Below are 56129 nucleotides of genomic sequence, written 5' to 3'. Positions count from 1 at the left end.
GCTGGCTGTTGCTGCAATGGCGGTTTCCATGTCGCATTATTGCCGTAGCCGGCATAATTTGATTGCCATTCTGAAAACGCTGGGAGCAGGGCGTTGGGCCTTGCGCCAATGGATCATCGGGCAATGGTTAGTGATAATGCTTGCCGCGATTGTGGTAGGGGCTGCGTTAGGTTTAATTTTTGAAACCGCCTTGGTTCAAATTTTGGCTGGAATGCTGCCTAAAATGCTGCCAGAGGCGGGGATGTGGCCTTGGGTTTGGGCAATGGGCGCTTTATTTGGCATCGCTTTTCTCGTGGGAATTCGCCCTTACCGCCAATTAATGGCAACCCAGCCTTCGCGGGTATTAAGAAATGGTGTCACTGCATCTATCTGGCCATTACGTTACTACCTGCCGGCCGTTGCACTGCTTATCACGGGGGGATTGGTCCTGCTGGCAGGGGCTAATCCCTTATTATGGTCATTGCTGGCAGGAATACCCATTGTTGCATTGTTACTGGCGTTATTGGGCTGGGGAGGATTATGGTTACTGCGCAGGATAAAATTCCGCCAGCTAAGTTTACGTTTGGCCGTTAACCGCTTGTTGTGTCGCCCATTCCAGACCATGACACAATTAGCTGCATTTTCTTTGTCCTTTATGTTGCTGGCGTTGCTTGTCATGGCAAGAGGAGATTTATTGAATCAATGGCAACAACAATTGCCACCGGATAGCCCGAATTATTTCCTGCTTAACATGGCTCAGCCACAACTTGAACAAGTCAATGAATTACTCACCCAGCATCAGGTGAAACCCACTGATTTCTATCCTGTTATATTGGCTCGCTTAACCGGGGTGAATCAGCAATCAGCGATTGAATGGGCGGATAAAAGGCACCCCAACAGTAGTACAGTACGCCGTGAGCTGAATTTAACATGGAAATCAGAACTGCCGCCTTTCAATACAATTGTAGAGGGAACATGGCCGCCAAAGCCGGATGAAGTCTCCATAGAACAAGGCGTAGCTGAGCGATTGCAAATTCATGTCGGTGATCAACTGGCATTTACGGGAGATACACGAACATTTCATGCTACGGTCAGCAGTATCCGTAAAGTGGATTGGGAAAGTGTGAATCCAAACTTCTTTTTCATCTTTGCGAAAGAGACGTTGGAAAACTATCCTCACATGTGGTTAACCAGCTTTCACTATCAGGGCAATGGCCAATTGCTGACAGAAATTAACCGCCATTTCCCGACCATCAGTGTGTTGGATATTGGCTCAATACTTAAGCAATTACAAGGTATCTTGCAGCAAGTCAGCAAGGCATTGGAAATTATGGTCTTTCTGGTGATGATATGTGGCACATTGCTTTTGTTGGCACAAATTCAGGTTGGCATGAGCCAGCGCCAACTTGAATTGGTGGTATACCGCACATTAGGTGCGAGCAAGAAACTATTGCGTCGCACATTGTGGAGTGAATTTGCATTATTGGGTTTGATGGCGGGCATCGCTGCCGCATTTGGTGCAGAAATTGCCCTTTGGTTATTGCAGACTCAGGTTTTCCATTTCCCATGGCACCCGCAATGGTTGATGTGGATTTTTCTTCCTGTTATCAGCAGCTTAATGCTTTCATTATGTGGCGGTTGGTTGGGTATCCGATTATTGCATGGTAAAGGGCATTACCGGCGTTTACCTGATTGATATTTGCCGGAACAAGCCGAAAAACCTGTCGGACGGGGAGATATGGAATCAAAATCTCCCCGTTGCCGGAAATCATGACCAGATATTATCAGGCAAATTCTTCTCTGAATCTGGGAAGCATATAATCACCAAACATCTTCAATCCTTTGATGTAATCGGTGAATATCAACATCATTCCGTCTAGCTCACAGTTGCGCATTAAACTTGCCAGTTGCTTGTAACAATTTTCAGGCGTTCCGATAATCGTTTGAGTCATAAAAGCATGCTTGGAACGTTCAACCATCGCGATAGTTTTTCCGGTTGTATCAAGGCCATAACTGTTCATCATATTTTTGACCCCCTCAGCATCCACGCCTTGACGGTAAAATTGGGCGAGGGTTGCAGCATGGGCATCCGTTTCGGCGAAAATAATCGTGCACAAGCTGAATGTTTTGGTGGTTTTATTGTACTCAGCAGCGATACGCTTGGCATTTAAACTGATTTTTCGGGTATCTTCTTCATCTCCGCCGCCAATAAAACAAACATCTGCATTCTGTACACTGAAGCGCAGCCCTCGTTCAGATTGGCCTGCACAAAACAGATAAGGACGAGGCTTTGAGAGGGGCTTAGGCTCAGAAACGCATTGTTTAAGATGAAAATAAGCGCCTTCGTGATCCACCTTTTTTTCACGCCAAAGCCGTTTGATAAGCTGCGTCCACTCAGCAGTCATAGCATAGCGCTGGGTATGATCCAAACTGCCATCCCATGCGCCCATTTGTTCAAATTCATCCCGGAATGAGCCGGAAACAATATTCAGGCCTGCACGTCCCTGACTGATATGATCCAGCGTAGTAATCATTTTGGCGGTAACAGCCGGGTTATGCAGCCCGGCATGAACTGTTGCGATCAATTTCGCACGATGAGTGACTTCAGCAATGCCTGACAACATCGTAACGGATTCCAGAGAGGTTCCCCAATGATCGGTTTCACCACCAAAACCTTTCCACTTTCCTATTGCCATAATGAAATCAAGACCGATTTGATCGGCCAGAATCGCAGCCTCACGGTTCTGTTTATAAGACGCATCTAATGGAGGCGTGTTTTTGGAAACTATCCATCCACCGTTGGCAATGGGCAGAAATACACCGAACTCTTTTTTCGACATGATCATTTCCTTGTTTGTGAGTTATTTCAGTTCGTTGACTTCTATATAATAAATTGATCCCTATTCAGTAAATTGAACGTCATGCTCAGATGGTTTTCTCAGTTTCTGAACAGGCGGCTTCATCATCAAAGTGGCGACAATAACAATAACTACAGGAATAATGATGATTAAAAATGCGGAAGTGAAACTGCCGGAATAATCTTTAATGGCGCCGGTAAAGAAAGGGGCCAGACAAGCCAACGTGGAAATCAGATTCATGATTGAAAACAGTTCCAGATAAGGCTTACGGCCAAAATAATTAGCCAGCAACACACTGGACGCGAGAAAAGTTACGCCATATCCCATGCCGACACATAGGGCGAATGTAATTAGAAATACCCATGACGAAGCGATACTCAATGCAATCAGCCCGAAAATAATCATAGTCAGGCTACCAATCAGTAATTTTTTGGGATCGACCCATTCACCGATTGCACCACCGGCTAATCGGGAAAAGGCATTGATAAAGGCCATTGAACTCAATAACCCTGCGGCAATGGCTTCACTGAAACCATTTTCGATAATATGGGCAACGGCAAAACTATTGACCGTAATACCGCACCATAAAAAGGCTGTGTAACTTGCTGCGATGATATAAAATTGCCATGTCCGCAATGCTTGGTGCACCGTCCAGTGCTGCTTAGTGCGATAAATGCTGGGAGTATCCTGACTGTTATGTTTTTGATTCACCGCCTTGGCATGGGCGATTTCCCGTTTTCCTTCCTGAAGTGTAATAATTGTCAGGATAACGAAAATAGTCAGCACAATTGCGGAAATCATCCAGTGCATCCGCCATGTGCCCCAGACTCGGGTTGCCAGAAAATAGATCCATGGGCCAATCACGCCACCCAATCCACCAATCGTAAAATAAAACCCAAAGGCAAGGGATTGTTTTTCGTACAAACGTGAAATGACATAAGTGCCCGGTACGGTAGCTAAAAAGGTAAAACCAACACCAATCAGCGCTGTGCCGATAAAATAGGATGAAATTTCGTGAGTGTTATAAAGATGATAAAAACCTGCCAAAAAAATCAGTAAGCCGATAAATAGCGTAAAGCGAATCCCAACTTTGCGTATAAATACGGTTGGCAGGAAACTGGACAGCCCGCATGTCAGGCCAAGCAAAGTGAAACCCAGGCCTGCATTAGTCCAGCTCCAATCCAGTTCAGCAATCATACTTGGCAAGACAACACCGAGTGACGTAAAGGTTGTTGCTGTGGATAAAAAATAGACCATGCCTAAAAGTATCAGCAAAAACCACTGATAAGTACGTCCGAATTTGTCGTGTTGGTTGGACATTGTGACCTCATCAAGGATATAAACCATTAAAAACGGCACTATTTTAAGTGTTTATTAGAAAAAGCTGTATCGAATAAACATCCCATAGCTAAATTGATTTGTGCGGAAGTAAGGAGAATCTTTAATTTTGTACTTATTTTTACCAAGAGTCACAACAACCCCCGTCCATAGATGACCTGATTCATACCCCAATTGTTTGCCTAAGTCATAGTGCAGCTCAGGTTTGAATTCGATCATCTCAGGGTTATCTCGTCGCCCCAATGTGTAATCGAGCGTGCCGACGATACGAAAATCGCCCAATCGGTTATTGAAAGGCACTCCATAATCAATATGAATACGCTGATCGTTCCAACTGCCTTTGGCGTTATTTTCAAAATAAAAGATAGTGCGCAGCCAACTGAAATCAGCGACTTGCCAATCAAGGCTGACCCCAAGGAAATAGTCGTGCTTTATGTTTTTGGTTTTGGCGATCCATTGAGAAAATAACACATCCTTCAATGGCCCATAAGAGAGATCATATCCTGTGATTTTGCTGGCACTGAGTCGGGGAACAAATTTATAGTAATAGGTGCTTTTATCTCCGTTATAATCATGTTGCAGTGAATTTTGCCAAATGCTGTAGACATACATATCACCGATTTTATAATCGCCAAACGCCTCTATAATGGGGGAGATGGTTTTTGGGGGATCGATTTTGTTTTCAAATTGGAAATAAAGGCTGGTGTCAATGGATTGGTAATTGACAAAGCCTTTTGCTTGGGCATTATTTGCCGTAAGCAATAATATCATTAATAAACTGACTAAGTTTGAAGTGGTGGTTTTTAGAGTATGTAATATTGATTTTTTTCTATAACGCGTCTCAAAGAGAAAATAGAGGTTTCTAATTATATGTTTATCAATGAAAAATAACATTCAAATATCCATTTTTATTAGAGGATTAAATGTGTACTATTCAATAGCAAAGGATTCGTGTCAAGGTTTTTAATTAAAAATAATGTCATAATATAATTAATTAATCACTATGGGACTATTTATATTGCATCTTATTTTAACCTCATGGTTTTAATTTATTTCTTAATTTTTATTAGTGATGTGTTATATTTTGGGTGTTATTATAATATTGTTAATTTTTTTATTTATTTGAGAGGTTTCTCACGGAATTTGTTTTGTTGATATTGTCTGCTCGACTATTCGTGATATTGTCTAATTAAATAAAGGTATATTTGTATTATCACCTATTCTATCATTAGTATTAATTAAATAAGGTAATGCGTAGTGTCTAATATCGCTTTTGGTCATTCTGTTTGTTTCTCATCACCTCATTATAAATCAACTTTATCAGGAATAAATGAATGCCTAATGGAGGGAAAGGACCGTTTTTGTTTATATAGTGGTGCAATAAAAATTGGAATATCTCTATTTTTTAATTTGCCACATCTATGTGGTCTTGGTGGAGATGCGATAATAATAAAAAAAAATAAAGGCAGAATATCTATTATTAATGGAACTGGAAAAACGGGCAAGTATCAAAACCGAGAGTCTTATCAAGAGAAAGGATTGGATGCCATTCCAAGGCGAGGGGTTTATAGTACAATGGTTTATGGCGCGCCTTATGCATTTGATACGTTAGTCAAGGAAGAGAATATTGACTTAGTGAGAATTGTAGAAGGCTTAAATAGAGATGATTTTAACAAAGGGTTTATCAAATTACCCGGCTTGGAATCGCTATTCGATAAAGCAAAATCAGAGTTTTCACCAATGACAACGATAAGTGAATGGGAGCGATTATTTGCTGGTGAACAACGTATAAATCATTCACTGATTCATACAATAAAAAGAATCTCTCAAGTTGGATTTATGGATCTTTATACCGGCAAGTTGGGTGATGAGGTTTATCATCAATTGGCAAAATATGATAAAGGATTATATGATGAATCCGACTATATAGATTTCCAACCTAATTATAGTGAAGTTAAAAAAATCAATTTCTTGGGTAGTCAGGTATTTTGTCATGGTGCAAATAGTCCTTGGAGGGAATTATTTTTATTTTTGAAAATCTATGAAATGTTTTTTATGGAATCTAAAAACATAGATTACAAAAGTATTTGTAAATTAACACCCTATGTAGAGGATGCAGCAGATTGTATAAAATCTGATATAGTAAATTATGAAGACAAGATCAACGAAATAGCCAGAGCCTTATATGATAAGGCTGAAAATGAATTTTTAGATGAAAGAGATATCAGGCATAAGCAAAGCCATACTATTTTTATTGCTGGCGTGAATCAATCGGGTGATTTGATTGGTATCACTAATTCAATTTTCACTCCATTAGGAGCACTTTTTGAGGTGGAAAATACAGGTATTTTATTGTCCAATCGATGTTATGCTTTTAATGAAAAAGGAAAAAAAGAGGATTTTAAGAGCCAATCCCCGGTAAAACATACTAATAATTGCATTATTGTAGAATCAGATGATATGAATTTTGTGATAGGAACCGCGGGTGGCCCCGTTCAATCCCAAACTTTATCTTTTGTAATCAACAAAATAATTGCTGAGAAATTTCAGCCTCATGAGGCGGTGGCCGAGCCTAGGTTCGCTAATTTGGGGTATCATGCAAAAACGAATAAAGTCACATATTTAACAGAAAAAAAGGGCGTTGATGATTTATTTACGAGTATTGAAGGTCTTAGTAATAAATTAGGCGTAGTTCAACTTGCAGGTATTAATAAAAAAACAGGGTTACTTTTTTCCGTATCAGACCCCAGAGGTCATGGCATAGCATTAGGTTATTAAAATGAGTCGAAGTATTAATAATAAGATAGATATCTTTATTGTATCCGCTGCATTTTTTTTAGAGGTTTTGGATGCAACCATCTTCACTCCGGTTTTGATAGATATTTCACATGATTTGAATGTTCCGATAGGAATAGCGACGATTTCAATAGCGTCTTATATTTTCTCGTTAGCAATATTTACGCCTCTTAGTGTAAATTTTTTTTCCAGAACAAGTGCGAAAAAAAAATTCATTCTGGGAATGATGATTTTTTTCATAGCCTCTTTTTTATGTAGTATCAGTGATAATATTTATCACTTATCTATAAGTAGAATACTGCAAGGCTTTGGCAGCGCTTTAGTTGTTCCTATAGGCAGAACACTCGTGTTAGGAAAAACAAAAAGAGAAAATATTCCTATTGTAATGACATACTTAATTTTTCCAGCGCTTTTTGCTCCTGTTGTAGCGCCGATTATTGGTGGGTATATAACCCAAAATTACAGTTGGAGATTTATCTTTTATCTCATTTTAATATTGTCATTATTTATTTTGATGATATCTATAAAATGGTTATCAAATGAACGGGTGATATTTAAAGATAGCGACAAGGTTGATCTTTTATCATATTCAATTTGGTTTGGGTTGGTATTCTCTATTTTTTCTTTTTTTGCACTTGCAACTAATGATTATATTACTTTAGCATTGTTATCGGTTTGTGCTGCATTTTTATTTCTACACCTTATTATAAAGTGTAAGAATAAAATACTTGATTCTAATTTATTATCGAATCATTTCTTTAAAATGAATATTGTTTATGGTGGTTTTTTTAGAGTTGCTATTTATTGCTTCCCTGTTTTTTTGGTTTTATCATTGATTTCTATTTTTAACTATACCCCTCTAATGAGTGGGATTTGCATTGTTTTTATTTTTATCGGGAATATTTTAGCCAAACCGATAGCTGCTCGGATTTTATCTAAAACAAAGAACGTCAAGTTTTATTTTGCCGTATCGTCTTTTATGACCTTCTTCTCTGTTTTATGTTTTTTGAATGGAGAAATATATAATGATGCAATATTTGTTTATTTTTTATGCTTCATGCACGGCATAGCAAGATCATTCCAGTTCTTAGGTTATTCATCGGTTGCTTTTTATGAAATAAAAAAAGAAGACTTATATAAAGCCAATACATTAAACAATTCAGTAATGCAATTAAATGCTATGCTTGGTCAATCGATACCTGCGTTATTATCTACTGTAATAAATTTTAATGAAAATGGTTTAATGTATTTATATGTTTATATATCAATAGTATGCATTTTACTTTTGATTCCTTTTATTAATTCATTTTTTATTAAAAGTGAGGTTGTTTAATTGAGAGATTTAGATAAGCATTTTATGAGGGCAGCATTAAGTGAATCAAAAAAAGCTCTACCGGTGTGTTTGCCAAATCCTCCTGTCGGAGCTGTAATTACACATAAAGATATCATTATAGGAAAAGGGTTTACGCAAAAATATGGTGGTGATCATGCAGAAATCATGGCAATAAAAAATATAACATCTCAGTTATCATTGAATGAATGTAATATTTATATCACGTTAGAACCATGCTGTTTTTATGGTAAAACCCCTCCTTGTGTGGACAGTATCATTAAGTGTAATTTTAGAAAGGTTTTTGTCAGTATGATAGATACACATTCTAAAAACAATGGAAAAGGTATTGATATATTGCGCTTAAAAGGTATTTGTACCCATGTGGGATTAATAAAAGAAGAAACAGAAGCTTTTCTTAGTAAATATTTGTGGAGAAATTAATGAAAGAGATTAGAGTAAGAAATAGTGTTATTATTCCAATTGAAAATACATCCAAAGAAACTAGGTTTATCACTTTTTCAGGTTTGGATAGTGAGCATTTTGCAATTAGTATCGGTGAATTAGAAAGAGAACATCCAGTTTTAATAAGAATCCATTCAGAATGCTTAACCGGCGATGTTTTTGGTTCTCATCGGTGTGATTGTGGTTTTCAGTTACAAGAAGCCATAAGAAAAATAGATTTCAAAGGCAATGGGATAATCATATATTTACGACAAGAAGGAAGAGGCATTGGGTTATATCCAAAAATAGATGCTTATGATTTGCAAAGTAAAGGCATTGACACATTTACGGCTAATGAAATTTTAGGTTATGAAGATGATTTGAGAAGTTTTGATGATGCTGTCTTAATGTTGAAAGCATTAAATATTAATTCAGTGGACTTGATAACAAATAATCCGGAAAAAGTTGATTGCTTGACACTTAATGGTGTAAATGTCAATGAAGTTATTCCAACTGGAGTTTATGTCACTAAAGAAAATAGAGAATATTTAAAAAGTAAAGTTGAAAAGAAATCTCATACAATAAATATTAATCAGTGAGGGTATTTATGGGAGAGTTTATATTAAATTTTGCACCAACAGGAATGATACCGACGAAAAAAACCAATAAACATGTCCCTATTTCTGTAAGTGAAATAGTTGAGGATGTATTACAAGCAGCGGAATGCGGCGCTTCAATGGCGCATATTCATGCCAGAGATCAAGTGACAGGGCAACCTATCGTTTCCGATGAAGCTTATGGAAAAATAATTTCAGGGATTCGGGAGTATAATAAAGAGATTATCATTTGTGTTTCTTTGAGTGGAAGGAACGTATCTGATCCTCATCAACGAGCATTACCTTTACAATTAGAGGGTAATCTCAAGCCTGATATGGGGAGCTTAACCCTATCTTCTTTAAACTTTATTAATCAAGCCAGTGTAAATGCACCAGAGACAATACAATTTCTGGCCGCGACAATGAAAGAAAAATCAATATCGCCAGAAGTTGAAATATTTGATACTGGCATGGCTAATTATATTCATTTTTTAGCAAAGAAAGAATTATTGCCAAAGCATGTTTATGCCAATATTCTTCTTGGTAATATTGCAGGTGCGCAAAGCAGCTTTTCTAATATATCGGCAATATTATCAAATATACCCGATAATGTGACGTGTTCATTTGCGGGATTAGGGAGCTATCAATTACAAGCCACATCATTATCTTTATCTTCTGGATACGGAGTTAGAATTGGCTTAGAAGATAATATTTGGTATGACAAAAAGAAAACGACTTTAGCATCTAATAAAAATTTGGTTAAAAGAGTTATTAGATTAGCAGATGAATTAGAAATGTCTCCAGCTCATCCTACTGATGTTAGGAAAAAACTTGGATTGGCATCTGGTCATGGTCATTATGGGTTGCTTCAGTAAAGTATTGAGGAGTTAGTGATGGAAAATGTATGGTTTAAACCTGAAGGATATCAGCGCACATCTAAAAAATTACAGTTAAAGTGCTTAGAATTATTATTGGGCTTTTCTGAGATAAAAGGCGATGTCCTGGATATTGGTTGTGGAACAGGAAATTCACTAAAATTTATAAAAAATAATGAATTAAGTAGTTATCTCGGTATTGATATTTCTCAGGATATGGTTGAGTTTGCAAGTGAAAATCATAAAGATGAAAAGATTAATTTTATAGTCAGTGATTTTTTGAATTACGAAAATTATGAAATGAAATTATATGATGTCATCATTTGTGCCGCCTGTTTACATTGGTTTATTCCAAAAGAGAAAGAAGTAATAGATAAAATTTTTAAATTTTTGAAACCGAATGGTAAACTATTTTTATCATGTGCTTTTGATTTTAATTTCTTCAGCGGTGAAAAAGATATTCAAGGGAAAGTACTCGATGTTGTAAGAGAGAAATATCCACCTGTCTCACCGCCAGTAGTTTTTGATGATTATAGATTTAATAGTGATAAGTTTAAAGCTTTCACTGAAGACTTCAATATATTAAAAAGCTACAGAATCGAAGAGGCTATTGATTTTTCTAATTATGATGATTTCAGAGATTGGCATTTAGGTAGTGGTTCTGTTATATATCAGCAATTTTCTAAGTTGGATCAAGAAAAGGCAGTTAACGATTTTTATCAATTACTCTATAATAAGTATCTATCTAACGAACATAAGGTTTCCTATTCAACAGGATTATTCTTACTTCAGAAAAAAGGATAGTTTATGTATACGGGTATTGTACAAGGTACAGAAAAGGTATTATCACTAATAAAAAACAATGGGTTTGTTACATTAACAGTTAGTAATGAAAATCATTTTTTTGATGATGCCACAATCGGGGCGAGTATAGCCATTGATGGCACATGCCTGACTGTCACCCAATTTAATCAAGATAGCGTCTATTTTGATATCTCTGATTTCACCGCTGATAATACAACATTAAAGTTTCTTTCTGTTGGAGATGAGGTGAATGTCGAACGCTCACATCAGATGAATAAAGAGAATGGCGGGCATAGTCTTTATGGGCACATAGAGGGAATGGCTGAAGTCTTGGAATTTACTGCAATCGGTGAAACGTATCGGTTAGTTATTCAAATCCCTCAAGACAATATTAAATATTTTTTCCTGAAAGGTTTTATTGGTCTTCATGGTTGTAGCTTAACCATTAATGACATTGATGAAGAAAACAAGACAATTGCTTTAAACTTGATCCCTGAAACCTTAAGAATGACTAACCTCAGCAAAATTAAGATCGGTAGTTTTCTCAATTACGAGATAGATCAAATGACGCGAACAATTGTGGATACGTTCTCTAGAACATTGTCAAAAAAATAAAAATTGTTGATATATCCAGAACGCCCAGCGGTAAGGCATAAAGTATGGCTTACCGCTTTCTCTGTGATGTTCTTTAACCCAGCTTATGTTGTACCCATTCCAGCCCACTTTGATATTCTTCAGGCATTAACGGAATTAATTTTTGTAATGTCGCTTTTAATATATGACTGTCAGCATGAACCAGATTTAGATGCCCGACTTTGCGTGCTGGCCGCACTTCTTTTTCATACCAATGTAAACGAACCAGCGGTAAATTAAGCCATTCTGTATTTATTTCTGTGCCAATCAGGTTGATCATGATTGAGGGCGAAAAAATTTCAGGTTGAGGCATGGGCAGATCCAAAATAGCCCGTAAGTGAAGCTCAAATTGACTGATTGACGCCCCGTTTTGTGTCCAGTGGCCGCTATTATGAACACGCGGAGCCAGTTCGTTAATTAATAAACGATCGCCAACAATAAAACACTCCATTGCCATTACACCGACATAATTTAGGTGATCCATAATGGAAGAGAGCATTTTTTCTGCTTGTTGCTGTAATGTCTTATCTGCATCAGGTAACGCAACACTGGTACGCAAAATACCTTCCTGATGCAGATTATGAGTCAGCGTATAAAATACAGACTCACCTTGCGCATTACGTGCCCCAACCAAAGACACTTCCCCTGAAAATGGAATGCCTTGTTCTACAATGCATTCGCCGTATATTTCAGGGGGTAATTTTGTTTCATCACCGGGGCGGATTCGCCATTGGCCTCGCCCATCATAGCCACCGGTCCGGCGTTTAACGATAATAAAGTCATCTAACTCAGCAAATAACTGGGGCCATTGGCTGGGATCGGAAAGCAGTTGCCAAGGGGCTGTCGCCAATCCCAACGTCTCCATCAGTTGTTTTTGCGGCAGGCGATCGGCCAGTTGTGGAAAAATATCGCGATTGATAAAAGCCTTGTGATGAGCAAGCTCCCGAGTCAGCGGTGTTTCCGGCCAACGTTCAATTTCAGCGGTAATAATGCTGCTCTGATAAGGCACGGCTTCCGGCTCTGCATCCAACCCTACGGGATAAACGGCAATCCCCAGCGGTTCTCCCGCCTGACGCAGCATTCGGCCTAACTGACCATTTCCCAATACACAAACAGGTTTCATACTTCCTCCCGCGGATCAGGATTATCCAAGACATCCTGAGTTTGTGTTTGGCGCCAGTCTGACAGGCGTTGAAACAGAACATTATCATGCAAAGCCAATACCTGTGCGGCCAATAGCGCCGCGTTGGCTGCACCTGCTTTACCGATAGCCAACGTTCCCACTGGGATACCTTTTGGCATTTGAACGATAGAGTAAAGGCTGTCGATGCCACTCAGCGCAGCACTTTGTACTGGAACGCCAAACACAGGCACCAGTGTTTTGGCGGCTAACATGCCCGGCAAATGTGCGGCACCACCAGCACCCGCGATAATGACCTCAAAACCATTTTTCTTGGCATGTTCAGCAAAATGAAAAAGCTTATCCGGTGTACGGTGCGCAGAGACAATTTCAACATGAAAAGGTATCGCAAGAGAAGTCAGAATATCGGCGGCGTGTTGCATCGTTGACCAGTCGCTCTTTGAACCCATGACGATGGCGATTTTGGCACTATGGTGCATTTTTGTTGCTGCGATGGAAGTAATAGTTGCTTCGGGATCAAGACTGGCCGTCATAACTCAGATGCTCCTGTATTGGATATCTACCAGAACAAAGATGATATTGAGATGATGGATCATATCACGCCAATTCAGGAAGGAAAACGTTTGCGTTGTTTAATTTAGTGATTTTTTCCAAAAATTAAGGGAATTAAAAAGGAAAAGAAATCAGCTCAACGGATGTTTTTGTAACTTTGAACATTGACCCTTGCTCATGCCATGCACCTAATACTCCACGATATACGGTCTTATCATCCACGTTCATATCATGGATCGCGGGGCGATGGGTATGCCCATGAATTATCCAGTCGACTTGATATTTTTTGAAACACTCAACAACAGCTTGTTGATTGACATCCATAATCTCTTCGGATTTCTTGCTATTGGCGGACTGGCTTCCTGCACGCATCTTGGCAGCGATTTTTAAACGAATAAAGAGAGGAAGGAGCAAAAATAAGCGTTGTATCCACGGAGTATGAACCCGCTTGCGATATTGCTGGTAACCGATATCATCGGTACATAACGTATCACCATGTAAGATCAAAATACGTTTATCATACAATTCCAGCACAGTTTCCTGTGGCAGCAGGATTAATCCGCTTTCTTTGGCAAAACGAGAACCAAGCAAAAAATCACGATTGCCATGAATGAAATAACAAGGAATGCCTTTTTGCTTCAGTTCATAAAGTGCTTTTGCGATTTTGGTGTGAAAAGGGTTGGGATCGTCATCACCTATCCAATAATTGAAAAAATCCCCAAGGATATAAAGACGCTCAGCATGGATTGCCTCTTCCCGCAAAAAACGCAGAAAACCGGCAGTAATTGCCGGTTCTTGTTCACTGAGATGTAAATCTGCGATCAACAGTGTACTCATATTATGGTTAATTCTGTTCTGGCAGTGATTATTCGCTAACGGTAACACGTTCGATGATCACATCTTCGTGTGGAACATCTTGGTGCATACCGCTACGGCCAGTGGAAACCGCTTTGATTTTATCAACAACTTCCATGCCTTCAACAACTTCAGCGAATACACAATAACCCCAGCCATCCGGGCGTTCTGAACGGAAGTTCAGGAAATCGTTGTCAACAACGTTGATGAAGAACTGAGCCGTTGCGGAGTGCGGATCATTGGTACGTGCCATTGCGAGAGTACCACGGCTGTTTTTCAGACCATTATTGGCTTCGTTATTGACGGGGTCCTTAGTCATTTTTTGTTTCATGCCAGGTTCAAAACCACCGCCTTGGATCATGAATCCGTTGATAACACGGTGAAAAATCGTGTTGTCATAAAAACCTTCGGAGCAGTAACTTAAGAAGTTTTCGACAGTCACAGGCGCTTTATCAGCAAATGTCTTGATTACAATATCGCCAAAGTTGGTGTGGAAAGTCACCATAGTAGAAATCCTAATAATAGTTTTGGTTGACCCTATATTTAGGGGCTCGGAAAGACGCAGTTATACCATATCTGAGAATTTGAGTCAGTATTCTGAAAGAGTATCCGCTCAGGTAAACTGACAGTACTTGCAAAGCATTTCATATCAAGGTGAAATAACTTGTCTGGCTTCCCTTTGCCCTAGTTTATTTATCTTGCTGATGAAGAAGCTTATAATCAGCAAATTCATACGAAATTATTACACGTACATCAATTTTACGGAAAACCCACTGATGCTAAAAATTTTCAATACTCTCAGTCGCCAAAAAGAAGAATTTAAGCCGATTCATGAAGGAAAAGTGGGCATGTACGTGTGTGGTATCACCATTTATGACTTATGTCATATTGGTCATGGCAGAACGTTTGTTGCATTTGATGCCATTGCACGTTATTTGCGTTACTTGGGATATGATCTGACCTATGTCCGTAACGTCACTGACGTAGATGATAAAATCATCAAGCGTGCAATTGAAAACAATGAAAGCTGTGACGATTTGACGACACGTATGCTGGCAGAGATGCACAATGATTTTGATGCATTGAATATCCTGCGCCCGGATTTAGAACCCCGTGCAACACATCACATTCCGGAAATTATTGAGATCACGGAAGAATTGATTAAGCGTGGTCATGCTTATGTTGCCACTAATGGCGATGTCATGTTTGCCATTGATACCAATCCAAATTACGGTCGGCTGTCCCGTCAGGATTTAGAGCAATTGCAGGCAGGTGCCCGTGTTGAAGTGGCAGATGCAAAACGCAACCCAATGGATTTTGTATTGTGGAAAATGTCCAAACCCGGTGAGCCAAGCTGGGAATCTCCATGGGGGGCGGGTCGTCCCGGCTGGCACATTGAATGTTCTGCCATGAATAGCAAGACACTTGGCCATCATTTTGACATTCATGGCGGTGGCTCAGATTTGATGTTCCCGCACCATGAAAATGAGATTGCTCAATCGACCTGTGCACATGATGGCCCTTACGTTAACTATTGGATGCATTCCGGCATGGTCATGGTGGATAAAGAAAAAATGTCCAAGTCACTGGATAATTTCTTCACTATCCGTGATGTGCTCGGATATTACGATGCTGAAACTGTGCGTTATTTCTTGCTGTCCGGCCACTACCGCAGTCAGTTGAACTATACGGAAGAGAACCTGAAACAGGCGCGTACTTCCCTGGAACGCCTCTATACTTCCTTGCGCGGCACAGATAAATCGGCTCAGCCTACAGGCGGGGAAGCATTTAAAGCGCGCTTCATGGAAGCGATGAATGATGACTTCAATACATCAGAAGCTTATTCAGTCTTGTTTGATATGACACGTGAAATCAACCGATTGAAGACAGAAGATAAGGTTGCCGCTAATGGTCTGGCAGCTGAATTGCGTGAGTTAGCGAAAATTCTTGGCTTGTTGGAACAAGATCCAGAACATTTCCTGCAAAGTGGGGCACAAGTGGATGATGACGTTGCTCAAATTGAAGAACTCATCAAACAACGTAATGATGCTCGCAAAAACAAAGAGTGGGCATTGGCCGATGCTGCCCGCAATCAGTTAAATGAGATGGGCATTGAGTTGGAAGATGGCGCACAGGGAACAACCTGGCGTCGTAAGTAACCGGTTTTTACACAGCCAGGTATCGAAATTCAGGCGTTGAAGTTTAGCTGCTGAAATTCCCTTTGAACCGCCCCTTATATGGGCGGTTCAGTTTTTATTGTATTCACGTTTTTACAGCTATATTTTTAGTCGTAATCTGTGAACGAAATAAAAACAGGCAGATTTACCGATGAGCATTCAGATACTCAGGATAGAAAGCTTTCCCTGAATGATAGGATACTTTTCCAGAAACCGAGTGCCTTTTCATAGCAACAAAGGAAGAGTGGCTCAGATGCTCAGGTAGTTGATGTGAGCTATCACCGGAGGCAAGATTAAGAAGAGAAACTTTTACTCCACGCTTAGAGTTACTGACAGTATAAGACAAACCTAACAACCTTCGTGCAGCTCTATTACTTAACATAATTAACTCCGTTTCAGTTGTGCGTAAGTTTCTGAGTATAGCAACTTATTAGCAAACAAAAACATTGCTGGGACGAATGTTTATCAATATATCGCCAATATCACATATTTAAGGATAAAACCGGAAAAATCGGCAGCTAGCAAATTTCACCCCACATTCTTGTGCAATACCGATAGGGTATCGATCCATCACAGATTTTCATCTTTATTATTCCTGTTTTAATTGGATGAGGAGGATTTGAAATTTCTTTATTGATCCCCGCTTTTTCTGAAAGGCAATAATAAAAAGTCATATTATTAATATGACATTCATTTAAAATTAATATTCTTATTTAATTTATATGTGGATTGATATTTTTTGTATTGATTATGAAATTGCTATTTATCTTATATAACCTACTTAAAAATTAATAAGGTGACAATAATATACCATCCTATTAATTTTACTGTTTATACAGTGTGTTGCACTTAATGAAATAAATTCATATGGAAAAACAGCATATTAAAAATATAACATGCTGTTTTCTGAAAAATATTATTGGTATACGTTATTCTTCAACGCGAACAGAATCACCATTAAATGAAACAACCTTACCGGCAGTAATTTTGCAGCGTTTGCGAGTTTCAACCTGCCCATCAACGTGAACAGCTCCCTCAGCAATCATTGCCTTTGCTGCTGCACCACTCTCACTCCACCCTTGGAACTTCAGCAAATCGCACAATTCAACATAAGGGTGACCATCTAAATTAAAAATTTCCATCAATAACCTTCAATTGTATCTACATCATGATATTCCTCGCATGCCTGCAAGGTATTTTGAATCAATGTTGCAACCGTCATCGGGCCGACACCTCCCGGAACAGGAGAAATCCAGCTGGCACGCTCGGATGCGTTATCGAAATCCACATCACCGATAACTTTGCCGCTTTCCAGACGATTAATGCCAACATCAATCACGATCGCACCTGGTTTAATCCATTCGCCGGGAATAAAATTCGGTTTCCCAACAGCAACGACCAGTAAATCAGCCTGCTCAACATGCTGGCGTAGATTTTTGGTAAAACGATGCGTTACCGTTGTCGTACAGCCAGCCAACAATAGCTCAAGGCTCATTGGACGCCCGACAATATTGGAAGCACCGATAATAACTGCATTTAGCCCATAAGTATTGATATTACAACGTTCAAGCAGCGTTACAATGCCGCGGGGGGTACAAGGGCGCAGTTTTGGGGAGCGCTGGCACAGACGACCGATATTATAAGGATGGAAACCATCCACATCTTTATCTGGATGAATACGTTCCAGTACTTTGACATTATCAATGCCGGCAGGCAGGGGAAGTTGAACTAAAATACCATCGATTTCTGTATCGGCGTTCAGGTTATCTATCAGGGAGAGTAATTCGGCTTCGCTAGTGGTATCAGGTAAATCATAAGAGCGGGACATAAAACCGACTTCTTCGCAAGCACGACGTTTACTTGCGACATAAATTTGAGAAGCCGGGTTTTCTCCCACTAAAACGACGGCAAGACCCGGAGCGCGTTTTCCTGCGGCAATACGCAACCTGACTTTTTCTGCAACTTCGCTTCTGATTGTCTGAGCAATCGTTTTCCCATCAATAATTTGTGCTGACATGTATTTAAGATTCCACCATCAAGTATAGGAATAGGCGCTATTTTGTCAGAACATGAACCTCCTGTCAGTTTTATTGATAATCATAAAATGAGCATATGAGCGAAAAGACCATTGACTCATTCTATTATGCCCGTATAATCCGTTTTCATATCAACGCATTAATGATGTTGATAGTTCTCTGCATATTGCAATGCGCCCTTAGCTCAGCTGGATAGAGCAACGGCCTTCTAAGCCGTAGGTCACAGGTTCGAATCCTGTAGGGCGTACCATTAAAATCAATAACTTATCAATTTTTTCTAGATACTGCAGGAAGTGCAGGTGTTCTAATGGGTGTCTTAAGGATTTTTCTCTTTAACCCACTTTTCATAAACTTCTTCAGGCCAGCCCAAAAAAATTCCGCTTTCTGTCTTTGATGGTTTTGGAAATTCGTTTCTCTTTGCCCACATCCGCCACAAAGTAGGATGGCTCTTCCCTACCAATTTGCACATTTCTTTAAGACTAATGTATCTCGTTGCCATGACTTACTACTTCCTTTCTGATAATTGCTTGCCAAAGCCACCCTGACAACTTTTTCAGTGGTTACCTTCACATCCGTCACACAAAAATGATGTATTCCGGTCCAGTGCTGAGGAATACCATTTGAGTTTTTTTAATCTTTAGTTGTAGATCACCACATCAGGTTCTCGTTCATCATATCAGTATGAAAAATTATTCCAGCTTTGTAGTTCTCATATAATATATATTTCATATTCTCTTCTTATGTGTAACCGGTCTAAATTTATATCGAAATATTCCCCAGTGCAGTCACTGTAATTAAGTTTCTATACTTATAAAAATTATATTTTTTATTTTATTGGTTTGTTGTGTAACGGTTTTTTATTGCCAATGGTGTTTTATTTTTTGTTTTAATAATAGGGATGATATCAATTAAATACATATACCGTCCTCTCCGCTTATAGAGCGCATAACCGTAATCGATGATAGTTTCTAATTTATAGCAAGGAGCCGGCTTTGTCTGTTTTTGGCTGGCCAGATAGGTCGTCAGTATATGATATTTGAATTCCTTTTTATTTTTTGTATCCATGCAGTTATTCCGGTGTTTGTACTTATTATATGAATTCAAACGCGGGTCTGCCAAAAAGGGGATCTGTGTTGTTCCTGAGTGCAAAACGTCTGCTTGTGCGATATTTGCAATAATATATTTAATGCTTATGGCGTTTTTTTGTTTTGTAGTCGGTTTCTCGGTAGTGCCAGAAATAAAGGTACTCATAAATCCTCGCTATTAATCTTTTGGTGATTATTCCTATCACTTTGATGAGACTAACATTATCACCTAAGTTCTGTTAAATCCATACCTATAGTGATAAAAATTGGTTTTATTTAATTATCTCATTGATATTAAATAATTTTATAGGATTGAAATTGTTTCATGAATTGATAATTGCAATGAGTCAAGTAACACCCAAGACGCTGTGTTAAAAAACAGTGTCTTGGCGTAAAGGGAGGAAAGATTTGGGCGTATTTCGAGTGAAACCGGGAGGTTATGCGTGAAAGGTTGATATGGAATGAGAGAATTATCGTCTCCGTTTCATGTCACGAAATAAATAAACAATAACACCAATTATGTCAATGCCAGGTGAAAGGGTTATCAAGGGTATGCGCGTGTCGTCAACAGACAAAAAGCTGACTGAGCCACCTTGCTTATAACGATAAACCGAATAATGATCGCCTATACGCGCATAGACTAAATCATCATTGGCAGTTTCTTCATCTTTATCAACAATGATTAAAGTCCCTTCCGGCGCTTCAGCGCAGCCTGTATTCTGGGTGATACGATAAGCCCGGCATGAATCAAAATGGGTTTGCAGTTCAGAAAGGGCAGGAACCATGAATGATTCATGGGTTTCTTGTTCTTCCTCATAAATTTTTATAGGTACATAACGGTTGTCATGCATGACAGCAAAATCAGCCTCACCCGTTTGATATTTACTACCGCTGCCATCACTGAGCCATTCCGGGCGTACGCCAAGCGCCTTTGCCAAATCAACGAGCTTACCTGTTTTGGCTGCTTTTCCTGAGAGTAATTTCCATATCATGGATTGAGCCATGCCGGCTTTTTCTGCAAGAGCGGATTGGGTAAGCCCTTTATCTGCCATGGCTTCTTTCAATCTATCAGCAAGAGTCATAAGTGCCTCATGAGTGGTTTACCTTCGTATTTACAGAGAACAAATCAATTTATCTCTTCAGTTCAATCTCTGTACCGATGAGGAAACTATTTAAAAAGGATTATTGGCTTCTAACTGTCTGTGAGTTATCCCCGTACTTACGGGGAACCTGTGCTTATACCCGCAACGGCAGCATCCAGATTTCAGTTATCCCCGTACTTACGGGGAATCTGTGAGCTTAGGTAAAGACACCGGCGAACCGTGATTGTTATTCCCGCATTTACGTGAAATACATGATATAGCCCAAGCACTCCTGTCTTGGAACATCTGTTTCTCATTCTATCTCTAAAGTGATACCTTTACAAATACACCAATAGTGATTTACATTGATCTATAGTGATAAGATTATTGCTGTAGTGTTGGAGAAGGCATTAATGAAAAACAGCGTGATACAAAAAGTTATAAAAATTGCAGGTAGTCAAACAAAGCTGGCTCAGGTTCTTGGGTGCAGACAATCTCTCATCAGCGCATGGTTATACGGAAAAAAACGGGTTTCGGTGTCGTTGGTGCCTGATATCGTAGTTTTTTCGAACGGGGAAGTCTTGGCTCATGAACTGCGTCCTGATCTGCCTAAAGTTTTTCCAACGCCTGAAGTCAAAGCCCATGAATAAGTTCCCGTCGGTGGTGGATTATGCATGGCGTTTTGGATGAGTCCGATATGAACATGTGGATGTTGTTTAGCGTACTGTAAGGGGGAAACGGCATGAGTATGAGTCTGATGGCGAAGGCAATGAGTATCAGGGTAGGAAACCCCCTGAGAAAACTGGTGCTTATAAAATTAGCGGATAATGCAAACGACAAAGGCGAGTGCTGGCCTTCATACCGACACATTGCAGATCATTGCGAATGTAGTAAGAGTGCGGTGAGAAGTCACATTGATGCCCTGATTGAGATGGGGCTGCTTATCAAGGAAAACCGGCTGGGTAACCATAACGGTAAGGGAAATGCCTCGAATGTCTATTACCTGAATTTATCGGCTGCCCCTGTGCCACCAAAAAGCATACCCCCTGTGCCGCCAGAAAACATACCTATGCCACCTGTTGGCACCCCTGTGCCGTCAGGTGATATACCCCCTATGCCGCCAGATGGCACCAGAACCAGTCACTCTTTTGAACCAGTCAAGGAACCTGTTATAGACGTCTGCGAGAAATCGTCACAAAAAACGGAAAACAAACACTCCTTGCCAAACATTTTTCTCCCAACAGCACAGCATCAGGCACTGGCTAATGAACTGGGCGTGAACCTGCGGGAAGAATTTTTAAAATTTGCTGACCATCATGCCAGCAAAGGCAGTCAGTTTGTGGATTGGGGACGGGCATTGAACAATTGGTTGCGTAACGCGAAAACGTATCAGCGGGAGCCACAACAAAATCAGAGCCCGGATCATTCTCCCATTCAGAAATATGGGAACTATTACTACATCGAACGATGATGTTGATAACAGGCTGGCGATTCGCTATGGATTTAGCAAGTTAAAGGGAAAAGCACCATGACACCAAAAGAACTATCGGAAAAACTCTGGGGTAGCGTAGCGCGGGTAACAAAATACCTGCTGCCCGACGGGCGTAGGGAAGGGCATGAGTGGGTAGTGGGATCGGTCAATGGCGAAGCGGGAAAAAGCCTGAAAATTAATCTGTCCGGCAAGAAAGTCTGGTCTGACTTTGCAGAAGGAACCGGTGGTGATCTGCTGGATTTATGGGTGCAGGTGCGTGACTGTAGTCTGCATCAAGCCATGGCTGAGGCAAAACAGTTTCTGGGGATTGCGGATGACGATCACCACTTCGTCGCGAAGCAGAAAAAAAACTTTGTCCGGCCAGATCGCAACAGGCTGACGAAACATGTCTTTAAACCCAACGTGTGCTATGCCTATCTGGAAAGCCGGGGGATCACCCGCCAGACGGCGGAAGCGTTTGAGATAGGTGATGCCTGTGTCTGGTTTCATGCTGAAAACAGAGAATTACCTGCTATTGCGTTTCCTTACAAACGAAACGGGGAGTTGTTGCAAGTCAAGCGCATCAGCACTGAGCGTCCCAATGGCAAGAAAGTCATTATGGCTGAATCTCAGTGTGAACCCTGTCTGTTTGGCTGGCAGGCGATACCGAATCACGTCCGGCTAGTTATTTTGTGTGAAGGGGAGATCGACTGCATGAGTTATCACCAGTACGGTTTGCCGGCCCTTTCTGTGCCGTTCGGGGGCGGTAAGGGCGCCAAGCAGCAGTGGATTGAGTTTGAATACCACAACCTTGATCGCTTTGAGGAAATTTGGATCTCAATGGACAACGACGACGTGGGACGGGAAGCCGCAAAAGAGATTGCCAACCGATTGGGCGAATATCGCTGTCGGCTAGTCAGGTTACCGTACAAGGATATCAACGCGTGCTTACAGGCGGGTATGACACAGGATGACGTGGTGCGTTGTCTTGAAACGGCGATCTTTTTTGATCCGGAAGAGTTGTGCAGTGCGAGAGAGTTTTATCAGGACACGATTGATGCTTTCTACGGTCAGGAACATTGTCTGTTTAAAACACCGTGGGACATGTTGAACCCTCATTTCAGTTTTCGCGAGTCAGAACTCACGGTGCTTAATGGTGTGAACGGACATGGGAAAAGTGAAATGGTCGGGCATTTGCTGTGTGAAGCGATGGGGCAGGGAATACGCGCTTGTGTGGCTTCTTTCGAGCTGAAACCGGGGCAGTTGCTTAAGCGCCTGACCCAGCAGGCGGCCTGCTCAGAAAGACCACCTGTGATAGAAATCGACTCGGCATTTCAATTTTACGATGATCGGCTGTGGGTATTTGGCCTGACGGGAACGGCAAAAGCCGCGAGAGTGATTGATATCTTTAACTATGCGCAGCGTCGTTATGGTATCCAGCTGTTTGTTATCGACAGCCTGATGAAATGTGGTATCGGGGAAGATGATTACAATGGACAGAAAGCCTTTGTGGATGCTTTGTGTGACTTCAAAAACAGAACCCGCAGCCATGTGATTTTGGTGACACACAGCCGGAAAGGTGACAGTGAAGAGAGACCGACGGGGAAGATGGATGTCAAAGGCACTGGGGCGATTACCGACTTGACAGACAACCTGATGATTATCTGGCGTAATAAAGCTCGTGAACGTGTACTGCAAAAGCAGGAAACCGGGGCAATGTTAACGGATAAGGAGCGGGAAAAACTGGCCGGTCCGGCCGCCATGATACTGATTGAAAAACAACGGAACGGCAATGGCTGGGAGGGCGGTATTGGGCTTTATCTGGACAAAAAATCCCATCAGTTTTTACACCAGGAACAGGCTGAACCCTATCACTATATCGCTAATATGCCGGTGTCTGAGTATGACGAAGTGTGGAAGAGGCAGAATGTTACAGAAAATGAATGTGGATAAGCGAGGACACCAATGCGTGATATGCGAATGATCCTGAACCAATGGGGCGCATGGGTCTGTGAGGGCAAAAGCCCGGTAGACTGGCCCTCCGTGGCTGCCGGATTTAAGAGATTGCTGCCCCGTAACCGGAGAATGCGTTCCCCGTGTTGTGATGATGACGGCATGGCGCTAGATGCGGCTGTGTTGCGATTGAAACAACATGATCCTTATTTATTCCAGCTTATTGTGCTGCACTATATTAAAGGGATCGCATTGCGGTCGATGAGTGACCCGTTAGGGATTTCCCATAACGAAGTGACCAAACGGGTACAGGTAGCGGAAGGGTTTATCGAAGGCGTTCTGGCGGTCTCTGGGGTGACGTTGGAAATAAATAAAGGTGTGCGAAAAGAATTGGTTAGAGCGGTTGCGTAATTACAAAAGTCGGTATATTGTGATAACGTGATTGTAATGTCACTGAATATACCGATTTATCAGACCTCGCTAATGCGGGGTTTTTTTATGCCTGAAATAAACATAAGACTTGCTGTTGTCATGGGTCAGAGTTACATGTGTGTTTATGCACGAAAACTCACCAAGAGGTTACATTTATCATGCTAAAACATGAAGATATGACAACATCCGCCGCCTGCGTTTTAGAGACCATTCCCCCGCATGATTGGGTCTCGGTTTCCGATGTTTCTACCCTGACGGGGCTACCTGAACCCCGCTGCCAATTATTGTTAACACAATTTCGTCTGGCGGGTTTGATGGAAAGCCGGGACGATGACATGTTTTTCAAGCGTAACCCTTGATAGGATGATGTCTTACACGGTGAAAGGTTAACGCTTTTCACCGTGGCTTTCCTGAAAATCCGCCAGCATTGATTTAGGGAAAACTACTGTGCCTTTAAGCCCTGTCACATTAATTAACGACGACTCGCTGAAATTTATCAAAACCCTGCCGGATAACTGTATCGACTTAATTGCCACTGACCCGCCGTACTTTCGCGTGAAAGACTGCAGCTGGGATAACCAGTGGGCAGACGTCACGGCATATCTTGCGTGGCTGGATGAACTGCTTGCCGAGTTTTGGCGGGTACTGAAACCGAACGGCAGCCTGTATATGTTTTGTGGTTCACGTCTGGCCTCTGATACGGAGCTGCTGGTGCGGGAACGGTTTAACGTGCTGAACCATATTATCTGGGCGAAACCGTCCGGCCCGTGGCGCAGACAAAACAAAGAAAGCCTGCGAATGTATTTTCCAGCCACCGAACGCATCATTTTTGCCGAACATTACCAGGGACCTTATCACTCGAAAGGTGATGGCTATTTCAAACAATGTCAGGACCTGAAACAGTTAGTATTTAAACCATTGGTCGATTATTTTCGTGATGCCCGAAAAACGTTAGGTGTCACGGCAAAAGACATTCACGCCGCCACTGGGAAGCAGATGGCCAGTCACTGGTTCAGCGATAGCCAGTGGCAGTTACCCAATGAAACTGATTACCAAAAGTTGCAGGTGCTGTTTGACCGTATCGCCAAAGAAAAGCACCAGCGTGGTGAACTGAGCACCCCGTATTCTGATCTGGTGGATTCTCATTTAACCCTGTCGCGTCAGTATGATGAATTGCGGCAGGAATATGGTTTGATGCGCCGTTCGTTCTCAGTGACAGCTGCCGTGCCTTATACTGATGTCTGGCATTTTGCGCCCGTGCAATATTATCCGGGCAAACATCCGTGCGAAAAACCAGCAGACCTGATGGCGCATATTATCCAGTCCAGCAGCCGGGAAGGGGATCTGGTGGCGGATTTCTTTATGGGTTCCGGGGCAACACTGAAAGCCGCGTTGAAACTCAATCGTCGTGTGCTGGGTGTTGAACTGGAAGAGGAACGGTTTAAGCGGACTGAGCAGGAAATCAAAATATTCACAAATAAATGAAATTGATTTCAGTGAATTGTAGATATGACCACACAAGGCGAATCGATATATTAAATCATTATAATTGTTTAATATATTCAGGATGTTTAACATAGAATGGAAGTTAAATATTAAATTTGTCTTCCTATTATTTATAAATATAAGGAAATAGTATGTCTGAATTTATTAAGCCTGAACATGAATGCCCATTTGATCCAAAACAATATCAGTGTGATTGTTTTATTGCACCGATGGGTTCTTTTTCTTGGGCTTTGATTCAATTAAAACTACGCAAGCGTGTTACTCGTTCTGTTTGGGTTAATTGCCAAGGGAATAATGAGATGTATCTGGTTATCACTCCACGTGTAAATGATTTAACTGTGGAGAAAGATAGTGCTTATGCAGTTGGTGGTGTTGCAGTTGGGACTAAATATGATTATTTGACGCATATCGATATGCGCAATGAACACGGTAACTTTGTGCCGTGGCAGCCAACGCAGGAAGATATGATGGCTTGTGATTGGCAGTTTTTTGAAGAGAAGGTGAAACCAACACCTGATTCGAAACCAGACCCGGAACCAGAAGTAAAGCCAGAACCAACCCCTGATTCGAAACCAGAATCTGAGCCAGAAGTAAAACCAGAGCCAACACCTGATTTGAAACCAGAACTGGAGCCAGAAGTAAAGTCAGATTCAACATTTCGATTAAAAGGGAAAATAACAATTGGTACAGGCGTAGCTGAAGAGAGGTTGTATCCTGATAACTTGTTTGGCTATGCTCAGATTATTGATGGACTTAATTTTGGTGCTTGGGAAGAAATTAGTAATAATACACCAATAAAGAATCTTGCAGGCTTTTATTCCAGTCATGAAAGTAGACATTGGGGGAATATTCAGTCTGTTGAGTTAGATGTCGATAAAGAGAGTAATGAGACAGTTAGACAAGAATTTGGGAACAAAATTCTGGTAGTTCGGTGCTTAGGCAAAGAAATCAAAATTTTTAATGGTCACGTAAGCAGAAAAGGTACCTTATCTTATCCGGTAAGCAATAATTACTCCCTCGATGAAATTGGAGCTCTGTTTAAAAAACATATTGGCGAAACGTTAGAGATTGAATTTATCTTCGAAGATAAAGTTCCTGGTGTAGTTTATTCTTAGTCGTTAGTTTAAGGCTGTACTTCGGTACAGCCTTTCCCTCAAAAAAATGTTTTTGTTGCACAGAATAGCCTGCTTGAGCTACATCAGGCAATTACCTATTAGTTAATTCACCGGAGTTGATATCACTCACCCCATGGACACCCATTGTTCTGATGGGGTGGAAATATGAAGATGAAAGAAAATCCTGATATCTGGGCACACCTTGGTGACTGGCTCATATCGATAAAAGAACAAGGCATCGGGGCGGTACTCGCCGGGACAATGGCTTTCCTTCGCGGTCGCTATAACGGTGGAGGTTGGCTAAAAATCTCTATCGATGCCTTTATGTGTGCCATGTTCGCTTGGTTCATTCGTGATGTCTTAAATCTGTTTGGTCTGAATCCTGACTTAGCCTATATCGGCAGTGTGATGATGGGTTACTTGGGGACGGACTTTATCGGTCAATTATTACGTAAAGTGGCAGAGAAAAAAACGGGAGCATCTTCTGATGGAAATCAGCGATAAAGGTCTTGAGTGCATCAAACAGTATGAAGGTCTGAAGCTGCAAGCCTACCCCGATCCGGCAACCGATGGTATCCCGTGGACAATTGGTTACGGTCATACCCAAGGGGTTAAAAAAGGTGATGTGATTACAGAACCACAGGCTGAAGCATTCTTACGGGATGATCTCCAATCTATTTACACCACATTAATACAAAGGGTTAAAGTCCCTTTGAGTCAAGGCCAGTTCGATGCTTTGTGCTCGTTTATATTCAACTGTGGCAGTGGTAACTTTTCTGGCTCCACGCTATTGAAGAAGCTTAATCAAGGTGATTATAAAGGCGCAGCGGCAGAGTTTCCTCGGTGGAATAAAGCAGCAGGCAAGGTATTGCGTGGGCTGGATAATCGCAGGGCATCTGAACGCCAGATGTTTTTATCATGAAGCTCAATTTCACCAAGGGTACGGTTATTGCGTTGATGATTGCCTCAGCAGCAGCCTTCTTATACCGCTCTGGATATAAGAAACAGCTTGGCATCAATAACGGCCAGATAACAGAAATCCAGCAACTGAACGATACCATTAACTACCAGAACACACATATTGAAATGCTGCATGAATTGGATAGCAAATACACTCAGGAACTCGCCAATGCCAAATCTAAGATTAATCAGCTTAGTAATGATCTTCGTGCCAATACTCAGCGCGTGTACGTCAAAGCCAACTGTCCAGTGCTTAAAACCACTACCACCTCCAGCGTGGGTGGTTCAAGACCCGCCAAACTGGCGAAAGACGCTGAACAGGATTATGTACATCTCCTCGGAGAACTAGAAACCCTCGAAGCCCAATTCCTCGGACTAAGGGAGTGGAGTATGGCCGAATGCCAATTTTGAGGTATAGAGATTAAGAAGAGCGGATAACTCTGTGTGATACCTAGCAAAAATTGCTAATCTTAATAGACAGGCTAAATATTTATAGAGAGGATTATCTTATGTATTCGTTATCAATGATAAATCCTATGAACAGAGATTATAAGCAATATCAATTAGATGTAACGGATGATATTCAAGCATGCCTAGAAAGTCTTGAGTGTCAGCCAATTCTATTTATTGGTTCAGGCCTGACAAGAAGGTACGCGAACGGACCAGATTGGGAGAGTTTGCTTAAAAATTTAATGGAGCAATGTCCAGAAATTAAGCGTCCATTCGCGTATTACACACAAAAAAATGAGTCACTAATAGACATTGGAACTATCTTGTCAGATGCTTATAGGGATTGGGCTTGGGCGGAAGGGAAGTCTAATTTTCCTGAAGAATTATTCAGTGAACGTTATGATGGAGATATATACCTGAAGTATAAAATAGCCGATTTTTTTAATCGTCTGGAAATAATTGATGAAAATGAGTTTGCTGATGAAATAAAATCATTAAAATCCATTCATCCACACTCCATTGTAACAACTAATTACGACAATATAATTGATGGAATTTTTCCTGACCATGAAATTATAGTTGGACAAAAAATCATAAGGTTAGTTAATAGTAGCACTGGAGAAATATTTAAAATACATGGCTCTTGTAATGAGCCAGCATCAATTGTTATCAATAGAAATGATTACGATGATTTTTTGAGTAAGAAAAAATACCTTAGTGCTAAATTATTAACTTTTTTTGCTGAACATCCTTTAATATTTATTGGTTATAGTATTGAGGATGAAAATATAAAAGGAATTTTGTCTGATATAGATGAAATCCTATCGGAAGAGGGGGAGTTGATTCCTAACATCTATATACTAAATAGAGATAAAGAAATAGATGAAAACTCTTATCCTGCCAGAGAAGCGATGATTAATATTGATAATAATAAGCATGTAAGAATAAAAAGAATAGTATCTAATGATTTTAAATGGGTGTTTGAAGCCTTTGCTGCTCATCCAGCAATGGATAATGTTAATCCTAAGGTATTGAGAGCATTATTAGCAAGAAACTATAAGCTGATTAACTCTGACATACCCATGAATACAGTTTCTATTGATTATACTAGGTTGACTGAGTTAGCCTTAGATGATGGTAAATTAGAAAGAGTTTATGGAATTACCGATGGTGATTCGTTAGATTTATTTAATGCTAATTATTGTTTTACAATGACGTCTTTAGCAGAGTCCCTTGGATATCGTAATTGGAATTACGTAAATCAATTAATACAAAAAATCAAAGAAGCTACAGGGAAAGATATAAAGGAAACAGATAACATATATCATCAAAAGGTAAGAACAGGCAAATCAAGCTTTACTCGTAAATATTCAAGAGAAGCATTAAGGTTATTAGAGTTAGCTAGAGATAATAAACCTTTTGATGTTCAATTTGACTAAATAAACCGCTCACTCCTCACCAATTCAAACATTTCAAGGCTGCAGGAGTATGTTAGGACACAGTGTAGGTGAGTGATGAAAGGACGGTGGGAATGCTACCGTCCTATCTTTCGATTTATTATAAACAGATTGATATGTTTCCAGTTTGCGCTATGCACTGAGCTACACAATTTTTATATGCTATAGGGTCTAGAGGAGCCTTACCACAGACCATGGCATGAAGCTAAAAGAGTTGTGCCAGTTACAGCTAAAGACTTCTATAAGACAGCCACCGAAAAGGAAAAAGAGGAAATTGTAAATAAAATAGGGAGACTCAAAAAAGAGCCAGGAGTTCCATTTCCGCAAAACTATAAAGACTTACTGAGAGCTTGATAATCTGCCACTTTCGGGTGGTTTTTTGCTATATCGAGGGCTGAACATGCTACCCCGTATTCCCCGAGCCTGTCGCAAGCAAGGCTGCCCCAAGACTACCATCGACCGCAGCGGCTACTGTACTGACCATCTTCACACAGGCTGGCAACGTCACCAGCAGGGCAAAAGCCGACATGCTCGTGGTTATGGCAGTCAGTGGGATAAGTTAAAAATTGCAGTAAAACAACGGGATAATCATTTGTGCCAGCACTGCTTACGACAGGGACGAGCAGTCACAGGCACGACGGTTGACCATATCCAACTCAAAGCGCATGGCGGCACCGATGTGTTAAGCAATCTACAACTACTGTGTGAAGCCTGCCATCGACAGAAGACTGCCACAGAGCGATCACGCTGAAGGCTGAGTGAATATTAATTTCCAGCGTAATCATTTCGAATGCCATAGTTTACAAGGGGGAGGGGCGGGTCAAATTCCTGCCACTCTCGACCCAAGGGACCGCCACCTTGGGTCTTTTTTTATACCCGCGAAAAATGAAATTTAAATCGGGTACTTTTCACTCATCTTTCACTGTTTTTAAGCCCGGGAGGTGCTGCGTATGGCGGGAACGGCGGGGAAATCAGGTCGTCGCCCAAAACCGACGGCACGCAAAGCATTGGCGGGCAATCCGGGCAAGCGCAAACTGAATCGGGAGGAACCTAGCTTTACATCATTGACGAGCGTATCACCGCCAAATTGGTTTGCCGACAATGAAATGTCGCTGGCCGTGGTGATGTGGGAGCTGACCAGCAAAGAGTTATGCGCCCAAGGGTTACTCTGTGTCACGGATCTCGTGGTGCTTGAACGCTGGTGTGTAGCTTATCAATTCTGGCGCAATGCTGTGATAAATATCGCTCGACAAGGCAATACAGTAACAGGCGCAACCGGTGGGCCGATTAAAAACCCGGAGCTGACCGCCAAAAAAGAGCAACAATCTGAAATGGATACCACCGGTGCCATGTTGGGCTTAGATCCGAGCAGCCGCCAGCGCCTGATTGGGGCGGCAGGTCAGGCCAAAACGGACAATCCGTTTATAAGGATGATTTCATCATGAGCCGTAAATCCTATTCAAATGTCAATGCGGCGAACCAGTACGCCCGTGATGTCGTGCGCGGCAAAATTGAAGTCGGTCGCTATGTCAGGGAAGCCTGTCAGCGGCATCTGGATAATCTGCATCAGGAAAAGAATCGGCAGTTCAAATACCGGTTCGATAAGGAGCTGGCAGAACGCGCCGCGAAATTTATCCAGTTACTGCCACATACCAAAGGGGAATGGGCATTCAAACGGATGCCGATCACGTTGGAGTCGTGGCAATTGTTTATTGTCTGCTCGGTCTTTGGCTGGGTGCATAAAGGCAGCCGGCTACGCCGATTTCGGGAAGTATATACCGAAATTCCCCGTAAAAATGGCAAGTCCGCAATTTCGGCGGGCGTGGCACTCTATTGCTTTACCTGTGATGACGAATTTGGCGCGGAAGTGTATTCCGGTGCCACGACCGAGAAACAGGCGTGGGAAGTGTTCCGGCCAGCACGATTGATGTGTAAGCGTACCCCGATGCTACTTGAGGCGTTCGGCATTGAAGTGAATGCCGCCAATATGAACCGCCCGGCAGACGGGGCGAGGTTTGAGCCGCTGATTGGCAATCCCGGTGACGGGCAGTCCCCCAGTTGCGCCATTGTTGATGAATACCATGAACATGATACCGATGACCTGTATACCACCATGCTCACGGGCATGGGAGCACGGCGTCAGCCACTGATGTGGGGGATCACCACGGCAGGTTACAACATTGAAGGTCCCTGTTATGACAAGCGGCGCGAAGTGATGGAAATGCTGTCCGGCAATGTGCCCAACGAGGAACTGTTCGGGGTGATCTACACGGTGGATGAGGGAGATGACTGGACCTCTCCGGAGGTGTTACGCAAAGCCAATCCCAATATGGGGGTATCGGTCTATGCTGATTTTTTGCTGAGTCAGCAACAACGCGCCCTGAATAACCCGCGTTTAGCCAGTGTCTTTAAAACCAAGCACCTCAATATCTGGGTGTCTGCGCGGGAGGCTTACTTCAATATGGTGAACTGGAAACAATGTGAAGACACCTCACTAACGCTGGCTCAATTCGAGGGCCAGCCCTGTTTTCTGGCCTTTGATCTCGCTCGCAAGCTGGACATGAACAGCATGGCTCGGCTCTTTGTGCGTGAAATTGACGGTAAACGCCATTTCTACAGTATCGCGCCGTGTTTCTGGGTGCCGTATGACACTGTCTACAGTGTGGAGCAGAATGAGAACCGCCGCAGTGCCGAACGTTTTCAGAAATGGGCAGAGATGGGGTTGCTGACTGTCACGGAGGGGGCCGAAGTGGATTACCGCTACATTCTCGAAGAAGCCAAACTGGCCTGTCACCAGAACCCTGTCAATGAGGCTCCGATTGATCCCTTTGGAGCAACCGGTTTATCACATTCACTGGCGGACGAGGGAATTAATCCCATCATTATTACCCAGAATTTCACTCATATGAGTGACCCGATGAAAGAGCTGGAAGCCGCTATCCAGTCCGGGCGTTTCCATCATGACGGTCATCCGATTATGTCCTGGTGTATCGGCAATGTCGTCGGGAAAACGCTGACTGGTAATGATGACATTGTGCGCCCCATCAAAGAGCATAAAGACAGCAAAATTGATGGCGCGGTGGCGCTGATAATGGCGATGGGGCGGGCTATTTTGCACGAAGTCTCCAGTCTTTCAGATCATTTGATCTCCCACGGTGTTCGCTCACTCTGAGGTTTTTTCATGAAAGAATTAATGATTGCTGCCCTGTTAATCGGGCTGGCGGGCGGCGTTTTGCTGTCTTACGGCGCATGGTTGCTGTTGCCGGCTGCCGGATTTATGGCGTCGGGTGTGCTGTGCCTTGGCTGGTCGTATTTGGTTTCACGCATGTTGAGCCAGAAACCCGATAAGGAGGTTTGATGTTTTTTCCCGGATTATTTCGTAAATCCGCCGAACCCCTGATCTCCCGTAATTTAAGTGAACTGATTGGCTTGTCTTATGACACCTACAGCGGGCGGCGGGTCAGCCCGCAGTTAGCCATGCAGCTCACCGCTGTGTTTAGTTGCGTACGGGTACTGGCGGAATCCGTTGGCATGCTGCCCTGTTCACTGTATGAGCAATTAGAGAGAGGCAACCGACGCGCCGTTAAAGAGCGGCTGCATAAGCTGTTGTCGGTCAAACCCAATAATTACATGACTCCGCAGGAGTTCTGGGAGTTGCTGATTGCCTGCCTGTGCCTGCGGGGGAATTTCTACGCTTACAAAGTCAAAGCACTGGGGGAAGTGGTGGAATTACTGCCGCTCGATCCTGGTGCTGTAGTTCCCAAGCTGAACCGTGACTGGCAGCCAGAATATCAGGTCACCTTCCCGAACGGGGAATGCCAGATACTGACACAGGCCGATATCTGGCATGTGCGCATTTTCACGCTGGATGGCCTGACTGGATTAAGCCCCATCACCTATGCCCGGCAAGCGATAGGGCTGGGGCTGGCCACCGAAGAACATGGTTCACGGTTGTTTGGTAACGGCGCAGTCACCAGTGGCGTACTGCAAACAGATCAAGCACTGAAAGATGAGGCATATCAGCGGCTGAAGACGGATTTTGAAGCCCGCCATCAGGGGCTGGTCAATGCTCATAAGCCGATGATCCTGGAAATGGGACTGAAATGGCATCAAATCAGTCTGTCTGCCGAAGATGCGCAGTTTCTGGAAACCCGCAAGTTTCAGCTTGAGGAAATCTGCCGCATCTTCCGGGTGCCGCTGCATATGGTGCAGAACACTGACCGCGCCACCTTTAACAATATTGAAAATCTGGGGATCGGGTTTATTAATTACTCTTTGGTACCTTATCTCACCCGGATTGAACAGCGCATTAATGCGGGGTTGGTCAAAAACAGCAAACAGGGGCAGTTCTACGCCAAATTCAACACGGGCGCGTTGCTGCGTGGTGACATGAAATCCCGTTTTGAATCCTACGCCACCGGCATTAACTGGGGCATTTACGCGCCGAACGAATGCCGGGAGCTGGAAGAACTCAACCCCCGCGAGGGCGGTGATATTTATCTCACACCGATGAACATGACCACGAAACCTAAACAAGCCCCGAAAAAAGAGGAAGAATCCCATGCCGATGATAACCAAACAACGGCTTGATATGCCTTTGAACATTAAATCTGTCAGTGATTCCGGCGAGTTTGAAGGGTATGGCTCGGTATTCGGCCTGAAAGACAGTACCGACGATATCGTTTTACCCGGTGCCTTTGCCAATACCCTGAAACAATGGAAAGAAAAAGGCAGTCTGCCTGCTTTGCTCTGGCAACACCGAATGGATGAACCCATCGGTATCTATACCGAAATGAAAGAAGACGAAACTGGGCTGTATCTCAAAGGGCATCTGCTCATTGACGATGACCCACTGGCAAAACGGGCACACGCCCATATGAAAGCAGGGTCGCTCTCCGGCCTGTCTATCGGTTATGTGCTGAAAGATGGGGAGTATGACCGGACAAAAGCGGCTTTTTTACTGAAAGACCTCGATTTATGGGAAGTAAGTCTGGTGACCTTTCCCGCCAACGATGATGCCCGGGTGAGCAATGTGAAATCGGCCTTTGCTCGGGGCGATATTCCCAATCCCAGTCATATTGAACGAGTCCTGTGCGATGTTGGACTCTCCCGAACGCAGGCCAAAGCCTTTATGGCGGGTGGCTATGGCACCCTGTTGCTGCGTGAGGCGGAAGCAGCGTCTGCCCTGAATGCACTGAAATCATTACATTTTAACTAACCGGAGTTTTTTATGGCTATTGAAGTCAAAGACATACAACAGGTCGCGCAGGAAATTCAGCAGCGTTTCGACGAGTTCCGGCAGAAGAATGACCAGCGCATTGACGCGATTGAGGCGGAAAAAGGCAAATTAGCCGGACAAGTGGAAACCTTGAACGGCAAACTCAGCGAGCTAGATACCCTGAAATCAGCGCTGGAAGAAGAGCTGGCCGGGCTGAAACGTCCGGCAGGCGGTAGCAATAGCAAGGACGTCAGTGAGCATAAAACCGCATTTGCTCAATTTATCCGCAAAGGCCGCGAAGACGGACTGGCAGAATTGGAACAAAAAGCGATGCAGACCACGACCGATCCTGAAGGGGGCTATGCCGTGCCGGAAGAGCTGGATCGCAATATCATCAGTGCCCTGAAAGACGAGGTGGTGATGCGCACTGAATGTCATGTGGTGTCCGTTGGCAATCCTAATTTTAAGCGACTGATCAATCAGGGTGGCACTAACAGTGGCTGGGTTGGTGAAACCGACGAACGCCCGGAAACTAAAACGCCAAAGCTGGCACCCATCGAACCCATCTGGGGTGAAATCTACGGTAATCCGGCAGCCACTCAGACCATGCTGGATGATGCCTTTTTCGATGTGGAAGCCTTTATCTCGTCTGAGCTGATACAGGAATTTGCCGAGCAGGAAGAAAGCGCCTTTACCCACGGCGACGGCAAGAACAAGCCAAAAGGCTTACTGGCCTACGGCAGTGAAGCACAGGACGACAAGGATCGTAAATGGGGTACGTTGCAGCACCTATTGCTGAAAAAGCCAACCGAGGTCACGGCAGACGAAATCCTGAAACTGATTTACACCCTGCGCAAGCCATACCGCAACGGGGCGAAATTCATGATGAACAACAACATGCTGTTTCAGGTACGCACTCTGAAAGACAGTCAGGGCAACTATCTGTGGCAGCCGGGTTTGCAACTGGGGCAACCCTCCGCCTTGCTGGGCTACGGTATCGCAGAGAATGAGCAATTTGCCGATCTGGACGCAGGTGCCGTGCCGGTGGTGTTCGGTAACTTCAAACGTTGCTACACCATTTTGGACAGGCTGGGGGTGCGTATGCTGCGTGATCCGTACACCCACAAGCCGTTTATCCACTTCTACACCACCAAACGGGTCGGCTCCCTGCTGGTGGACAGCAACGCCGTGAAACTGCTGAAAGTGGCAGAAGATAAGGCGTAGTCACCGTATTAGCAGGAGATGACATGTCTTTTCCCACGCTTGATCTGCTTCGGCAGCAGTGCCGTATCGACAGTGATAATCACACCGAAGATGATTTATTAGACACGTATTCTCGTGCTGCCATCAAACAGGCAGAAAGCTACCTGAACCGCCGCCTGTATGAGAACGCGGTGCCAAAGGATGATCCGGACGGCCTGTTAGCGACCGATGATGTGGCACTGGCAATTATGCTGGTGGTCGGTTACTGGTATGAAAACCGGGAGGCACAGGCCTTACCCTCCGGATTTAAAGCGTTGCTGGAACCTTACCGTTTTATTCCTCTATAGGAGAATGCCGATGAAAGCCGGCTCACTTCGCTATCGCATTAAACTGTTCCGTCCTGTCAAAAACCGTGATGATCTGGGTGCTGAAATCATTGTGTGGGCATATGTCACTGAAACCTGGGCACGGGCGGAAGCCCTATCCCACCGTAAAATCCGCACGGCTGATCAGCAACAGGTGATCGAGGTGCAACAATTTACCGTCAGGCCAAGAAAAGACATTGAACCTGATTGGTTGGTTGAACATCAGGGACGGCTGTTTACCATTCGCGCCGTCGACCGCAATCGTACTGACCGTGCCGTTATCACCACGGAGACGGATATTCGTCATGATAGAACCTGAACTTCAAGCCGATTTAACGCGATTAACCGGGCTGCCTGTCTATCCGCTGATACTGCCGTCCAGTGTGTTAGAGGGCGTGACCTACCAGCGTATCAGTGACGCGAAATTCAATTCTGGGCTGGCGGCCACACAACTCATCGAGGCTCGCTTTCAAATCAGTCTCATCCTACATGACTATAAAAAAGCCCTTAAGCTGGAAGGTAAAATTTGCTCAACATGGGAGTCGGTGCAACACGGTTTTATCGGTCACTATCCGGTACAGGCGGTGACGCGCGGTGCACTGTACCAAAATGCAGAAGAATTGACAGAAAACCGCAAGCGCTACCGTATCACACGGGACTTTATCATCATTTACACGGGGCATCTGACATGATCACCGCAAAAACAACGGGATGGGTGGAGTTGAGGCATAAATTGCAGGCGCTGGACCGTGAGCTCCAGACCCAAATCCTGCGCAAAGCCGGAAAAGTTGCCATGGAAATCGTTAAAGAAGATATGGAAATGCATGCTGGTTATAACCGGAAAAGCGAGGGTTCCCATATGCGGGATGCCATCCACATTAACTCGGCAAAATCGAAAAAATATAAAGGCGGGGTGATGATCACCGTGGGTCCGACAAAACCCCATCGCATGAAAGCACTGGCGCAGGAGATGGGCACGATTAAGCAGGTGCCAAATCCCTTTATCCGTCCGGCACTGGACTACAACAAAACCGCTGTGATTAAAGTGCTTGCACAGGAAATCCGTGATGCCTTATCAGGGTACAGTCAATAGGAGAACACATAATGGCAACATCGCCAGAATACGCCGTATTGCCTGCTGGTACAGTGGTGAAGTTTGGCAAGCCCGGCGACACCGTAGAAGACATGCGTCCATTAATTAACTGTAAGGCATTGGGAGCCACGGGGCTGACCGGCAGTTTTGTCGACTGCACCACCCTGATGGATACCAACAAACAGTTTATTTCCGATATGCCTGAAGGTCCGGAAAAATCCCTTGGCTTTATCGATGATCCGGAGAACCCCGATTTTGTCTCCTTCCTGAACGCGGCGGAAAAGCGTGAAACCGTGCAGTTTTACATTGCCCTGCCGAATAAACGTACCGCCATGATGGTACTGGCGCTTTCAGGTTGGGAAATGAACGACATTAACGCCCCGGCGAGTGAAGTGATCCAAATCACGGTCAAAGGCAAACAAAATAACCTCGTCTGGGGTATTACTGACAAGAAAACAGGAGTCACCCAATGAAAGCGCTGAAAGCGGCCTTACTCACCCCGCGCCCGCAGATTAAAGCAGTGGAACTGTTCGGTACGCAAATAAACCTGCGCCGGATGACGGCACTGGAATTACTGGAACTGGAAGAAAAAGCGGAAAAGCTAAGTGATGCCGGGGACGGGCGCGAAGCCTCCCGCCTGAATATCCAGATGGTGTTGGATTGTCTGGTGGATGATAAGGGGCAATCCATTCCCACTGATGACCTGCCCACCGCAGAAGAATTGATGGCCATCCACGATAACGCGACCCTGATTGAAGCGATTCAGACCGTGAAGCGCCACGCCATCGGCACACTGGAGGACGCCGAAAAAAACTAACCCACTCGCCGTGGCTGCATTTTGCTTTCACATTAGCTGAGCAGCTCGGCGAAATTGATCCCTATCGCATTCTGTCTTTGCCTGCGTCCACGCTCAACGAGTGGCAGGTCTATTACCGACTAAAAAACCGCAAACAGCCAGACAGTCCGCCTGCTGTATCTGTATCGTCACCCAGTGATACGGTCCAGGCACAGTGTGATGCTATCATGAAATTATTAGGTTAAGTTATGGCTAATTTATCGACATTGACGGTCGGCTTGCTGGTTAATGCCACTTCGTTTAAATCCCAGATCATGGATGCTTATCGTTATGCCGGGCAGGGATCACAACGCTTTAGCGATAAATCGGTGGCAGATGCCAACAAGGTGAAAAAGAGCTACAGCTCGCTGGCCTCGCAAATCAAATCCGTCTCCGGTCAGTTAATGATGCTGGCAGGTACGGGCTTTTCACTGAGCACCATTATTTCCCATACCCGCCAATACGGACAGGCGTTGTCCGACTTATCCGCCATTACTGGTGCAACGGGCGAGCAGTTAAAGAAACTGGATGAAAATGCCCAACGGATTGGTCGTACCACGGAATTCGGCGTAACCCGCATTGCCGAGGCATTTAAATTGATAGCCTCAGCAAAGCCAGAACTGCTGAAAAGTACCGAGGCACTGACGCTGGCAACCGAAAAAGCGGTAATACTGGCGCAGGCGTCCGGTATTGATTTACCAGATGCGACCCGTGCCTTGGCGTTATCGCTTAATCAGTTCGGTGCCAGTGCAGAACAGGCTGACCGCTTTATTAACGTACTGGCGGCGGGGGCGAAATACGGTGCGTCCGAAATTAACGAAACGGCGCAGGCCATTAAAAATGGCGGTACCGCAGCGGCACTGGCAGGGGTCAGCTTTGAAGAGTTAGGCGCAGCTATCCAGATACTGGCGGAACGCGGCATTAAAGGCGGCGAGGCAGGCACTGCCATGCGTAACGTGATACTGGCGCTGGAGCGTTCGGCAGACAAGAATCTGAAACCCTCGGTCGTAGGGCTATCGTCGGCACTGGAAACCCTGACGGGCAAAAAACTTTCAACCGCACAGGCGGTGAAATTATTCGGGCGGGCGAATGTCAGCGCGGCGTCTAACTTAGTCACCGGGCGGGAAAAACTGGAGCAGTTGACTCAAGCCCTGACCGGAACGCAGGTCGCTTATGAACAGGCCAGTGCGCGTGCCAATAACCTCGGGGCTGATCTGGATGTGCTGACCCGTGCGTTTGAAGGTATGGCGGTTAAAATTGGACAGAGCGCCGACGGCCCATTGCGTACTGGGGTGCAAAATGCCACCAGTGCGATTAATGCGTTGTCCGAAAATTTTAGTCTGGTTGCCAGTATTGCATTGCATACGTTAATTCCTGTAATGGCAACGAAGCTGACAGCGGGCTTGCGTGAAAATATGACGGCATGGAAAGCCACCGAAAAAGCGGCTCGTAATGTTGCCAGACAGCAGGCAGAAACGGCAAAACGAACGATTGAACAGGCCAATGCCACGCTGCGATCAACGGAAGCACAGGGCAGGCATATTCAATATCTGGAAAGAACAAATCGTTTGCACGGTCTTTTCGTCAATTACTCGAAAGAAAAAAGAACCCTGATCAGGCAAGAAACCGAAGCCCTCAAATTGCAAACACAGGCAACCAGTCAACTTGAAGCGGCAAATCGTCGGTTTTCTTATTCCTATCGGGCATTATCTGCCGCTGGGGGATTTGCCCGTGGCGCACTTGCCATGATTGGCGGGCCATTTGGTGCCGCGATGTTGGCAGGTTCTGCTCTCTATTATTTCCATCAACGGGCACAAGAAGCTCGCGCAAGTGCAACTAATTTAAAGGATGCTGTGCTCGAGACAAAAAATGCGTTGATGCAGCTTTCAAAGATTGAACTGTCCTCTAGGATTCTGAAATACCGAGATGCACTGAATGTGCAAAAAAAGGAAACCGCCAAAATATGGCTTGATTTGCAGGGTAAGAAAAATATTGTTTCCGGTGTTGGATTTGGCGGTCTGTGGGCAAACAAAAAGAAAGCGCAAGAAGAAGTGATACACGCAGAGGCGGAATACGAAAAAGCGCTCAAAAAAATGGAATTTCATAAGAAGCAGCTTGAAGAATCTCAGGCTGCATTGAAAGCGCTAGAAGCCGGTGAAAAACCCAAACCCCTATCTAATAATCAAGGTGGCGGCAGTACGGGTAATCCGTGGACAGGGAACGGTGATGATAAGAAAGGAAAAATCACTCAAATTTTGAACCAGTATCGTCAGTTGCGTCTTGATCTTGAAACGGTGCACACGACAAGTTTGGGGCGCATCATCCTGAGTGAACAGGAAGTCCAGCGAAAGCTGGATGAAGTGGGTCAATCCGGTTTAGTTTCTCAACAGGAAATTCAACGTTTAACAGCCTTTAATGCCGAAAATCACCAGAAACAGCGGCTGGCACTGGCAGAAAAATATGCGCCGGCGAAGGCGCTGATTCGACAGGAAAAAGAAGCCAGTGAAGAGCTGAAAGCCCTGTACATCGAACGGTTGCTCAGTGAGCAGGAATATTTATCTGCCAGCAGAACGTTATATCAAACCTCGGTAAAGGATAAATTAGCTGAACAGGCGAAGCAAATTTCCGCCCCGCGTCTGGATATGATGGGCGAGGTCGATCCCGTTGTGCAACTGCAAAATCAGCTTACAGAACAAACAGCACTTTATGACACCTACTACCGGAACGGACTTCTCAACAAAGAACGTTATGAGCAGTTAATGACAGCGGCTGCTAATCGCTCCAAAGAGGCACAATTTGCTGCTGCAAAGGATTTATACGTATCACAGGGGGATTTCCAGAAAATACAGATGGAGCTGTTGGATGTGGTCGAACAACGCACGGGTAACGCCTTAACAGGCATGTTGACGGGCACAAAATCATTTTCAGAATCCATGCGGGAACTCTCGGCCTCACTGGCGCAATCCATCATTCAGGACTTGGTACGTATAGCAATGCAGGCACTGATAACCAAAGCAATCTCCGGTTTCTTTGGTGGTGCGATGGGAAGTATGGGAGCCAGTGCATTGTCCTCAGCGGGAGGTGGTCTGTCTTCGGTAGGTTCTGGCACAACGATAGGTCCGGATGTCTGGAAGAGTCCCATCATGAATGCGAAAGGCGGTGTTTATCAATCTGCGGATTTAAGTCAGTACAGCGGGCAGGTTGTCAGCAGCCCAACCTTGTTTAAGTTTGCCAAAGGGGGCGGGGTGATGGGAGAAGCTGGACCAGAAGCTATATTGCCACTTAAACGCGGTACTGACGGTAAGCTGGGTGTGCAGACTACTGGCAGTACGGGCAACCAGACCTTCAATACGGTTCATAACACCGTCCATATTGTGGTCCATTCCGATGGTACTCACGACACAAAAACATCCCGTGGAGCCGAGTCAGCGGGGCAGGATATTGCGAAATTCGTCGATCAGCGATTCAAATTTTTGCTACATAAAAGTTTAAATCAAGGGGGTGAACTCAGTGTTGCGATTAAAGGAGGCCGATGATGATAAAAACTTTTGATTTCCCTGCAAGGGTGGGGGCTGCCGGGGAGTTTGAACCGATTGTACGTTCTGTCCAGTTTGGCGATGGTTATAAACAAACGTCAGGCGATGGGATCAACGCGCAGCGCGAAAGCTGGCCGTTGTCTTTTGTCGGAGCACTGTCTGACATACAGCCTATTATGGTTTTTCTGCGTGAGCATCAGGGCTGGCGCTCATTCAAATGGCGTAATCCGTTATCTGAGCTGGGATTGTATCAGGCAGGAAAATTCACTATTCAAGCCAATGGCGCTTATTTCACGCTCTCCGTGACCTTCACCCGTATCTACCACCCGTAAGAGATTTCATGATGACCATCAATACGACACTTCAGCGGCTTGAGCCGGGGAGTAAGATCTTATTATTTGCGGTCGATGGCTCAGCATTTGATGGGCCGGTATTGTATTTTCACAACCACCCGATCCCCTATACTGCCGCAGAGCTGGAAAGTACCGGGAATTTACCGGTGAAATCCCTCTGGTGGCAAGGTGTCGAATACAAACCGTGGCCCGTCAGCATCGAAGGGCTGGAAGTCACCAGCGATGGGCGGGCGGTAACACCTACCCTCAATGTGGCTAATCTGGACGGCACGCTCAGTGCATTATGTCTGGCTTATCAGAACATGGTGCAAGCGCGTGTCACGATCCGCATGACCTTTGCGCATTATCTGGATGCCCGCAATTTCCCCGACGGAAACCCGCAAGCCGATCCGACACAGGAAAAAATCGATGTTTTCTACATCGACAGCAAAACTCAGGAGGATAATGAAAGCGTCCAGTTTTCCCTCTCTTCCCCAGCCGATTTACAGGGGATTAAAATCCCGACCCGGCAAATTCACAGCCTGTGTACATGGTGCATTCGCGGACAGTACCGCCAATCACCGTGTGGCTATACCGGCACCCGATATTTTACTGAAAGAGGTAAGCCGACTGATGATCCGGCGGCTGATGCCTGCGGGGGACTCATGAGCGATTGTAAAAAACGCTTTGGTGACATGAAACAATTACCCTTTGGTGGTTTTCCTGGCTCGGCACTGCTGAGGCGGTAACCATGACGATACTGAGAAAATACACAGCCCGCGCCATCATGGCCCATGCTCAAGCCACTTACCCGAATGAATGTTGCGGGCTGATTATTCAACAACACCGCCGACAGCGCTATCTTCCTTGTCGCAACACCGCACCGTCACCCACTGAACAGTTCCGTATTCACCCAGAGGATTATTCTGCTGCCGAAGACAAAGGTTCAATTGTTGCCATTGTCCACAGCCATCCCGACGCGACAACGCAACCGAGCCAGTTGGATATCGCACAGTGTGACTGGTCACAAACGCCATGGGTGATTGTTTCGTGGCCGGAAGGGGATATCCGTACCCTGATGCCAATGGAAGGTATTAAGCCATTAATTGGCCGCCCGTTTGTGCACGGTATTTGGGATTGTTATGCCATCGTGCGTGATTGGTACAGGCTGGAATGGACTATTGAACTCCCTGATTTTGAACGCACCGATAGCTGGTGGGATCGGGGAGAAAATCTGTATATGGAACACTATGCCGCTGCCGGATTTGTCGCGTGTCGCGGTGAATTACAGGCAGGGGATGTGATCATTATGCAGGTACAGGCTAATGAACCCAATCATGCCAGTGTTTATCTGGGTGACGGTCTGATGTTGCACCATCTGTACGGGCAGCTCAGCAAGCGAGAACCCTATCATGGCTATTGGCAGGAACGCACCATTATCACTTTGCGCCATCACCACATTCCCGTATCAGCGGTTTTTTTATCGGAGTAACCTCATGAATACACTCAGAACCATCCGGTTATACGGCGTACTCGGCGCCCGCTTCGGGCGGGTACATAAACTGGCTGTCTCTACCCCGCAGGAAGCGATCCGGGCGCTGTCTGTCCTGATTGACGGCTTTGAACGCTTTCTGTTGACGGCAAAAGAGCGCGGACTCACCTTTGCTGTGTTCAATGGTAAGCGTAATCTCCAGCGTGACGAACTGACTTTTCCCGTCGAAGACAATATCCGCATTGCCCCGATGATTATCGGCAGCAAAAACGCCGGTATTTTTCAGACCATTCTGGGAGCGGTAATGGTAGTTGCCGGTGCGTTTTTATGGGCAACTCCGTTTGGCGCGCCTATGGTCATGTCCGGGGTTGGCATGATGCTGGGCGGCGTGGTGCAGATGCTCTCTCCGATGCCGGGCGGACTGGCACGACGCGAAGATCCCGACAACAAACCGTCCTACGCTTTCGGTGGTCCGGTGAACACCGTGGCACAGGGTAATCCTGTGCCCATCGGCTACGGCAGACGCCGTATTGGTGGCGCCATCATTTCAGCGGGTATCTACGCGGAAGACCAACAATAACGTTCTGAGAATGAAATATGGAAAAGCAGTCAATTCAGGGTAACAAAGGCGGCCGTCAGCATCCGCGCACCCCGGTGGAAGCACCGGACTCCCTGCAATCCACCTCTTATACCAAGATCATCCTTGCTCTCGGTGAAGGGGAATTTGCGGGAGAGCTGGATGGTCAGCGTATTTTTTTGGATAACACGCCATTGAGTGACATCCACGGCCGACCCAATTTTGAAGGAGTCAAATGGGAGTTCCGCCCCGGTACTCCCCATCAGGCGTATATCCCCGGGATGCCGGCAGTCGAAAATGCCCGCATCGTCAGCGCCGAACTGGTCAGTTCGTGGGTAACGACGGTCACCAATACCCAACTGTCAGCGGTTCGCCTACGGTTATCGTGGGCCCAGTTGCAGAGACAAAAAGAGAACGGGGACACGGTGGGCTATCGTATTGAATATGCTATTGACCTCGCCACCGATGGCGGCGCTTTTAAGGAAATCCTGAAAACTGCCGTTGATGGCAAAACCACCACTAAATACGAACGTTCCCACCGGGTGGATTTACCCAACGCCCATTCGGGCTGGCAGGTACGCCTTCGTCGGTTGACGCCAAAACAGAACAGTAACCGAATCGCTGATGCCATGGTGGTGGAGGCCATCACCGAAGTGATCGATGCCAAATTAAGCTATCCAGAAACGGCCCTGTTGTTTGTTCAGTTTGATGCCAAACAGTTCCGTAATATCCCGCAAATCACTTGCGAACCCAAGATGCGCATCATCCGAGTGCCGAGTAATTATTATCTGGAACCCCGTCGCCGTTTTTATCATGGCAGCTGGGACGGCACCTTCAAATGGGCATGGAGCGACAATCCGGCATGGGTGCTGTATGACCTGATGATCAATGATCGGTTCAGCATCGGCACCCGGGTGAAAGCGGAAAATCTGGCTTTGGCAAAATGGGATCTGTATAGCATCGCTCAATATTGTGATCAGACTGTGTTGGATGGCGAAGGCCATGGAGAGCCGCGTTTCACCTGCAATGTTTATATCCAGTCACAGGAAGACGCCTGGGCTGTGTTGCGTGACATTGCGGGGATCTTCCGGGGCATGACTTTTTGGTCTAATAACAACATGAACGTGCTGGCGGACATGCCCCGTGACATGGATTATCTCTTTACCTGTGCCAATGTGCGTGACGGTAAATTCACCTATTCCAGTGCCAGCGAGAAAACCCATTACTCTACAGCCATGGTAAGCTGGTCCGATCCGCAGAATGGTTATCAGGATGCTATCGAACCGGTGTTTGAACCTCGCCTGATACGCCGCTATGGTATCCGGCAGGCCGATATCACTGCCATCGGTTGTACCCGCCAGAGTGAAGCCATCCGGCGTGGTAAATGGGTGTTACACACCAACGAACATGACCGGACTGTCACTTTCATCGTCGGACTGGAGGGACACATTCCCCTGCCGGGTTACCTTATCGGTGTATCGGATAACCTGTTGTCAGGGTCAGGAAGGAGTGGGCGTATCCAGGCTATGCCGAGACGATACATTATTACCTTGGATCGGGTGCCGTCGGCAAAGGTGGGGGATTGGCTTGTCATCAACCTGCCGTCAGGTAAGGCAGAAAGGGATCTCATTTCAGCGATCAACGGACAGGAGGTTTCCGTGTGGGATCGTGGTTATGCCTATTCAGATGAACCTGAAGTGGGCTCAGTCTGGGCAATCGAATCCAGCTATATAGCGGAGAAACCCTTTCGGGTTATTGGTATCAAAGCGGGAGAGGACGGCGTATCATTTGACATCACGGCGGTTGAGCACAACCCCGACAAGTATGCTCTTATCGACAAGGATACCCGTATTGACGAACGCTCTGTTACCATCATTCCGCCCAGCGTTCAGCCTGCACCGAAGAATATCCTTATCGACAGTTATTATTCGCTTAATCAGGGCATCATCTCCACCACATTGCGGATCACATGGGACGCCGCCGACAGTGCCGTGGCTTATGAAGTTGAATGGCGCAAAGACAACGGCAACTGGATAACGGCTCCCCAGACTACCGCACGGAGTCTTGAGGTGCCGAACGTCGATGACGGACGCTATCAGGCGCGGGTCAGGGCGACGAATGCAGCGGCAATATCCAGTATCTGGATGAACACGCAGGATACCCTGCTAGGAAGCCGAAAAGAGGTTCCGTCGGCACCGCAGTCCCTCCGAACCACGTCGCTACTTTTTGGTATCCGGCTGGACTGGGATTTTGCCAACCCGACGGATGTCCTGCTGAAAACGGAAATTTGCTACAACAAAAACGGAGAGGATGATGACACGCTGCAGTTCGCCGATATTTCCTATCCGCAACGAACCCACACTTTGCAGGGGCTGGCGGCTGGGGAGAAGCTCTATTTTCGGGCACGGCTGGTGGATAAATCGGGCAACGCCTCAGAGTGGACATCATGGGTCAGCGGCACCGCGTCTAATGATAACAGCTGGATAGTGGAAGCCAGTCAGGCGCATTTTCTGGACGCAGAGACTGGGCGGCGCTTACAGGAACAACTTAATGAGCAGGCCAGATCCGATGAGCGTCATAAGCAGGCTATTGCGGAAATCGCACAGGCCATTGAGAGGCTGGATGACATTCTGAAGGATATTCAGTGGTGTATACGGTAATTGGTATTAGCTATCACTCGATCTGAGACTGTTGCTGATCTGAGCAAAACTGAGTCTGATAGTCTGCTTTGTGTCAGAAGCGCAACGCTGACTGAGGTAGGCAATAAAATTTCACTGACAGTGAAATTTTATTGCCTACTGTCCAAGATTATGCTTTACTTACTGAAGGTCAGGCGTACCGCCTGAGCCGTGTTCTTTAAAATTCTTGTTCTCATCGTAATAGCGAAGGCTTAGCGTAACTGCCTGTTTATCAGGCCGCTCCTTCATCCGGTGTCGGAGAAAAAGACAGACCAGCGTCACAGGTCAGTCAGAAGTACGTTCGTCATGATGGTCTGCATGTGGCCGATCGCAATAAGCGGCTACGGAGCAGCTGTACTATCTGGATTAACGGGCTTCATCGTCGCGAAGACTGGTGTTGGGCTTGCGCATCGGGTTGGCTCCTTTCGGCCATCGCCTTGTTACGGGGCTTCGGCGGTTTTGCCGATTCAAAGGAGAACAGAATGAAACATGACACTTTAAAGAACACCATCGCAACGCTAGAAAAGCTGCGCGATGCACACTGCAGCCAACTCGATGCTGGCGCTCTGGCTGAGCTGGACGATGTGCTGCAACAGCTACGCAGCCATCAGGACAGCCCGGTAAAAAGCGGGAACCGGTCTGACGATATTGTCTTCCGGGCTCTGCGCATTATCGACATTGTATTACGTCTCGTCACAAATATTACTGACTGGATGAAGTAATGCAGCAAAGCCAAGACGCAGCAGGCCCAATATTGATTCAGGGGTTACTTATGAATATCGGACAGGCTATCAAGTTGTGTCGGACCAGAAGGGGAATATCGCAGACGGATCTTGCACACAAGGCCGAATGCTCAGTCTCATACCTTTCCATGCTGGAAAATAACAAGCGGGACCCTACTCTATCCACGCTTACTAAAATAGCCACCGCGTTGAAAGTGCCTGTCAGCATTATTTTTTTCATCGCTGCCGAAGCCGGCGACCTCAACGGTATGGATAAAGGTCTGCAGGGCGAACTTGCGCGCACCGCGCTGGAGCTGCTCAATGAACCACATCCCGCCTAACGGCCCCTTCTACCGCAGACGACGCATCAGCAGTCTGGTGTCGCTGGCAAAAGCACTGAATATCCCTGCCAGAGAGCTTAGTAACCTAGCCTGTCGCTCCGACCGGATGTACCGTCTCGCCAGCAATCTTCCTAAGGCTGACGGCAGTGTGCGCCAGACGTGGGATGCCTACGAACCGCTTAAAAAAATTCACCGCAGCATCAGACGCAACATACTGGACTACGTTACTTATCCGTCTTACCTAACCGGCAGCCTGAAAGGATGTGACTACAAGGTCAATGCATCCCTGCACGCCGGCGCGACCATCGTTATAAACGAAGATATCATGGGCTTCTTTCCGGCAACGTCGGCCGCAGTGGTTTACGGCATATGGCGGAATTTTTTTTGCTTCGGGCAGGACGTTGCCGACTGCCTGACCCGCCTGACGACTCGTCAGGGGGAGTTGCCTCAGGGGGCAATAACCAGTTCATTTCTGGCCAACCTGGCATTCTGGAACGCTGAGCCGGCGTTGCAGGCCAGCCTTCAGGCCCGCGGGTTAGTTTACTCCCGCTACGTCGATGATATTGCCGTCTCGTCAGAAACATTTCTTGATAATTCGGCTAAAACGGAAGTAATTGCCAGCGTTTACGGCATGCTTTTCAGGCACGGCTATCGACCCAAACGCACCAAGCATGAGATCAGGACGTCCGGTGAGCGGATGGATGTTACCAAGCTTTCGGTGAATTCTAAGCCTGGCCTTTCTGTTTCCCGGCAAAGCCAGATACGCTCGGCTGTTAATCACTTAGAACAGGCCTTCCTGCGGGGAGAGATTACCGTGTTCGACAGCGGCCCTTATGCACAGACGCTGGGCCAAGTTCATTTGCTGGCCAGGTTTCATCCCGGTAAAGCGGAAAAACTCAAACAGCGACTGCTTGCCCTAAAGAGGATGGAAAGGACAGATAAGTGCCCTTAGTGTACGAAATCGACCAATTACGCACTCTATGCCAGTTTCCTGTAGCTAATGAACTACCATTCGGATACTCACTTTTTTCATAGTAACGCCCCCCTTGTTTAAGGATAGCGTTGTATCGACCAGTTGAACTCACAACTCTTAACCGACTGTCAGATTTATTTGTGCCTTACCACAGGATACCGTCAGGTTAAGTCGCAATTAAGACAGATTAATCACAGTGTTCCGACCATTATTATGGATTCGACTCGGCCTTTCCAGCCCGAATTTTTCGTAGCTCGGACACCACATTGGTATCGAGTACGTACATCATGAAAAATTAGCCGGGCGGGTTTTGATAGTCACTCGCTGCGGTTTAAACTCAATGTCCGCAACACCGGGCATAGCTAGCGAATCGGCAATGTTGCGATGTTGTTTTGTCAGTAGCCGGTATTCTTCAATGCTCAACAGCACATGGGCATGCTTGCCGCGAACGGTGATGAATACAGGGCCGTTTTTGGCTGCTTCCTTTGCGCGAGTAACATTTTGATTCAGCTCTTGGCTGGATAGGGTTGTGATGGACATGTTTGTACCTCCTATTTGAATTCGTTATATAGGAACATTACTACAGCAGGAATTGTGCGCAAATTTTATTCGCTATTCTATTCTTGTCGCTATTTTGCGAGCCGCTTTGCAAAGGCAATTTTTGTCAGTGGTATGTTATTTGGACGGGGAATAGAGTGGGCGGTGAAAATTCGACGCGGTTTTATCGTGTTGGTCGCACGGTAAAACCGCTAACCACAACAACTAGAAAGGATAGTTATTATGGCTGACGCGCATTCTACTGCAGGCATCTGCATTTACAAAATTTCCCAACCAGAACGTTATCAGAAAGTGGTTTACCGTCCCAAGGGGGCGAATCGCACTATCCCTGCCATCAACTTAAGTGGAAAATGGCTGCTGGAAGCGGGTTTTTCCATTAATGATCCATTAAAAATCAGAGTGATGCCGGGTTGCCTGATCATCACCAGCCAAAATTTTCATGAACTGTGGCACTGCTTAAAAAGCCTGAGTGAAGGCGAATGGGATGATATCGCCGTGGCACACTGGTTGCGGCAATTTCCCGGAAAATTAACTAAAAACCTGCCGAGATAAACTCATAGTGCCATGTTTTTAAAATAAAAAATAATATTGAACACATCTGAGTGGGCTGCGCTTTGCGCTTAAATGGCAAAATTTTTCTTTTGCGAAGCAACTCTCATTTTATTAATTAAACAAAGAAGGTACCGATGAAACTTCATTTTTCTACTGATAACGCCGCACTGCCTGAATGTGTATTAAGCGGTGAAGATATACAACAAATGGGATTTACGCCGAATACTTTGTTTTATATCCGGCAATATAACAATGGGTTGATATTGACGTTGGCAGAGCCTGAATCGATTACCCAGTTTCATGCGGCGGAAAATGATCAGTATCAGGGCATCGATTGGGTGCGTGATAATGGCGAGTTGTATCTGGCTGGTGACTGGCTAACGGAAACTGGTTTGTTGGGTAATACCGTTCAAGTTGCCTGCGGCAACGGCAAAATTATGTTGATGACAGAATCTGACCTGATCCCCGTTTAATACTTTTTTATTACTGATTGCGTTGGTGTGTTAACCCTAGTTGACACACCGTGTTATTTACATACAATAATGAAATTAGTTTCAGGGGGAAGCATGATAACCATTGAAAGGACTCAACATTTTGAAAAATGGTTAAAATCCTTAAAAGACAAGATAGCAAAAGCCAAGATCCTAATCCGAGTTGAAAGAATGGAAGAAGGGAATTTTGGCGATGTTGAACCTGTGGGAGGCGGGGTTTCGGAACTCAGAATACATTACGGGCAAGGCTATCGTGTCTACTTTGCTAACAAAAATAACGAAATCATATTATTACTCTGTGGCGGGGATAAAAGCAGCCAGCAGGCAGATATAAAGAAAGCAAAACAACTCGCGAAAGAATGGGGATTTTAAAATGAAATCAGCACCGAAAAAATTTGATGTCGTAGAGTTTTTAGAAACAGAAGAAGATATTCAGGCATATTTAAATGCCGCTATCGAAGAGAACGATACAAAATATTTATTTAAAGCGTTAGGTAATATCGCCAGAAGAAAAAATATCAGTCAGCTATCTAAGGAATCAGGAATAAGCCGGGAAGGGATATATAAGGCATTATCCGGTGAAGGCAATCCATCGTTTAATACGGTATATAAGATATCAAAAGCACTGGGTTTGAAATTGCATTTTACGGGATCTTAAATTCGTTTCTCAACATAAATCAGTTCGCTATTGATAAATTACATCATGAAGATGTAATTTATCTTTCTTTTAACAAGGTCATTCAATAAACAAATCGTGAAGCATGGTTGTTGTTTTCCTCCGCCATCAACTCTTTCATAATTGAGCAGAAACTGAGGTTTTCGGGAACATAGACAATGCTATTGTATTCCTTTGGTTTTAACTCCATTGAAAACATGTCCTGACTGTTTTCCAATAATCGTAGTTTATCCATCTTTTCAAGTTGAAAAAGAAGAAGATCATCGGCTGTTTTGATGATCATCTTTTCCACGCAGGATTTTCCTTTGGCTGACCCTGTATAATAAAGTTCACGTATCGGTTTATATTCTTCGGGGAAATCATCACTCAACGGACCCAGTAAATAGCTGCGCATCTCTTCTCTTTTTTTATCATCTTGTCATAAATATATTGATATACCGTTATCATGCTATTCCTTTTTTGATTGTCGAAGTGAGTATGTTTCCTTTATGGTTATAACATTAAACGCTGTTCCCGGTGCATAACAATAAGCCGGAAGATCACGGGGATCTTTTCGGCTTTTTTGCAAAAAAATAATTAATTATTTTGTTCTAGTTGTTCCTTTGTTACTTGAAAAAGGCCTAACAAGTGAGATTTATACCGGGTATTTTGTATTTCACCAAAAGTGAATACTACTGCGAAATCATGGCCTTTAAGGTCACATTTAGTATAGTCTACACGTAACGGCAACCTTTCATATGTGTACCTAAGTCCGTATTCATTCTCATTTTTCATCAAGCGTTTTATGCCTCTGGCTATATTATCTTGAGATATATTGTTAAGTTTATTGAAATCATCGGAATTAAATACACTAAACATGATATTTCCTTTACAAATAGGGCAACTGACATAATTCTCTTTATGAACAAAGTCATACTCTAACCCATCATGTATTACTGAATGTTTTTTATGGAGATTAATCACCTGTATTTTCCCCTCATGGAATTTTCTTAATAAACTTGCCATCAATTAAGGTTTGTATATTGTGACCATATTTTTGGAAGTCGTACTGCATTCCCATACCTGGCTGACCAAACCACGGAATAGCAGACCCCCCTTCAGCAGAAATAGGTTTTATAACTTCATAGACAGTATATGGCTTTTCTAATGCGCTTTGCTGGAGTGCTCTACTTTCAAACGAAGCGCCCGCAGGTGCCACAAATGATCCTGTATCATTAAATTTTCCATTTTTGTCGAGCCAACCACCATATCTATCAATCTTAGTGCCTGGTTGCAAAACAACATGTTCTACAGTAACAAAACCATTATTAGGAGGCCATGATCCCGGTGGCATCATTTTTTCTAATGCTGCCCAGTCTTGTTTTTTCCACAAATGATAAGCTTTGGCAGCTTCAGTTCTGCTTTTAAACATTCCTCCTGCTGAGCGTGCTTGAAATCTATTCCATGAGTTTGCATCTGAAATAACTTTTGAAGTTCCACTTAGTCCAAATGGATCAACCCACTTCGACGGATTATGCACATACCCATACGGATTCACACCGCCCAATAAGCCAATGGGATCGGGCGAGAGATACTGCGCGGTCTCCGGCGAGTAATAGCGGTGCCGATTGTAGTACAGCCCCGATTCCGCATCCGCATACTGCCCACAGAAGGGGCATCATCTCCGACGCCATCATACTCGCAGGGCGACGGCAATCCGTGCAGGGCAAGGCTTTCAGGATAGCAGAGAAGGCCCATTTTACCTCGATCACTTTTTTGACCCCGACGTGCACTTTCTGATTGTTTTCATCGGCAACGGGCGAACGGTGGCCGGCTTGCCGGACGGCGGGCGACCGTTCTGCGGGTGCGGGCGGCAAAGAGCCTGCAAGCGGCGCCCCTGCGACGCTCGGGATCACCGGAGTTTCAGGTACAACTCCGTGTTTGCATGACAACGTGTTTTGTTCAAGGGAAGCCCCCTCAGGGGGCTGCACGGGGCGGAGATGGCGAGCACGGGAACGAGCAACGCAGCAACGCGAAGTGCGAGCCGCGCGCAGCCAGTGCAGCGGGGTCGGGGCGGGGGAGGTAAAACCGGAGGCCGCAGGCCGACCCGCCTTCAGGGTTGTTGGCCGGATGCAGGCAAGGCGGCTAAAGCAGAAGCCGGATTGGCTGAACGCGAGCGCGGTGTTCAGGGTCGGCGCGATGTTGGCTGAGGATTGGCTGAGAAGGTGAGAGCAGAAGGCGCAGCCTTGTGCGCCACACCCTGCGGGGCTGACCAGCGGGGGCCTGACATAATGTTAATTATACGCATTAAGCCGCTTTGCGGCGGTTAGGGTGTTTCGGGCGCTGCCCGGCGCAGTGCGTATAATTCCCCCACATTATGTTGAATAGGCTTTGGGCGGCCACAACAGACTTAACGGGGACACCGTGGCCGCCGCCGCGCATTGCCTATTTACCCCCGCCGACACCGAGGCCGACGGGCAGTCCGGCCACGGTCTGCCCCCGCGCCGAACCCCTGCGGACTCAACGGGAACGGCCAGATTGTCCGCTACGCCGGCGTTGGCGGTCCGATGCCGTGCCTTCAACCCTGCTGCGCCCTGCGCTGTTCTCCGGCGGTTCGGTGTCCGATGGTCCGTGGCCGGGCCGCTCGGCCGGGTGCGTCTGCTGATGCACCTCTTTCAGGTGACCGATCGCCACGCGCGTATAAATTTGGGTTGCGTCCAGACTGGCATGGCCCAGTATTGCCTGAATGTGCCGGGTATCGGCCCCGTTCTCCAGCATCTGCGTCGCCATGCTGTGTCGGAACAGGTGACACCCGCCGGGTTTATCGATGCCTGCCCGATGGAGCGCGTTGCGGACTATCTGGGTCAGCGTGCCGTCGGCCAGCGCCTTGCCCTGCTGGGACAAAAACAGATAGCCCGGATCGTTGGCCCACACCAGCCGGGGACGGACATCATTCAGGTACTGTTGCAACCAGTGCCGCGCCGATTCACCCAGCGGCACCACCCGGTCTTTATACCCTTTGCCCTGCCGGACAAACAGTTCCCCACGGGCAAAATCCACATCACCGACCTGCAACCGCTGTAATTCGGAACGCCGCAGCCCCGTGCTCCACAAGGTTTCCATCATCGCCCGGTCGCGCACGCTCAGCGGGCGTTCGCTGTCTGTCCTGTCCAGCACCTGCCGGGTTTCCTGTTCGCTCAGCCGCTCCCAGGGTAAACGGCGCTCCGGCCGGGGTAATTCCAGCTCCCGCGCCGGGTTATACAGCAGGTGTTGCCGTTTCACGAGCCAGCGGAACAGGTGGCGCACGCTGGTCAGCTTTTTCACGATAGTCCCCGCCGTAATGCGCCGGCCGTGGCGGTTTTTTTGCGCCGACAGCCCCTGTTGCCAGCTTTCCAGTTGCGGGAAGCTCACTTGCTGGGCGGTTGTGATGCCCCGTTCGTCACACCACTGGGCGAACGCCAGCAGATCCCCCCGGTAATGGGCGCGGGTTTCTTGGGTGTAGCGCAGGGCGTCAAGGTGGTCAAGGAAGTGCTGGATATGTTGTCTGAGTGTCAGTGAGGCCATAAGAAGCTCCTGTCTGTGTGATAAAAGAATACGGTTACGATGGGAGGATTCACGCTCGCCGGAACCCTGTTTTTTCAGGTTTTCCGACCGGTTTACTGTCAAGCCAGATGGCCTCTGTCTTGACGGGGATTTTGCCCGCCCGACCCCCTGCCGACGGGAGGCCGACCCAGGGGCGACGGCTTATCCCTTTACCCCGACCGGCACACGTCATACTGGCCCGTTCACGGCACAATAAGACCGTTCAGGTGCGCGGCGTCGCTGCCGTCGCCGTCAAACAGCAGTTCATAGGCGAACGTCAGCCCGCGCCGGTGCAACAGCAGGTATTCCATTTCAACCAGCCGTGAGAGGTGCACCTTGAGCTGGGTATCGCCCCACTGCACCGCATCCCGTAACTGCTTGCGGGTAAAAATCATCTCATGGCGCGGCTGACCGCTGTCCCTGACCCACGCCTGTATCAGCATCAGTAACCTGCGGGTCTGCGGCGGCATCTCGTCCAGCGTCCGGCCCAGTATCTCGTGGGCGAGCCGGTTGGCCAGTGTGATATCGTCCTTCGTCACTTCGAGGTATTCCAGTTTCCGGCCGCGATGCTCGGCGGTCTTGATATCCCGTTGGTACTGGTGCAACAGGGCGATGCTCTGGATAAGTGTCAGGTATTTCATGTGGTCACGGCGGGTACGGGTTTTGTCGGACAGGAAGGTCAGCTGGCTGGCGTAGGGATTGACCACATTCAACGGTTTCAGCAAGCGCTGGGCGTTCTGGTGCAGTGCCGTCAGATAATCCCGCTCATTCTCAGCCAGCAAGCCCTCAAGGGTTTGTTTCCGGCGCTGCATCGCATGGATGGCTTCGGTCTGTTCGCGGGATTCGTTCACCGTCAGCACCAGACAGCGATTCAGTAACTCTTCATCGACATCAATGGCGGTTGTGGTCAACATCAGCATCACCGGGCCTTTGACCGTGTAGCTTTTGGTGACGAGATTGCCGGTCGCTTCATCCTTGCCGGTGCTCGCCATCGTCAGTTC

General features: G+C 45.4%; 64 protein-coding genes, 1 tRNA gene and 3 pseudogenes (1 of these 68 running past the window's edge). 48 read left to right on the top strand and 20 right to left on the bottom strand.

Going from position 1 to position 56129, the window contains the following annotated elements:
- Nucleotides 1-1675, top strand: the 3' portion of a protein-coding gene (gene ybbP, locus Xsze_RS00345; protein WP_038238323.1) for a putative ABC transporter permease subunit YbbP. The gene continues 758 nt to the left of window position 1, outside the view; the window shows 1675 of its 2433 coding nt (coding positions 759-2433); its start codon lies off the left edge, out of view; the stop codon is at nt 1673-1675.
- An 88-nt stretch (nt 1676-1763) separates the two neighbouring features.
- Here the strand turns inward: ybbP and Xsze_RS00340 are convergent, their stop codons facing one another.
- Genes Xsze_RS00340 through Xsze_RS00330 form a run of 3 tightly spaced genes read right to left on the bottom strand, consistent with a single transcriptional unit; the run spans nt 1764 to nt 4946 of the window.
- Entirely contained in the window at nt 1764-2819 is a 1056-nt protein-coding gene (locus tag Xsze_RS00340; RefSeq protein ID WP_099138442.1) for an LLM class flavin-dependent oxidoreductase, read from the bottom strand.
- Nucleotides 2820-2879: 60 nt separating this feature from the next.
- The gene (locus Xsze_RS00335; protein ID WP_038238319.1) at nt 2880-4157 is read right to left on the bottom strand and encodes an MFS transporter; all 1278 of its coding nucleotides are present in this window, start codon (nt 4155-4157) and stop codon (nt 2880-2882) included.
- A gap of 54 nt (nt 4158-4211) precedes the next feature.
- Nucleotides 4212-4946: an outer membrane protein OmpK gene (locus Xsze_RS00330; RefSeq protein WP_244431795.1), complete on the bottom strand. Its 735-nt coding sequence runs from the start codon at nt 4944-4946 to the stop codon at nt 4212-4214.
- Nucleotides 4947-5432: 486 nt separating this feature from the next.
- Here Xsze_RS00330 and Xsze_RS00325 point away from each other — a divergent pair, with 486 nt between their 5' ends.
- From Xsze_RS00325 to Xsze_RS00295, 7 genes are read left to right on the top strand one after another with little or no spacing between them, the layout of a single operon-like run.
- On the top strand, nt 5433-6953 hold the full coding sequence (locus Xsze_RS00325; protein ID WP_141557221.1) for a gamma-glutamyltransferase: 1521 nt from the start codon (nt 5433-5435) through the stop codon (nt 6951-6953).
- Between the two features lies 1 nt (nt 6954).
- Entirely contained in the window at nt 6955-8304 is a 1350-nt protein-coding gene (locus Xsze_RS00320; RefSeq protein ID WP_038238315.1) for an MFS transporter, read from the top strand.
- A complete protein-coding gene (locus Xsze_RS00315; protein ID WP_141557220.1) occupies nt 8305-8745 on the top strand; it encodes a bifunctional diaminohydroxyphosphoribosylaminopyrimidine deaminase/5-amino-6-(5-phosphoribosylamino)uracil reductase RibD in 441 nt (146 codons plus the stop codon).
- Entirely contained in the window at nt 8745-9344 is a 600-nt protein-coding gene (locus tag Xsze_RS00310; RefSeq protein ID WP_038238310.1) for a GTP cyclohydrolase II, read from the top strand. The genes Xsze_RS00315 and Xsze_RS00310 overlap by 1 nt, the downstream gene beginning before the upstream one ends.
- An 8-nt stretch (nt 9345-9352) precedes the next feature.
- Nucleotides 9353-10216, top strand: coding sequence for a beta-keto acid cleavage family enzyme (locus Xsze_RS00305; protein WP_038238308.1), 864 nt, complete (start codon nt 9353-9355; stop codon nt 10214-10216).
- A gap of 18 nt (nt 10217-10234) precedes the next feature.
- Entirely contained in the window at nt 10235-11020 is a 786-nt protein-coding gene (locus tag Xsze_RS00300) for a class I SAM-dependent methyltransferase (protein WP_038238305.1), read from the top strand.
- Between the two features lie 3 nt (nt 11021-11023).
- On the top strand, nt 11024-11635 hold the full coding sequence (locus Xsze_RS00295; protein ID WP_038238303.1) for a riboflavin synthase: 612 nt from the start codon (nt 11024-11026) through the stop codon (nt 11633-11635).
- A gap of 73 nt (nt 11636-11708) precedes the next feature.
- On the opposite strand, the gene purK is transcribed toward Xsze_RS00295, so the two are convergent.
- From purK to ppiB, 4 genes are all read right to left on the bottom strand, one after another.
- Nucleotides 11709-12776 carry a 5-(carboxyamino)imidazole ribonucleotide synthase gene (purK, locus tag Xsze_RS00290; RefSeq protein WP_038238300.1) on the bottom strand — a complete coding sequence of 356 codons (1068 nt, stop codon included), beginning with the start codon at nt 12774-12776 and terminating at the stop codon, nt 11709-11711.
- Nucleotides 12773-13273, bottom strand: a complete 501-nt coding sequence (gene purE / locus Xsze_RS00285) for a 5-(carboxyamino)imidazole ribonucleotide mutase (RefSeq protein ID WP_038238657.1) — start codon at nt 13271-13273, stop codon at nt 12773-12775. The genes purK and purE overlap by 4 nt, the downstream gene beginning before the upstream one ends.
- Nucleotides 13274-13460: 187 nt before the next feature.
- Nucleotides 13461-14183: a UDP-2,3-diacylglucosamine diphosphatase gene (locus tag Xsze_RS00280; RefSeq protein ID WP_038238297.1), complete on the bottom strand. Its 723-nt coding sequence runs from the start codon at nt 14181-14183 to the stop codon at nt 13461-13463.
- Nucleotides 14184-14211: 28 nt separating this feature from the next.
- A complete protein-coding gene (gene ppiB / locus Xsze_RS00275) occupies nt 14212-14706 on the bottom strand; it encodes a peptidylprolyl isomerase B (protein ID WP_038238293.1) in 495 nt (164 codons plus the stop codon).
- 271 nt (nt 14707-14977) lie between these two features.
- Here ppiB and cysS point away from each other — a divergent pair, with 271 nt between their 5' ends.
- Entirely contained in the window at nt 14978-16360 is a 1383-nt protein-coding gene (cysS, locus tag Xsze_RS00270; protein WP_038238290.1) for a cysteine--tRNA ligase, read from the top strand.
- A 163-nt stretch (nt 16361-16523) separates the two neighbouring features.
- Here the strand turns inward: cysS and sra are convergent, their stop codons facing one another.
- The 3 genes from sra to folD form a co-directional block, all read right to left on the bottom strand.
- Nucleotides 16524-16760, bottom strand: coding sequence for a stationary-phase-induced ribosome-associated protein (gene sra, locus Xsze_RS00265; protein WP_071991780.1), 237 nt, complete (start codon nt 16758-16760; stop codon nt 16524-16526).
- Between the two features lie 547 nt (nt 16761-17307).
- Nucleotides 17308-17520 (bottom strand): ribosome-associated protein YbcJ, encoded by a 213-nt coding sequence (gene ybcJ / locus Xsze_RS00260; RefSeq protein ID WP_038238287.1) that lies wholly within the window; start codon nt 17518-17520, stop codon nt 17308-17310.
- Nucleotides 17520-18395 (bottom strand): bifunctional methylenetetrahydrofolate dehydrogenase/methenyltetrahydrofolate cyclohydrolase FolD, encoded by an 876-nt coding sequence (gene folD / locus Xsze_RS00255; RefSeq protein WP_038238285.1) that lies wholly within the window; start codon nt 18393-18395, stop codon nt 17520-17522. Before folD ends, ybcJ begins: the two co-directional genes overlap by 1 nt.
- A 192-nt stretch (nt 18396-18587) precedes the next feature.
- Here folD and Xsze_RS00250 point away from each other — a divergent pair.
- Nucleotides 18588-18664, top strand: a tRNA-Arg gene (locus Xsze_RS00250).
- Between the two features lie 66 nt (nt 18665-18730).
- On the opposite strand, the gene Xsze_RS00245 is transcribed toward Xsze_RS00250, so the two are convergent.
- From Xsze_RS00245 to Xsze_RS00235, 3 genes are all read right to left on the bottom strand, one after another.
- A complete protein-coding gene (locus Xsze_RS00245) occupies nt 18731-18913 on the bottom strand; it encodes a helix-turn-helix transcriptional regulator (protein ID WP_038238282.1) in 183 nt (60 codons plus the stop codon).
- A gap of 332 nt (nt 18914-19245) precedes the next feature.
- Nucleotides 19246-19665, bottom strand: a complete 420-nt coding sequence (locus Xsze_RS00240) for a hypothetical protein (RefSeq protein WP_038238279.1) — start codon at nt 19663-19665, stop codon at nt 19246-19248.
- Between the two features lie 304 nt (nt 19666-19969).
- On the bottom strand, nt 19970-20581 hold the full coding sequence (locus tag Xsze_RS00235; RefSeq protein WP_038238277.1) for a helix-turn-helix domain-containing protein: 612 nt from the start codon (nt 20579-20581) through the stop codon (nt 19970-19972).
- A gap of 413 nt (nt 20582-20994) precedes the next feature.
- On the opposite strand from Xsze_RS00235, the gene Xsze_RS00230 reads away from it, so the two are divergent.
- From Xsze_RS00230 to Xsze_RS00070, 33 genes and pseudogenes are all read left to right on the top strand, one after another.
- Nucleotides 20995-21231, top strand: a complete 237-nt coding sequence (locus Xsze_RS00230) for a helix-turn-helix domain-containing protein (RefSeq protein ID WP_010848817.1) — start codon at nt 20995-20997, stop codon at nt 21229-21231.
- A 92-nt stretch (nt 21232-21323) separates the two neighbouring features.
- Nucleotides 21324-22052 carry a helix-turn-helix domain-containing protein gene (locus Xsze_RS00225; RefSeq protein ID WP_038238275.1) on the top strand — a complete coding sequence of 243 codons (729 nt, stop codon included), beginning with the start codon at nt 21324-21326 and terminating at the stop codon, nt 22050-22052.
- Nucleotides 22053-22109: 57 nt separating this feature from the next.
- Entirely contained in the window at nt 22110-24005 is a 1896-nt protein-coding gene (locus Xsze_RS00220) for a toprim domain-containing protein (protein ID WP_038238272.1), read from the top strand.
- A gap of 12 nt (nt 24006-24017) precedes the next feature.
- On the top strand, nt 24018-24416 hold the full coding sequence (locus tag Xsze_RS00215) for an antiterminator Q family protein (protein ID WP_038238270.1): 399 nt from the start codon (nt 24018-24020) through the stop codon (nt 24414-24416).
- A 179-nt stretch (nt 24417-24595) separates the two neighbouring features.
- On the top strand, nt 24596-24796 hold the full coding sequence (locus Xsze_RS00210; protein ID WP_038238268.1) for a hypothetical protein: 201 nt from the start codon (nt 24596-24598) through the stop codon (nt 24794-24796).
- An 88-nt stretch (nt 24797-24884) separates the two neighbouring features.
- Entirely contained in the window at nt 24885-25922 is a 1038-nt protein-coding gene (locus Xsze_RS00205; RefSeq protein WP_038238266.1) for a DNA-methyltransferase, read from the top strand.
- 152 nt (nt 25923-26074) lie between these two features.
- A pseudogene (locus Xsze_RS23460) lies at nt 26075-26489 on the top strand (DUF2829 domain-containing protein); the annotation flags it as partial.
- A 734-nt stretch (nt 26490-27223) separates the two neighbouring features.
- Entirely contained in the window at nt 27224-27562 is a 339-nt protein-coding gene (locus tag Xsze_RS00195; RefSeq protein ID WP_038238261.1) for a phage holin, lambda family, read from the top strand.
- On the top strand, nt 27546-27980 hold the full coding sequence (locus Xsze_RS00190) for a lysozyme (RefSeq protein WP_038238258.1): 435 nt from the start codon (nt 27546-27548) through the stop codon (nt 27978-27980). The genes Xsze_RS00195 and Xsze_RS00190 overlap by 17 nt, the downstream gene beginning before the upstream one ends.
- Nucleotides 27977-28429, top strand: coding sequence for a lysis protein (locus Xsze_RS00185; RefSeq protein ID WP_084616238.1), 453 nt, complete (start codon nt 27977-27979; stop codon nt 28427-28429). Before Xsze_RS00190 ends, Xsze_RS00185 begins: the two co-directional genes overlap by 4 nt.
- Nucleotides 28430-28527: 98 nt before the next feature.
- Nucleotides 28528-29907: an SIR2 family protein gene (locus Xsze_RS00180; RefSeq protein ID WP_209435280.1), complete on the top strand. Its 1380-nt coding sequence runs from the start codon at nt 28528-28530 to the stop codon at nt 29905-29907.
- Nucleotides 29908-30325: 418 nt separating this feature from the next.
- Nucleotides 30326-30676, top strand: coding sequence for an HNH endonuclease (locus Xsze_RS00175; protein WP_038238255.1), 351 nt, complete (start codon nt 30326-30328; stop codon nt 30674-30676).
- A 199-nt stretch (nt 30677-30875) separates the two neighbouring features.
- On the top strand, nt 30876-31370 hold the full coding sequence (locus Xsze_RS00170; RefSeq protein ID WP_038238252.1) for a phage terminase small subunit P27 family: 495 nt from the start codon (nt 30876-30878) through the stop codon (nt 31368-31370).
- Nucleotides 31367-33097, top strand: coding sequence for a terminase large subunit (locus Xsze_RS00165; RefSeq protein WP_038238249.1), 1731 nt, complete (start codon nt 31367-31369; stop codon nt 33095-33097). Before Xsze_RS00170 ends, Xsze_RS00165 begins: the two co-directional genes overlap by 4 nt.
- A gap of 9 nt (nt 33098-33106) precedes the next feature.
- A complete protein-coding gene (locus tag Xsze_RS22020) occupies nt 33107-33283 on the top strand; it encodes a hypothetical protein (protein WP_038238246.1) in 177 nt (58 codons plus the stop codon).
- Nucleotides 33283-34515 (top strand): phage portal protein, encoded by a 1233-nt coding sequence (locus Xsze_RS00160; protein ID WP_038238245.1) that lies wholly within the window; start codon nt 33283-33285, stop codon nt 34513-34515. The genes Xsze_RS22020 and Xsze_RS00160 overlap by 1 nt, the downstream gene beginning before the upstream one ends.
- Nucleotides 34493-35143, top strand: coding sequence for an HK97 family phage prohead protease (locus Xsze_RS00155; protein ID WP_038238650.1), 651 nt, complete (start codon nt 34493-34495; stop codon nt 35141-35143). Before Xsze_RS00160 ends, Xsze_RS00155 begins: the two co-directional genes overlap by 23 nt.
- A gap of 12 nt (nt 35144-35155) precedes the next feature.
- Entirely contained in the window at nt 35156-36367 is a 1212-nt protein-coding gene (locus tag Xsze_RS00150) for a phage major capsid protein (protein WP_038238241.1), read from the top strand.
- 23 nt (nt 36368-36390) lie between these two features.
- Complete coding sequence (locus Xsze_RS00145) at nt 36391-36693, top strand: head-tail connector protein (protein WP_038238239.1); 303 nt, start codon at nt 36391-36393, stop codon at nt 36691-36693.
- A 10-nt stretch (nt 36694-36703) separates the two neighbouring features.
- Nucleotides 36704-37030, top strand: a complete 327-nt coding sequence (locus Xsze_RS00140) for a phage head closure protein (RefSeq protein WP_038238236.1) — start codon at nt 36704-36706, stop codon at nt 37028-37030.
- Complete coding sequence (locus Xsze_RS00135) at nt 37017-37403, top strand: hypothetical protein (protein ID WP_038238233.1); 387 nt, start codon at nt 37017-37019, stop codon at nt 37401-37403. Before Xsze_RS00140 ends, Xsze_RS00135 begins: the two co-directional genes overlap by 14 nt.
- Nucleotides 37400-37804 carry an HK97-gp10 family putative phage morphogenesis protein gene (locus Xsze_RS00130; protein WP_038238230.1) on the top strand — a complete coding sequence of 135 codons (405 nt, stop codon included), beginning with the start codon at nt 37400-37402 and terminating at the stop codon, nt 37802-37804. Before Xsze_RS00135 ends, Xsze_RS00130 begins: the two co-directional genes overlap by 4 nt.
- A gap of 11 nt (nt 37805-37815) precedes the next feature.
- Nucleotides 37816-38277, top strand: coding sequence for a major tail shaft subunit (locus Xsze_RS00125; protein ID WP_038238229.1), 462 nt, complete (start codon nt 37816-37818; stop codon nt 38275-38277).
- Nucleotides 38274-38621: a phage tail protein gene (locus tag Xsze_RS00120; RefSeq protein ID WP_038238226.1), complete on the top strand. Its 348-nt coding sequence runs from the start codon at nt 38274-38276 to the stop codon at nt 38619-38621. Before Xsze_RS00125 ends, Xsze_RS00120 begins: the two co-directional genes overlap by 4 nt.
- Nucleotides 38622-38848: 227 nt before the next feature.
- Nucleotides 38849-42175, top strand: a complete 3327-nt coding sequence (locus Xsze_RS00110; RefSeq protein ID WP_038238223.1) for a phage tail tape measure protein — start codon at nt 38849-38851, stop codon at nt 42173-42175.
- Nucleotides 42175-42507, top strand: a complete 333-nt coding sequence (locus tag Xsze_RS00105; protein ID WP_051462396.1) for a phage tail protein — start codon at nt 42175-42177, stop codon at nt 42505-42507. The genes Xsze_RS00110 and Xsze_RS00105 overlap by 1 nt, the downstream gene beginning before the upstream one ends.
- An 11-nt stretch (nt 42508-42518) precedes the next feature.
- On the top strand, nt 42519-43256 hold the full coding sequence (locus tag Xsze_RS00100) for a phage minor tail protein L (RefSeq protein ID WP_038238647.1): 738 nt from the start codon (nt 42519-42521) through the stop codon (nt 43254-43256).
- Nucleotides 43257-43258: 2 nt separating this feature from the next.
- Complete coding sequence (locus Xsze_RS00095; protein WP_099138377.1) at nt 43259-43999, top strand: C40 family peptidase; 741 nt, start codon at nt 43259-43261, stop codon at nt 43997-43999.
- Between the two features lie 4 nt (nt 44000-44003).
- The gene (locus Xsze_RS00090; protein WP_038238218.1) at nt 44004-44579 is read left to right on the top strand and encodes a tail assembly protein; all 576 of its coding nucleotides are present in this window, start codon (nt 44004-44006) and stop codon (nt 44577-44579) included.
- Nucleotides 44580-44596: 17 nt separating this feature from the next.
- A complete protein-coding gene (locus tag Xsze_RS00085; protein WP_038238215.1) occupies nt 44597-47236 on the top strand; it encodes a TipJ family phage tail tip protein in 2640 nt (879 codons plus the stop codon).
- A gap of 500 nt (nt 47237-47736) precedes the next feature.
- Nucleotides 47737-47976 (top strand): hypothetical protein, encoded by a 240-nt coding sequence (locus Xsze_RS00080; RefSeq protein ID WP_038238213.1) that lies wholly within the window; start codon nt 47737-47739, stop codon nt 47974-47976.
- A 50-nt stretch (nt 47977-48026) separates the two neighbouring features.
- Nucleotides 48027-48317 carry a helix-turn-helix domain-containing protein gene (locus tag Xsze_RS00075; protein WP_038238643.1) on the top strand — a complete coding sequence of 97 codons (291 nt, stop codon included), beginning with the start codon at nt 48027-48029 and terminating at the stop codon, nt 48315-48317.
- Nucleotides 48298-49269, top strand: a complete 972-nt coding sequence (locus Xsze_RS00070; RefSeq protein WP_038238211.1) for a reverse transcriptase family protein — start codon at nt 48298-48300, stop codon at nt 49267-49269. The genes Xsze_RS00075 and Xsze_RS00070 overlap by 20 nt, the downstream gene beginning before the upstream one ends.
- A gap of 306 nt (nt 49270-49575) precedes the next feature.
- On the opposite strand, the gene Xsze_RS00060 is transcribed toward Xsze_RS00070, so the two are convergent.
- Nucleotides 49576-49830, bottom strand: coding sequence for a type II toxin-antitoxin system Phd/YefM family antitoxin (locus Xsze_RS00060; protein ID WP_038238209.1), 255 nt, complete (start codon nt 49828-49830; stop codon nt 49576-49578).
- Between the two features lie 240 nt (nt 49831-50070).
- On the opposite strand from Xsze_RS00060, the gene Xsze_RS00055 reads away from it, so the two are divergent.
- From Xsze_RS00055 to Xsze_RS00040, 4 genes are all read left to right on the top strand, one after another.
- The gene (locus Xsze_RS00055) at nt 50071-50400 is read left to right on the top strand and encodes a SymE family type I addiction module toxin (RefSeq protein WP_038238207.1); all 330 of its coding nucleotides are present in this window, start codon (nt 50071-50073) and stop codon (nt 50398-50400) included.
- A 134-nt stretch (nt 50401-50534) separates the two neighbouring features.
- Nucleotides 50535-50873, top strand: coding sequence for a SymE family type I addiction module toxin (locus Xsze_RS00050; RefSeq protein WP_038238205.1), 339 nt, complete (start codon nt 50535-50537; stop codon nt 50871-50873).
- Between the two features lie 93 nt (nt 50874-50966).
- Nucleotides 50967-51263 (top strand): type II toxin-antitoxin system RelE/ParE family toxin, encoded by a 297-nt coding sequence (locus Xsze_RS00045; protein ID WP_038238202.1) that lies wholly within the window; start codon nt 50967-50969, stop codon nt 51261-51263.
- 1 nt (nt 51264) lies between these two features.
- Nucleotides 51265-51549: an addiction module antidote protein gene (locus Xsze_RS00040; protein ID WP_038238200.1), complete on the top strand. Its 285-nt coding sequence runs from the start codon at nt 51265-51267 to the stop codon at nt 51547-51549.
- Nucleotides 51550-51631: 82 nt separating this feature from the next.
- Here Xsze_RS00040 and Xsze_RS00035 read toward each other — a convergent pair whose 3' ends face one another.
- The 4 genes and pseudogenes from Xsze_RS00035 to Xsze_RS23260 all read right to left on the bottom strand — a co-directional run.
- A complete protein-coding gene (locus Xsze_RS00035) occupies nt 51632-51961 on the bottom strand; it encodes a transposase (protein WP_244431794.1) in 330 nt (109 codons plus the stop codon).
- A gap of 182 nt (nt 51962-52143) precedes the next feature.
- Nucleotides 52144-52425, bottom strand: coding sequence for a hypothetical protein (locus tag Xsze_RS00030; RefSeq protein WP_099138376.1), 282 nt, complete (start codon nt 52423-52425; stop codon nt 52144-52146).
- A gap of 118 nt (nt 52426-52543) precedes the next feature.
- Complete coding sequence (locus Xsze_RS00025; RefSeq protein ID WP_051462395.1) at nt 52544-52978, bottom strand: TNT domain-containing protein; 435 nt, start codon at nt 52976-52978, stop codon at nt 52544-52546.
- A 63-nt stretch (nt 52979-53041) separates the two neighbouring features.
- A pseudogene (locus Xsze_RS23260) lies at nt 53042-53218 on the bottom strand (RHS repeat-associated core domain-containing protein); the annotation flags it as partial.
- 328 nt (nt 53219-53546) lie between these two features.
- Here Xsze_RS23260 and Xsze_RS22015 point away from each other — a divergent pair.
- Nucleotides 53547-53756, top strand: a complete 210-nt coding sequence (locus tag Xsze_RS22015) for a hypothetical protein (protein WP_099138375.1) — start codon at nt 53547-53549, stop codon at nt 53754-53756.
- Nucleotides 53757-54066: 310 nt separating this feature from the next.
- Here Xsze_RS22015 and xerC read toward each other — a convergent pair whose 3' ends face one another.
- Nucleotides 54067-55110, bottom strand: a complete 1044-nt coding sequence (xerC, locus tag Xsze_RS00015) for a site-specific tyrosine recombinase XerC (RefSeq protein ID WP_038234434.1) — start codon at nt 55108-55110, stop codon at nt 54067-54069.
- 221 nt (nt 55111-55331) lie between these two features.
- Nucleotides 55332-56129, bottom strand: a pseudogene (locus tag Xsze_RS00005) (DNA primase); the annotation flags it as partial.

It is taken from the genome of Xenorhabdus szentirmaii DSM 16338, from assembly GCF_002632585.1.
In the GTDB taxonomy this organism is placed as follows: Bacteria; Pseudomonadota; Gammaproteobacteria; order Enterobacterales; family Enterobacteriaceae; genus Xenorhabdus; species Xenorhabdus szentirmaii.
The sequence above is the reverse complement of the archived record's forward strand: the minus strand, read 5'-3'. Positions and strand labels throughout refer to the sequence as shown.

Coding starts and splice junctions, on each gene's coding strand:
- Xsze_RS00340 (WP_099138442.1), bottom strand. CDS start 2,819: ATGTCGAAAAAAGAGTTCGGTGTATTTCTGCCCATTGCCAACGGTGGA.
- Xsze_RS00335 (WP_038238319.1), bottom strand. CDS start 4,157: ATGTCCAACCAACACGACAAATTCGGACGTACTTATCAGTGGTTTTTG.
- Xsze_RS00330 (WP_244431795.1), bottom strand. CDS start 4,946: ATGATATTATTGCTTACGGCAAATAATGCCCAAGCAAAAGGCTTTGTC.
- Xsze_RS00320 (WP_038238315.1), top strand. CDS start 6,955: ATGAGTCGAAGTATTAATAATAAGATAGATATCTTTATTGTATCCGCT.
- Xsze_RS00310 (WP_038238310.1), top strand. CDS start 8,745: ATGAAAGAGATTAGAGTAAGAAATAGTGTTATTATTCCAATTGAAAAT.
- Xsze_RS00305 (WP_038238308.1), top strand. CDS start 9,353: ATGGGAGAGTTTATATTAAATTTTGCACCAACAGGAATGATACCGACG.
- Xsze_RS00300 (WP_038238305.1), top strand. CDS start 10,235: ATGGAAAATGTATGGTTTAAACCTGAAGGATATCAGCGCACATCTAAA.
- Xsze_RS00295 (WP_038238303.1), top strand. CDS start 11,024: ATGTATACGGGTATTGTACAAGGTACAGAAAAGGTATTATCACTAATA.
- purK (WP_038238300.1), bottom strand. CDS start 12,776: ATGAAACCTGTTTGTGTATTGGGAAATGGTCAGTTAGGCCGAATGCTG.
- purE (WP_038238657.1), bottom strand. CDS start 13,273: ATGCACCATAGTGCCAAAATCGCCATCGTCATGGGTTCAAAGAGCGAC.
- Xsze_RS00280 (WP_038238297.1), bottom strand. CDS start 14,183: ATGAGTACACTGTTGATCGCAGATTTACATCTCAGTGAACAAGAACCG.
- ppiB (WP_038238293.1), bottom strand. CDS start 14,706: ATGGTGACTTTCCACACCAACTTTGGCGATATTGTAATCAAGACATTT.
- cysS (WP_038238290.1), top strand. CDS start 14,978: ATGCTAAAAATTTTCAATACTCTCAGTCGCCAAAAAGAAGAATTTAAG.
- sra (WP_071991780.1), bottom strand. CDS start 16,760: ATGTTAAGTAATAGAGCTGCACGAAGGTTGTTAGGTTTGTCTTATACT.
- ybcJ (WP_038238287.1), bottom strand. CDS start 17,520: ATGGAAATTTTTAATTTAGATGGTCACCCTTATGTTGAATTGTGCGAT.
- folD (WP_038238285.1), bottom strand. CDS start 18,395: ATGTCAGCACAAATTATTGATGGGAAAACGATTGCTCAGACAATCAGA.
- Xsze_RS00245 (WP_038238282.1), bottom strand. CDS start 18,913: ATGGCAACGAGATACATTAGTCTTAAAGAAATGTGCAAATTGGTAGGG.
- Xsze_RS00240 (WP_038238279.1), bottom strand. CDS start 19,665: ATGAGTACCTTTATTTCTGGCACTACCGAGAAACCGACTACAAAACAA.
- Xsze_RS00235 (WP_038238277.1), bottom strand. CDS start 20,581: ATGACTCTTGCTGATAGATTGAAAGAAGCCATGGCAGATAAAGGGCTT.
- Xsze_RS00230 (WP_010848817.1), top strand. CDS start 20,995: ATGAAAAACAGCGTGATACAAAAAGTTATAAAAATTGCAGGTAGTCAA.
- Xsze_RS00225 (WP_038238275.1), top strand. CDS start 21,324: ATGAGTATGAGTCTGATGGCGAAGGCAATGAGTATCAGGGTAGGAAAC.
- Xsze_RS00220 (WP_038238272.1), top strand. CDS start 22,110: ATGACACCAAAAGAACTATCGGAAAAACTCTGGGGTAGCGTAGCGCGG.
- Xsze_RS00215 (WP_038238270.1), top strand. CDS start 24,018: ATGCGTGATATGCGAATGATCCTGAACCAATGGGGCGCATGGGTCTGT.
- Xsze_RS00210 (WP_038238268.1), top strand. CDS start 24,596: ATGCTAAAACATGAAGATATGACAACATCCGCCGCCTGCGTTTTAGAG.
- Xsze_RS00195 (WP_038238261.1), top strand. CDS start 27,224: ATGAAGATGAAAGAAAATCCTGATATCTGGGCACACCTTGGTGACTGG.
- Xsze_RS00190 (WP_038238258.1), top strand. CDS start 27,546: ATGGAAATCAGCGATAAAGGTCTTGAGTGCATCAAACAGTATGAAGGT.
- Xsze_RS00185 (WP_084616238.1), top strand. CDS start 27,977: ATGAAGCTCAATTTCACCAAGGGTACGGTTATTGCGTTGATGATTGCC.
- Xsze_RS00180 (WP_209435280.1), top strand. CDS start 28,528: ATGTATTCGTTATCAATGATAAATCCTATGAACAGAGATTATAAGCAA.
- Xsze_RS00175 (WP_038238255.1), top strand. CDS start 30,326: ATGCTACCCCGTATTCCCCGAGCCTGTCGCAAGCAAGGCTGCCCCAAG.
- Xsze_RS00170 (WP_038238252.1), top strand. CDS start 30,876: ATGGCGGGAACGGCGGGGAAATCAGGTCGTCGCCCAAAACCGACGGCA.
- Xsze_RS00165 (WP_038238249.1), top strand. CDS start 31,367: ATGAGCCGTAAATCCTATTCAAATGTCAATGCGGCGAACCAGTACGCC.
- Xsze_RS22020 (WP_038238246.1), top strand. CDS start 33,107: ATGAAAGAATTAATGATTGCTGCCCTGTTAATCGGGCTGGCGGGCGGC.
- Xsze_RS00160 (WP_038238245.1), top strand. CDS start 33,283: ATGTTTTTTCCCGGATTATTTCGTAAATCCGCCGAACCCCTGATCTCC.
- Xsze_RS00155 (WP_038238650.1), top strand. CDS start 34,493: ATGATAACCAAACAACGGCTTGATATGCCTTTGAACATTAAATCTGTC.
- Xsze_RS00150 (WP_038238241.1), top strand. CDS start 35,156: ATGGCTATTGAAGTCAAAGACATACAACAGGTCGCGCAGGAAATTCAG.
- Xsze_RS00145 (WP_038238239.1), top strand. CDS start 36,391: ATGTCTTTTCCCACGCTTGATCTGCTTCGGCAGCAGTGCCGTATCGAC.
- Xsze_RS00140 (WP_038238236.1), top strand. CDS start 36,704: ATGAAAGCCGGCTCACTTCGCTATCGCATTAAACTGTTCCGTCCTGTC.
- Xsze_RS00135 (WP_038238233.1), top strand. CDS start 37,017: ATGATAGAACCTGAACTTCAAGCCGATTTAACGCGATTAACCGGGCTG.
- Xsze_RS00130 (WP_038238230.1), top strand. CDS start 37,400: ATGATCACCGCAAAAACAACGGGATGGGTGGAGTTGAGGCATAAATTG.
- Xsze_RS00125 (WP_038238229.1), top strand. CDS start 37,816: ATGGCAACATCGCCAGAATACGCCGTATTGCCTGCTGGTACAGTGGTG.
- Xsze_RS00120 (WP_038238226.1), top strand. CDS start 38,274: ATGAAAGCGCTGAAAGCGGCCTTACTCACCCCGCGCCCGCAGATTAAA.
- Xsze_RS00110 (WP_038238223.1), top strand. CDS start 38,849: ATGGCTAATTTATCGACATTGACGGTCGGCTTGCTGGTTAATGCCACT.
- Xsze_RS00105 (WP_051462396.1), top strand. CDS start 42,175: ATGATAAAAACTTTTGATTTCCCTGCAAGGGTGGGGGCTGCCGGGGAG.
- Xsze_RS00100 (WP_038238647.1), top strand. CDS start 42,519: ATGACCATCAATACGACACTTCAGCGGCTTGAGCCGGGGAGTAAGATC.
- Xsze_RS00095 (WP_099138377.1), top strand. CDS start 43,259: ATGACGATACTGAGAAAATACACAGCCCGCGCCATCATGGCCCATGCT.
- Xsze_RS00090 (WP_038238218.1), top strand. CDS start 44,004: ATGAATACACTCAGAACCATCCGGTTATACGGCGTACTCGGCGCCCGC.
- Xsze_RS00085 (WP_038238215.1), top strand. CDS start 44,597: ATGGAAAAGCAGTCAATTCAGGGTAACAAAGGCGGCCGTCAGCATCCG.
- Xsze_RS00080 (WP_038238213.1), top strand. CDS start 47,737: ATGAAACATGACACTTTAAAGAACACCATCGCAACGCTAGAAAAGCTG.
- Xsze_RS00075 (WP_038238643.1), top strand. CDS start 48,027: ATGAATATCGGACAGGCTATCAAGTTGTGTCGGACCAGAAGGGGAATA.
- Xsze_RS00070 (WP_038238211.1), top strand. CDS start 48,298: ATGAACCACATCCCGCCTAACGGCCCCTTCTACCGCAGACGACGCATC.
- Xsze_RS00060 (WP_038238209.1), bottom strand. CDS start 49,830: ATGTCCATCACAACCCTATCCAGCCAAGAGCTGAATCAAAATGTTACT.
- Xsze_RS00055 (WP_038238207.1), top strand. CDS start 50,071: ATGGCTGACGCGCATTCTACTGCAGGCATCTGCATTTACAAAATTTCC.
- Xsze_RS00050 (WP_038238205.1), top strand. CDS start 50,535: ATGAAACTTCATTTTTCTACTGATAACGCCGCACTGCCTGAATGTGTA.
- Xsze_RS00045 (WP_038238202.1), top strand. CDS start 50,967: ATGATAACCATTGAAAGGACTCAACATTTTGAAAAATGGTTAAAATCC.
- Xsze_RS00040 (WP_038238200.1), top strand. CDS start 51,265: ATGAAATCAGCACCGAAAAAATTTGATGTCGTAGAGTTTTTAGAAACA.
- Xsze_RS00035 (WP_244431794.1), bottom strand. CDS start 51,961: ATGCGCAGCTATTTACTGGGTCCGTTGAGTGATGATTTCCCCGAAGAA.
- Xsze_RS00030 (WP_099138376.1), bottom strand. CDS start 52,425: ATGTTTAGTGTATTTAATTCCGATGATTTCAATAAACTTAACAATATA.
- Xsze_RS00025 (WP_051462395.1), bottom strand. CDS start 52,978: ATGTTTAAAAGCAGAACTGAAGCTGCCAAAGCTTATCATTTGTGGAAA.
- Xsze_RS22015 (WP_099138375.1), top strand. CDS start 53,547: ATGGCGAGCACGGGAACGAGCAACGCAGCAACGCGAAGTGCGAGCCGC.
- xerC (WP_038234434.1), bottom strand. CDS start 55,110: ATGGCCTCACTGACACTCAGACAACATATCCAGCACTTCCTTGACCAC.